Here is a 43,373-nt window from a genome sequence, read left to right as displayed (position 1 = left end):
GCCCGGTGCAATACCGGACCCAGGCCCTCGCGGCCTAGACTTTCAATTGGCCAGTCCAGCAATCCGGGACCAGTCCAATATCGAGGGGGCCTTCGTCGTTGATGCGTCGAGACTCTTTAGCCGAAGCGACCCGAGACGTAGTCCTCTGTGTCCTTGACGGTGGGGTTCGAGAAGATGGTGGTGGTGTCGTCGTACTCGATGAGCTTGCCGGGCTTGCCGGTGCCCGCGATGTTGAAGAACGCGGTGCGGTCGGAGACGCGGCTGGCCTGCTGCATGTTGTGCGTCACGATCACGACCGTGTAGTCGTTCTTCAGCTCGCCGATGAGGTCTTCGATGGCGAGCGTCGAGATCGGGTCGAGAGCCGAGCAGGGCTCGTCCATCAGAATGACCTCGGGTTCGACCGCAATGGCGCGGGCGATGCAGAGGCGCTGCTGCTGGCCGCCCGAGAGGCCGGAACCGGGCAGGTGCAGGCGGTCCTTGACCTCGTTCCAGAGGTTGGCGCCGCGCAGCGACTTCTCGATCAGGTCGTCGGCGTCGGACTTCGACATGCGACGGTTGTTGAGCTTGGAGCCGGCGAGCACGTTGTCGCCGATCGACATCGTCGGGAACGGGTTCGGCCGCTGGAAGACCATGCCGACCTGGCGGCGCACGAGCACGGGATCGACGCCCGGGCCGTACAGGTTGTTCCCGTCGATCAGGACTTCGCCCTCGACGCGCGCGCCGGGGATGACCTCGTGCATGCGGTTGAGCGTGCGGAGGAACGTGGACTTGCCGCACCCCGACGGACCGATGAACGCGGTGACGGTTCGGGGCTCGATCGTGAGGCTCACGCCTTCGACAGCGAGGAAGTTGCTGTAGTAGACGTTGAGGTCGTTTACTTCAATGCGCTTGGACAACGTGGGTTCCTTTAGGGTTAGCGGCCGAGCTTGGGGGAGAAGATGCGGGCGATGACTCGGGCCGCGAGGTTGAGCAGCATCACGATCAGGATCAGGGTCAGGGCCCCGGTCCACGCTCGGTCGAGGTACGCCTGGGCATCCGAACCCGGGTTGGCGTACTGGGTGTAGACGAAGACCGGCAGCGTCATGACGCGCTCGTTGAACATGTTGTAGTTCATGCTCTGCGTGAAGCCGGCGATGATCAGCAGCGGGGCCGTCTCACCGATGACGCGGGCGATGGCCAGCATCACGCCGGTGGTGATTCCGGCGATGGAGGTGGGCAGCACGACTTTGACGATCGTGAGCCACTTGGGCACACCGAGGGCGAAGGATGCCTCGCGCAGCTCGTTCGGAACGAGCTTCAGCATCTCTTCTGTCGAGCGCACGACGACCGGGATCATGAGGATCGACAGCGCCACGGCTCCACCGAAGCCGAACCGGATGCCGGCCACTCCGGTCAGCAGCGCGAAGAACGCGAAGGCGAACAGACCGGCGACGATCGACGGGATGCCGGTCATCACATCGACGAGGAACGTGATCGCCCTGGCGAAGGTGCCGCGGCCGTATTCGACCAGGTAGATGGCGGTGAGCAGTCCGATCGGCACGGAGATGAGCGTGGCCCATCCGGTGATCTGCAGCGTTCCCATGATGGCGTGCAGCCCGCCGCCGCCTTCGCCCACGATGTTGCGCATCGTGTAGGTGAAGAAGGTGAGGTCGAAGCGGTGCGCGCCGTTGACGATCGTGGTGAAGAGCAGCGAGATGAGCGGCAGGAGCGCGATGATGAAGGCCAGCGACACCAGCGAGGTGACCATGCGGTCCTTCGAGCGGCGCACGCCCTCGTAGAGGCGCGAGACCACGGTGAGCACGATGACGAAGAGCACCGTTCCGAAGAAGATCGTGCCGACGATGTTGAAGTCGGCGGTCACGCCGGCCATCATCAGCAGGCCGAAGATCACGCCCATGACGATCCAGCTGCCGACGAGCAGCAGCCACGGCGTGGCCTTGGGCAGCTTGCCGGCGGTGAGCGTGTTGGTCATGGGAGGGGCGGCGACGGTTGTCGTGGTCATGATTAGTTGGCCCCCGAGAATGCCTTGCGGCGGTTGATGATGTAGCGGGCGATCGAGTTCACGATGAGCGTGATCACGAAGAGGATCAGACCGGATGCGATCAGCACGTTCACGCCGACGCCGTGCGCCTCGGGGAAGTTGAGGGCGATGTTCGCCGCGATCGTCGACGGGTTGGTCGATTTGAGCAGGTCGAACGAGAAGCCGCCCGAGACCGACAGCACCATGGCGACGGCCATGGTCTCGCCGAGCGCGCGACCGAGGCCGAGCATGGATGCCGAGATGATTCCGGGGCGACCGAAGGGCAGCACGGCCATCTGGATCATCTCCCAGCGGGTGGCTCCGAGCGCCAGGGCGGCCTCCTCGTGGAGGCGCGGCGTCTGCAGGAAGACCTCGCGGGAGAGGGCGGTGATGATCGGGAGGATCATGACCGCGAGAACGATGGCGACGGTGAGGATGGTGCGACCCGTGCCGGAGACGGGGCCGGCGAGGATCGGGATCCAGCCGAAGATGTCGACGACGGTGGAGTAGAACGGCTGCACGAACGGTGCGAGAACGGTGATGCCCCAGAGGCCGAAGACGACCGAGGGCACGGCGGCGAGCAGGTCGACCACGTAGCCCAGGCCGGCGGCGAGGCGTCGGGGGGCGTAGTGCGAGATGAAGAGGGCGATGCCGATGGCCACGGGAACGGCCATGAGCAGGGCGAGGAAGGCGGCCCAGATGGTTCCGCCGACGAGGGGGGCGACGTAGGCCCAGAAGCTCGAGGGGGAGCCCTTGATCTCGGCAGGATCGGCCACGAAGGCGGGGATCGACTGCACGATCAGGAAGAGGGCGACCAGGGCGAGGATCGCGAGGATCAGACCACCGGCGACGATCGTCGAGGTCGAGAAGATCACATCGCCGGGCCGCTGCTTCGCCTTGATCCGTTCCGGAGCGGCCGCGGGAACCGGCGGCTTCGCGTCAACGGGCTTGGGGGGTGCTGTCGTCATGAGAGCTGGGGTCCTGTCAACCGGTGTTCAGGGAGGAGGGGGTGGGACTGTTTCGGGCCTAAACCCGCGATCTGTCCGGCCCCGACGCGAGTCGGGACCGGACAGAGTGTGAAGCGGTGTTACTTGATGGTCGCGATCGCGTCGGCGACCTTCGAGGCGAGGTCGCTCGAGAGCGGCGCGGCACCGGCGGAGGTAGCGGCCTCCTGCTGGCCCTCATCGCTGGCGAGGTAGCCGACGTATGCCTTCACGAGCTCGGCCTGGGCCGGGTCCGCGTACTCCTGGCAGGCGATGATGTAGCTCACCAGAACCAGCGGGTAGTGCGACGGGTCGGTCGTCTCGCGGTCGAGCGCGATGGCGATGTCGTTGTCTTCGCGACCCTCGACGAGCGGGGACTCCTCGACGACGGCGGCGGCACCCTCGGCGGTGTACTCGACGAAGTCTTCGCCGACCTTGATCTTGGCGACACCGAGGTCGCCGGCCTTCGAGGCGTCGGCGTAGCCGATGGTGTTGCTGCCGTTGGTGACGGCCTGGATGACACCCGAGGTGCCCTGAGCGCCCTCACCGGTCTGGAAGGGGAACGCGTCAGCGGCCTTCTCGGCCCAGTCGGCGGGAGCGACCTTGCCGAGGTAGTCGGTGAAGTTCTTCGTGGTGCCCGAGTCGTCGGAGCGGTGAACGGCGGTGATCGCTGCGCTGGGGAGCGTGGCGTCGGGGTTCAGCGCCTTGATGGCCGCGTCGTCCCAGGTGGTGATCGCGCCGGAGAAGATCTTGGCGAGGGTCGATGCGTCGAGGTTCAGCTCGTCGACGCCCTCCACGTTGTAGACGACCGCGATCGGCGAGATGTAGACGGGGAGGTCGATGGCCTTGGTGTCGGCGGCGCAGCTGGCGAAGGAGCCCGAGAGCTCGTCGTCGCTCAGGGCGGAGTCGGAACCGGCGAAGGCGGCGGCACCCGAGATGAAGCTCTCGCGGCCGGCACCCGAACCCTGGGGGTCGTAGTTGATGGTGACGTCGGGGTTGGCGGTCTGGAACGCGGCGATCCACGCTTCCTGGGCGCTGCCCTGGCTCGAGGCGCCGATACCGGTCAGCGTGCCGGTCAGAGTCGAGGCGGACTCGGTCGAGCCACCCTCTGCGGGCGCCTCATTGGCGGCGCAGGCGGAGAGCGCCAGCGCGGCGGTGAGGAAGAGTGCCGCGGGGGCGGCGATACGCGAAAGCTTCACTGAAAAATCCCTTTCAGGGTTTCTATTGCTGGGATGAGGCCGGTGCATGGCCCTCAGCGAACCTAACGAGCGCGCGTAACCAATCTCTCCCGATCAGGTAAACGGGAGGTGAACAGCGTTCCCTGAGCCTGTCGAAGGGGAGGGTCAGCGGGGGACGTGCGTCTCGATCGCGATGATGCCCGCTCCCGGGCGGTCCCTCGAGAGGTGGATGACCGTGTAACCGGCCACGGGCAGGTCTCCGGCCCGGGAGATCGAGGCGAGCTTGGTGCTGCCCGTGGCGAGCGCGACCTCGCGCATGATCTCGGGCAGCACGGGGCCGTGGCTGCACAGGATGCTCGTCACTCGTCGGCGCACGCGCTTGCCGACCTGGCCCCGGATGTCGCCGGTGCCGTTCTCGAACGCGTCCTGGCTGATCGAGTCGGTCTTCTTCACGGCCAGGCCGAGCGCCTCGGCCGTCGGCGCGACGGTCTGCTGGCAGCGCAGCGCGGTCGACGATCGGATGACCGTGGGACCGAAGGCGCTCAGGCCGGCGACGATGGACTGGGCCTCGAGCTCTCCGCGATGCGTGAGCGGGCGGGCGGAGTCGCGTCCGTCGAAGTCGAATGCGGGAATCGCCTTGGCGTGACGCAGCGCGATGATGGCGAAAGTGCTCGTGAGCCCGTCGTCGACGAGCGCCTGGAATCGCTTGAGGATCTCGGCGTCGCGCTTGTAGCTGATCGAGGCGAGGGCCCGGCTCACCGGCATCCATTCGAGGGCGGCGACCTCGTTGTTCGGCACGAACGTCGAGTTGAGCACGGCCTCCTCGGTGACCTCGGCTGCCCAGTAGTGCACGACCTTCTCGCGATGGTTGGGCATCACGTAGTTCGTCACCCCGAGCGGCACGCCGAGCGCGACCTGCAGGCCCGTCTCCTCGGCTATCTCCCGCACGGCGGTCTGGGGCAGCACCTCGCCGGGATCGAGCTTTCCTTTGGGCAGGGAGATGTCTTTGTGGCGCGTGCGATGGATCAGGAGCACTTTGATCTTGCCGTCGACGACGCGCCAGCAGACCGCTCCCGCGGCGAAGACAGTCACTGGCCCGCTTCCCCCGCTCGGATCACCGACTGATTCCGCTTCGCTTGCGCCGCTTGGAGATCTGCTTCATGACCACGTCCTGCAGATCGACCAGCGGGTTGCCGTCGGCGTCCATGCTGCGACGAACCCAGTCGCCCTCCGGGCCGAGTGTCCACGACATGGTGTTCTCGTCCATGGCCAGGTCGAAGAGCTCGCTGATCTCGCGCAGATGATCGGTGCTCGTCAGCCGCACGAGGGCCTCGACGCGACGGTCGAGGTTGCGGTGCATCATGTCGGCGCTGCCGATCCAGGTCTCCGGCTCGCCCGCGTTGACGAAGGAGAAGATGCGCGAGTGCTCGAGGTAGCGCCCGACGATCGACCGCACAGTGATGTTCTCGCTGAGGCCGGGCACGCCCGGCTTGATGGCGCAGATGCCGCGCACCCAGATCTCGACGGGAACGCCGGCCTGGCTCGCGCGGTACAGCGCGTCGATGATCGCCTCGTCGACGATCGAGTTGACCTTGATGCGGATGCCGGCGGGCAGGCCCTGCTCGACGTTCGTCGCCTCCTGGGCGATGCGCTTGAGCAGGCCCTTGCGCAGGTGCAGCGGGGCGACGAGGAGTCGCTTGAATTTCTTCTCGATCGCGTAGCCCGAGAGCTCGTTGAAGAGCCTGGTCAGGTCTTTTCCGACCTGGTCGTCGGCCGTCAGAAGACCGAAGTCCTCGTAGATGCGGCTGGTCTTCGGGTTGTAGTTTCCGGTGCCGATGTGGCTGTAGTGGCGCAGCACGCCCTTCTCGCGTCGGATCACCAGCGCGAGCTTGCAGTGGGTCTTGAGACCGACGAGGCCGTACACCACGTGCACTCCGGCCTTCTCGAGCTTGCGGGCCCACGAGATGTTGGCCTGCTCGTCGAATCTCGCCTTGATCTCGACGAGGGCGAGAACCTGCTTGCCGGCCTCGGCGGCGTCGATGAGGGCCTCCACGATGGGGCTGTCGCCCGAGGTGCGGTAGAGCGTCTGCTTGATGGCCAGCACGTGCGGGTCTGCCGCGGCCTGCTCGAGGAACGCCTGCACACTCGTGGCGAACGACTCGTAGGGGTGGTGCAGCAGCACGTCCTGGCGCGCGATCGCCTTGAAGATGTCGGGCTTGGCGTTCGGTTCGCTGGGCTGCAGGGCGACCGAGGTGGTCGGAACCCGCTTGGGGTAGTGCAGCTCGGGGCGGTCGATCTTGCCCAGGTCGAAGAGGCCGGCGAGGTCGAGGGGAGCGGGCAGTCGATAGACCTCCTGCTCTGTGACGTCGAGCTCGCGAACGATGAGTTCGAGCGTGCGGTCGTCCATGTCCTCGGTGACCTCGAGCCGGATGGGCGGGCCGAAGCGTCGGCGCAGCAGCTCCTTCTCGAGGGCCTGGATGAGATTCTCGGTCTCGTCCTCGTCGACCTCGACGTCTTCGTTGCGGGTCACGCGGAACACGTGGTGGTCGAGCACCTCCATGCCGGGGAACAGGTGGCTGAGGTGGTTGGCGATCAGATCCTCGAGCGCGATCAAGCGCACGTTGGTCTCGTCCTCGGTCTCGTCGACGCGGATGAAGCGCGGGATGACCTGGGGCACCTTGAGGCGGGCGAACTCCTCCTTGTCGATCTTGGTGTTGCGCACCCGGATCGACAGGTTGAGCGAGAGGCCGGAGATGTAGGGGAACGGGTGCGCCGGGTCGACGGCGAGCGGCATGAGCACGGGGAAGATCTGCGCCGAGAAGTAGTGGCTGAGGCGGGAGCGGTCGTCTTCGTCGAGGCTGTCCCAGGTGACGATGTGCACCCCGGCCTCGTCGAGCGCCGGCTTGACCAGCTCCTGGTACGCGCGTGCATGCCGCAGCTGCAGTTCGTGCGCGGCGCGGGAGATGTCTCCGAGCACATCGACCGGCTTGCGGCCGATGTTCGTGGGCACGGCGAGGCCGGTGGCGATGCGGCGCTTCAGGCCGGCGACGCGCACCATGAAGAACTCGTCGAGGTTCGACGAGAAGATCGCGAGGAAGTTGGTGCGTTCCAGCACTGGAAGCGTGGGGTCCTCCGCGAGCTCGAGCACGCGCGTGTTGAACGCCAGCCAGCTGAGTTCGCGGTCGAGGTAGCGGCCTTCGGGAAGCGACGGATCGTCGAGGATCTCGATGATCTCGTCGTCGTCGTCGAAGTCCGAACCGAAGTTCGAGTCAAGGAGGATGTTGTCGCCGCTCATGCAATCATCATGTCATCCGGCGAGCGGACGCCGATACTGAACATCGACCGTGTGGTCGGCGAATCCGAGCGATCGGTAGAGATGCACGGCACCGACGTTGTCGGCGTCGACATAGAGCGCCGCCGTCGGGATTCCCCGCTCGCGCAGGCGATCGAATGCGTGCTGCATGAGCGTGCGCCCGAGCCCTCGCCCCGCGTACGCGGAATCGACGCCCACCACGTAGATCTCTCCCGGCTCGTCGGCCCCTTCGATCTTGAGCCAGTTGTAGGCGATCAGGTGGCCGTCGTGTCTCGCGACGAGAAAATCGCCGGCGTCGAACCAGGGCTCGGCCATACGTGCGTGCAGGTCGTCGAGCGTGATCGAGCCCTGTTCGGGATGATCGGCGAAGACCCGCGCATTGAGGTCGACCCAGGCCTCGTCGTCGACGCCGGGCCTGAACGCCTCGATGACGACCCCGTCGCCGTTCCCTGAGCCGTCGTTCCCTGAGCCGTCGTTCCCTGAGCCTGTCGAAGGGGAGCCTGCCGAAGGCCCCGGCACCGGCGTCCGCAACTGATACAGCGTGCGCACGGCCTCGAACCCCGTGCGGGCGGCGAGGATGCGACTGGCCGGGTGATCGCCGTGCGCCCACCCGGCGATGCCGGGCTCCGCGCCGTCGAGAATGCGCTCGAGCAGGATCGTGCCGAGCCCGTTGCGTCGGAACTCGGGGTCGACGACGAACTCGAACTCGCCCGCGCCGACGATGACGGCCCCGGCGATCACGTCGCCGTGCTCGGCCACGATCAGGGCCCTGGCCCCGGATGCCGCATCGACGAGCGCCTGGTCGTTGAACGGCGGCTGGCCGTCGACGAGAGACGATCGGGAGATCAGCCGAGTGAATGCCGCCCCGAGCTGGGAGGGGCTACTTGCCCTGAGTTGCAGCGATGCGCTCATTGTCGTCTTCGAAGAAGTTGAAGCGGTAGCCGACGTTGCGCACGGTGCCGATGAGGGATTCGAGGTCGCCGAGCTTGGCCCGCAGTCGTCTCACGTGCACGTCGACCGTGCGCGTTCCGCCGAAGTAGTCGTAGCCCCAGACCTCCGAGAGCAGCTGCTCCCGGGTGAAGACGCGCGAGGGGTGCATCGCGAAGAAGCGCAGCAGCTCGAACTCCTTGAACGTGAGGTCGAGGGGGCGGCCGTGCACTCGGGCCGAATAGCTCGCCTCGTCGATGACCACACCGGAGGCCTGGATCTTCGAGGTCGACTGGTCTTGCACCTGACGGCCGATGGCGAGGCGGATGCGTGTGTCGACCTCGGCGGGACCTGCCGTCTCGAGAACGACGTCGGCCGCGCCCCAGTCGGCGCTCACCGCGGTGAGCCCGCCCTCGGTGATGATGAGCAGAATAGGCACCCCGACGCCCGTGGTGGTGAGGATCTTGCACAGGGATCGTGCCGATGCCAGATCGTTACGGGCGTCGACGAAGATGAGATCGCAGTTGGGCGTGTTCACCAGCTGCGCGGGCTCGGCGGGGATCTGCCTGGCACGGTGGCTCAGGAGAGAGAGTGCCGGCAGAACCTCGCGGTCGACCGCAGAGGTCAGTATCAACAGCTGCGCCACGTATGGTCCTCCAAGAAAGCCTGCCGTCATACTATCGGGCAGAATAGGAGGGTGAGTCTCCTGATGAAGAGCGTAGTGCCGGTCTGGCTGGTGGCCGTGATCGGTGCCGTCGCCGTCGCCGCGCTCGCCGACCCCCGCAACTACCTCGTCTTCCTGCCCGTGGTGCTGGGGGTGTGCACCCTCCTGACCTTCGGCATCCAGCTGGGCATCAGGCGAAAAGAGGGCTACGTCAATCGTGTGACGGCCAGCGCCACCGGCGCCGTCGTCGTCCTGGCGGTGGCCACGGTCATCCTCGCCCCCATCGCTTTCGCCGCCTAGCGTCACGGCCCCCGCGGGCGGCAGTCGGGTTAGGATCGAAGCATGGAATCGTACGTCGCGCTCGAACTCTTCTTCGTGGGACTGCTCGGTCTCGCGAGCCTGGCCATCGCGTGGATCTCGGGCATGGTCATCTTCAAGCTCTTCCGCGGCCAGCGCTGACCGTGATCGAACTGCCCATCGGGCTCAACGCCGAACTGGTTCCGCTCTCGTGGCTGATCGGCGTCTGGGAGGGCACCGGAGTCATCGACTACATGGTCGGTGACGAAAAGGTCACGCGCGAGTTCGGGCAGCGCGTGAGTTTCAGCCAAGACGGTCTGCCCCACCTCAACTACAACTCCTACGCCTGGCTCATCGGCGAAGAGGGCGACGAACCCACTCCGCTCGCCACGGAGACCGGCTACTGGCGGCTCAGCCGTCCGCTCGTCGAAGCCGATCCGGGCCCGGGCATGCTGCCTCCGGCCGAGCAGAGGCCCTTCACCACGGCCGACGAGGTCGAGACCCTGCGCAACGCGACGAACGGTTTCGACGTCGAGGTCGCCCTGGTGCACCCCGGCGGAGTGATGGAGCTCTACATCGGCCAGGTTGCCGGCGCTCGCATCGACCTCTCGACCGACGCGGTCATCCGTTCGCACGGTGCCAAGGAGTACACGGCGGCCACGCGCATCTACGGACTCGTCGACTCCCACCTGCTGTGGGCCTGGGACATCGCCGCCCTCGGCCAGAGCCTCCGCACCCACGCCTCCGCTCGTCTCGCCAAGACAGATTGACTGCAATGACCTCAGCTCCCTCTCCGTTCCTCGGCCTTCCCGGCGCAGTCGACTCGGCGGGAGCCGACAGGGGAGTGCCCGCCCACTACGGCAATCCCGTCGCCGAACAGCGCACGCTCCTCACCGGTGCCATCGTCGACCTCTCGCACCGCGGGGTCATCTCCGTCAGCGGAGCCGACCGCCTCACCTGGCTGAACTCGCTGACGAGCCAGAGCCTCACCCGGTTGGCTCCGGGGCAGTCGACGGAATCCCTTCTGCTCGGTGTCTCCGGGCGAGTCGAGTTCGACATGCGCGTCGTCGACGACGGAGAGACGGCGTGGCTGCTCGTCGACGCCGATGAGCTTCCCGATCTGCTCGCGTGGCTGCTCAAGATGCGCTTCACGCTGCGGGTCGTCATCACCGACCGCACGGCCGATTTCGCGACGCTCGGCTCGATCGGCGAGTCGAACCCGGTTCTCGATTCCGTGGCCGCGTCGCCGAACGGCGTCGCCCTGGTCTGGCGCGACCCCTGGAGCGCCGTCTCCGAGGGCGGTCACCAGTACGCCCAGATCGAGCAGCACCCCGGCGCGGAGTGGTTGTGGCGCGAGACGCTCGTGGGCCGTGACGGGCTCGCCGCGCTCGCCGACCGAGCCCGTGCCGGCGAGGTCGCCGTGGCGGGAGTGCTGGCGTCCGAGGCCCTGCGCATCGCGGCCTGGCGTCCCCGCCGCGCGACCGAGGGCGACGAGAAGACCATTCCCCACGAGCTCGACTGGATGCGCTCCGCCGTGCACCTCTCGAAGGGCTGCTACCGGGGCCAGGAGACGGTGGCGAAGGTGCACAACCTCGGCCACCCGCCGCGGCGCCTCGTCTTCCTCCACCTCGACGGAACCGACAACGTGCTGCCGGCACCCGGCGACGACGTGATGCTTCCCGCCCTGCCCGACGCCGCCCAGGGCGGCGAGGCCGACGTCGTCGGACAGGTGACCTCCAGCGGCATCCACTACGAACTCGGCCCTGTGGCGCTCGCCGTCGTGCGACGCTCCACGCCGGTCGACCGCGATCTCGGGGTGCTGAGCGACGGCATCGTCGTGGCGGCGGGCCAGGAGGTCATCGTGCCGCCCGAGGCAGGGAGCGTCGTCGGTCGCATCCGGCGCATGCCGCGACTCGGCGTGATGCGGCGCTAACGCTCCGTGCGCAACCTTCCAAAGCCGGGCGCATCCATCGAACGCCTGGTGTCCAGCGCGCCTGCGATCGTGCAGATCGTGATCGCGGTCGTGATCTCGTTCTCCATCTCCCGCTACCTGCTCGGGCATCCGGCGCCCGTGACGGCCGTGACCGTCACGATCTCGAGTCTCGGTTTCATGCGGGATGCCCGACCTCTGCGTGTGGTCGAGACGGCCCTGGGCGTCACTCTGGGCATCGCCCTGAGCGAGGCGATCGTGCTCGGATTCGGCCAGGGCGTCTGGCAGCTCGCCGTGGCCCTGGGCGTGACCCTCACTGTGGCGCGGCTGCTCTCCCCGGCCGCCTCGTTCGCGATCGTCGCGGGAGTGCAGTCCGTTCTGGTCGCGGTGCTGCCCGTGCAGGCCGGCGGCCCGTTCACCCGAACGATCGACGGCGTCATCGGCGGCACGATCGCCCTGCTGTGCACGGCGCTCATCCCTCGTGACCCGCGTCGCGGGGCCCTCCGCGACGCGAAGAGATTCCTCTCGGCGTACATCGACGTGGTCGCCTCGCTCGCCGCGATCCTGCGCGTCGGCAGCGAGACCGAGACGGATCGCGTCCTCGAGCAGGCGCGTCGCACGCAGCCTCTCGTCGACTCGTGGCGCACATCGCTCGACTCCGCGCTCGCGATCGCCCGGATCTCCCCGTTCCTGCGAAAACATCTCCCCGAACTGCAACGGCAGCACGTGATGCAGCAGAACATGGACCTCGCCATGCGCAACCTGCGCGTGGTCACCCGCAGACTCTCCGTGCTCGATCGCGACGGTCGACCGCGACCCGAGATCGCAGAGCTGCTCTCGGGCGTCGTGGGCAGCGTGAACCTGCTCTCGCAGAGCCTCGCCGAGCCGCGGCTCGAGCCGCTCGTCAGGCAGAACCTCATTCTCATCGCGGTCAGGCTTCATCCCTCACGGCTGCTGCCGGGCCAGCCGCTGGCCGAGACCTCCGTCGTCTTCGCGATGCGACCCCTGGTGATGGACCTGCTGATGGCCTCCGGCCTCAGCGCCGAGGAGGCGCGGGCGTCGATGCCCGATATGTCGGCCTGAGTCGCGAACGACCTCGCGAGTCAGACCGGGGCCACCTGCGACCACGGCACCGTGAGCTCGCCCAGCCGCCTGCGCGACCGGGCGCCGAGAATCGACCAGCCCGCGGCATCCAGAGCCTCGACGGAGGCGAGCCATCGCTGGGTCGCGCCGTACACGCCCACGCCGGCGTTGTGCTGCCACGCCCTGTCGAGCTCGCTGAGCAGGGCGTGCACCGGCTGGCCGGGCACGTTGTGGTGGATGAGCGACTTCGGCAGCCGCTCGGCCACGATCGAGGGTTTCTCGAGATCCGCGAGGCGCAGCGAGATCGTGAAGGTCTGGGCGCCGGCGGAGGTCACGGTGATCCAGCTCGAGACCCGACCGATCTCGTTGCAGGTGCCCTCGACGAGCACGCCCGCGGGCTGCAGACGGGAGACCATGCGCCGCCAGGCATCCGGAACCTCTGACTCGTCGTACTGGCGCAGCACGTTGAACGCGCGGATGACGGCGGCGAGGCGGCCGTCGGGCAGCGGCGTCTCGAACCCGCCGAGGGCGAACGAGACGCGGGCGTCGGGGGAGAACGTGGTGGCGCCGGCGCGGACGCGGGCGAGCTGCTCGGTCGCGGTGCGCACCCTGTCGGGCGAGATCTCGAGGCCGATGACCTCGACGTCGGCGCGCACGCGGGCCAGCCGGTGCTGCAGCTCGAAGGCGGTCACGCCGCTGGCACCGTAGCCCAGGTCGACCACCAGAGGATCGTCCGTACGGCGCAGCACGGGCAGCGTGGTGATGAAGCGGTCGACGCGGCGCAGACGGTTGGTGTTCGTCGTACCCCGTGTGATTTCACCGATCGGCATGCTTCCAGTTCACCACGAATGACAAGGCCCGCCGCCCCTAGACTTGGAACCATGTCTACGCCTTACACCTTGATTCTGCTGCGCCACGGCAACAGCGACTGGAACCAGAAGAACCTCTTCACGGGCTGGGTCGATGTGCACCTCAGCGAGCAGGGGATCGCCGAAGCGAAACGCGCCGGAGACCTCCTCGCATCGTCGGGCACGCTGCCCGACATCCTGTACACGTCGGTGCTGTCGCGCGCCATCGAGACGGCCAACCTCGCGCTCGCGGGCGCCGACCGGCAGTGGATCGACGTGAAGCGCAGCTGGCGGCTCAACGAGCGCCACTACGGAGACCTGCAGGGCAAGGACAAGGCCCAGACGCTCGAGGAGTACGGCCCCGAGAAGTTCCAGACGTGGCGCCGCTCGTTCGACGTTCCGCCGCCCCCCATCGCCGACGACGCCGAGTACTCGCAGGTGGGCGACCCCCGCTACGCGCACATCGACGGCGAGGTGCCCCGCACCGAGTGCCTCAAAGACGTGATCGAGCGCATGCTTCCCTACTGGCACTCCGACATCACCGAAGACCTCAAGGCGGGCAAGGTCGTGCTGGTCACCGCGCACGGCAACTCGCTGCGTGCGCTCATCAAGCACCTCGACGGCATCTCCGACGACGACATCGCCGAACTGAACGTGCCCACCGGAATCCCGCTGGTCTACAAGCTCGACGAGAACTTCGTGCCGATCGAGCCAGCCGCCTACCTCGACCCCGAGGCGGCAGCCGCGGGTGCCGCAGCCGTGGCCAACCAGGGCAAGAAGTAGGCCGCAGCCCGGCTCTCGCCGAGAACCGTCAGATGACCGGTCCGCGCTCCGCGGGCCGGTCATTCTGCTCGGTAGGCACAGGCTGCTGCGCGTAGGGAGCCTGCGCGGGCGCGCCGTACTGCGGCTGGGCGGCGGGGGAGCCGTACGCCTGAGGCGCCTGCTGCGGCTGCGGTCGCGGCGCCGCGGAGGCCCCGCCGAGGACGCGGGCGGCGATCGCGCCGCCCCAGCCGATGCCGGCCGCGACGAGCGCACCGAGGATGAGCATGATGATCTGGGTGGTGGCCGAATCGACTCCGTTGATAAGAAGTGCCCAGTGCACCAGCGCCGGGATCGCGACGAGGGCCAACGCCGCGTAGGCGAGACCCGGACGGGCGCGCACGACGAGCCACGCGGCGCCCAGGGCCAGGGGCAGCATCACGAAGGCGTCGGCGAAAGTGAAGCCGATGAATACGGATGCCGCGCCGAGGCCGGTCGACAGGCGCACCGCCTGCAGAATGATCGTGAACAGCACGACCACCGCGACGATCGCGCCGGCGATGGACCGTCGGGCCAGGGAAGCCGGGGCGAAGAAGAACCCGAGCAGCACCACCGCGCCGGCGAAGAGCAGCTGCAGAACGAGGAGCGTTCCGTATGGCACCTCGATGCGCATTCCCGTGAACAGCTGGATGAACTGGCCGGCGAGGTTGAGCACGAGCAGGTATCCGCCGAGCGACACCGTGACAAGGGCGAGCAGCCATCTGGTCGAGACGAGCTGCGCCGGGGGAGCGGGCGGGGCCGGGGGAGCGGACGGGCCCGGGGCGAACGACGTGTGCGGGGATTGCGACATGCCCCCAGCATGGGGGAGCACGCCCCTCGGGGCAAGAGGCCCCGCGGCATCGGACATTCCGCCGGAAACGACGGAACGCGACCGGTGCGCCCGAAGGCGTGCCGATCGCGTTCCGCGAATCTGTTTCCGACTAGTCTGCGGCGCCGGCCCAATCGCCCGTGGCGAGGTACTGCACCTTCTTGGCGATGGCCACCGCGTGGTCGCCGAAGCGCTCGTGGTAGCGGCTGGCCAGGGTCACGTCGACGGTGTCGACGGCGCCGCCCTTCCAGGTCTCGCCGAGCACGGCATCGAACACGCTCACGTGAAGCTCGTCGAGGGAGTCGTCGTCTTCGCGGATGACCTCGACCAGTGCGAGGTCTTCGTTCGTGAGCAGGACGGTGAGGTTCTTCGCCATCGCCACGTCGAGACGGCCCATCTCGGTGAAGGTGCCGCGCAGGCTCTTCTTCACGACCTTGTCGGGGTAACGGTAGCGAGCGAGCTGAGCGATGTGCTCGGCGAGGTCGCCCATGCGCTCGAGCGACGCCGAGATGCGCAGGGCGCTGACCACGATGCGCAGGTCGCGGGCGACCGGCTGCTGAAGGGCGAGGATGTTGATGGCCAGCTCGTCGAGGCTCACGGCCAGGGCGTCGATCTTGTGGTCTTCTGCGATGACCGACTCGGCCAGGGCGACGTTCGATTCGTTGAAGGCGGTCGTGGCATTGGTGATCGCCACGGTCACGAGCGTCGAGATCTCGACCAGGCGGTCCTGTACCTCCCGCAGCTCCTGCTGGAAAACTTCGCGCATGCGTAAAGGTCCTTTCACGGATTCGTCCCGACGCCGATGTGGCGGATTTTGTGCAGCGTCGAGGGTAGGGGCGCCTGCTGGCGCCCGGATCATTCTGCCGAGATCAGGTTAACGGAAGGTGCCGAAGACCTGAACACTCGGCTAAGCGGCGCCTGTTCGGGCATAGACGTGAATTCTGTCATGGGTCGAGTCGTTAGTGTGGGGTTCATGGACTCAGGCTGGTTGGTGCTGCTTTCTGTGGCATTCGGCCTCCTCGTGGGCGCCGGGTTCATGGCGCTTCTTCACGCCGCCGAACGGCGGGGCAGCAATGCCGTCGACGTGGTCAATCCTGCGGTTCCCGACGGAGTCGAGCAGGTCATCAACGCGCTCGACTCTGCCGGAGTCGTGATCGACCCGTCGAACAACGTCGTCACGGCGTCTCCCGGCTCGATCTCGTTCGGGCTCGTCGCCCAGCAGGCGCTCGTGCATCCCGAGCTGGTCGCCCTCGTCGACCAGGTCCGGTCGACCGGCGAGCCCATCACCACCGCGGTCGAGCTCGCTCGTGGCCCGTTCGGAGACGCGAGCGTCCACTTTCTGGTGCGGGTGGCCCGGCTCGGCTCGAGGTACATCCTCCTCCTCGCCGAAGACCACTCCGAGACCTTCCGCCTCGAAGACGTTCGACGCGACTTCATCGCGAACATCAGCCACGAGCTCAAGACGCCGATCGGTGCGATCTCCCTCCTGTCGGAGGCGCTCGACCCGGCCGCGGACGACCCCGATCAGGTCCGCCGCTTCGCCAAACGGCTGCACACCGAGGCCGCCCGCCTCACCCGCATCACGCAGGAGATCATCGAGCTCTCCCGCCTCCAGGCGGCGGACACGCTCCGATCGGCCGAGGTGCTGAACGTCGACCATCTCATCGCGTCGGCCATCGACCAGAACCACGTGCAGGCCGAGCTGCGCGGAACGACCCTGGTGAAGGGCGGCGCCAAGCACGTCGAGGTCTTCGGCGACGAGAGTCTGCTCGTCATGGCGATCCACAACCTCGTGGGCAACGCCATCCAGTACTCGCCCGACAACTCGCGCGTGGGCATCGGTGTTCGCCTCGAAGACGGCGTCGTCGAGATCGCCGTCACCGACCAGGGCCTCGGCATCGCGAGTGACGATCTCGACCGCGTCTTCGAGCGCTTCTTCAGAGTCGACCAGGCACGCTCCCGCAATACCGGCGGCACGGGTCTCGGCCTCAGCATCGTCAAGCACATCGTGGAGAACCACGGCGGCGATGTGCGGGTGTGGTCGCAGCTCGGCAGAGGTTCCACGTTCACGATCAGGCTTCCGGAGGCGACATCGCTCGCGTCCGCACCACAAGGAGATTCACGATGACCCACATCCTTCTCGTCGAAGACGAAGACGCCCTGAGCGAGCCGCTCGCGTACCTGCTGCGCCGTGAGGGCTATACGGTCACCGTGGCGCCCGACGGCCCCACCGCCATCGCCGAATTCGACCGGGGCGGGGTCGATCTTGTGCTGCTCGACCTGATGATCCCCGGAATCCCGGGAACCGAGGTGTGCCGCGAGATCCGCACGCGCAGCACGGTGCCGATCATCATGCTCACGGCGAAGGACTCCGAGATCGACATCGTCGTGGGGCTCGAGCTCGGCGCCGACGACTACGTCACCAAGCCGTACTCGACCCGGGAGCTGCTCGCACGCATCCGGGCGGTCATGCGCCGACAGAGCGAGCCGAGCGATCTCGCCGAGCCCATCCTCGAGAGCGGGCCCGTGCAGATGGACATCGAGCGGCACACCGTTCGGGTGAACGGAATCGACACGGCCATGCCGCTGAAGGAGTTCGAGCTGCTCGAACTGCTTCTGCGCAACGCCGGCCGTGTGCTCACCCGCGGACAGCTGATCGACCGGGTCTGGGGCTCCGACTACTTCGGCGACACCAAGACGCTCGATGTGCACATCAAGAGGATCCGGTCGAAGATCGAGGCCGTTCCGTCGGAGCCGACCCTGCTCGTCACCGTCAGGGGACTCGGGTACCGCTTCGAGGCATGACCGGATGCCCGGGACCCGGGCGATGGTCGCTATGGAGCGGGTGTCGCCTCGGGCGTCGGCGTCTCTGAGACGTCGGCGGGCGTCGGAGTCGACGACGGAACGGGCGTGGGCGTCGGCGTGACCGTGGGCAGCGGCGTCGGAGCGAGGCCGGTGTACTCGGCGAACTCCGTGGTGAGGATCGGAACGAGGAGCTGCTTGCCCTCGGCGTCGCCGTACTGGAAGTAGACAGGGAAGAGGGAGCCCGCCGTGGCCTCGATGCCCCGCAGCACGATCTGGGTCTCGCCGTCGGCGCCGTAGCTCGTGTTGCCGTCGCCGGCCACGGGGATGGTGAACTCTGTCTTGCCTGCGTCGCCCTCGTACTGCAGGGTGAGCGCGCGGCTCTCGGTGGCGCTGTTGTTGAAGGTGACCAGGAGGCTGGCGTCTTCACCGTCGTCACTGATGAGCGTGGCGTTGCGGATGTCGACGGTGCCGACTCGACCGTTGACGCCGTTGGCCGTCTCGACCTCTTTCGTCGTCGCCTGCGGGGTGATGAATGCGCAGCCGGCCGTGCCGACCACAAGAAGGGCGGCCATGGCCAGTGCGGCCCCGAGTCGTGCTCTCACAAGTTCCTCCAGAAGTGGTTCGGCGCAGCTCCCTCGGGGAGCTGGACGCGGACTTTCCTAGCCTACCGAATGACGGGCCCCGCGATCGGTCGCGCCGCGGGCCGCAGGAGCGTGGTGCGGAGTCGGCCACGCGGGTTCGAAAAGGTGCGCCGTGGTAGTCTGGGAGCCGCTGAAGGGATTCCATCGATGATTTTTGAAGTCGGCGAAACGGTTGTCTACCCCCACCACGGTGCGGCGACGATTTCCGAGGTGAAGACCCGCATCATCAAGGGTGAAGAGAAGATCTACCTCAAGCTCCGCGTCGCCCAGGGCGACCTCACCATCGAGGTGCCCGCCGAGAACGTCGAACTCGTCGGCGTTCGCGACGTCATCGGCAAAGAGGGGGTCGACCGCGTGTTCGACGTGCTGCGTGCCCCGTTCACCGAAGAGCCGACCAACTGGTCGCGTCGCTACAAGGCGAACCTCGAGAAGCTCGCCTCGGGCGATGTCATCAAGGTCAGCGAAGTGGTTCGCGACCTCTGGCGACGAGACCAAGACAGAGGCCTCTCCGCGGGCGAGAAGCGCATGCTCGCCAAGGCCCGCCAGATCCTGATCTCCGAACTCGCCCTCGCCGAGAAGACCGACGAAGAGAAGGCATCGCTTGTTCTCGACGAGGTTCTGGCCTCCTAGAGCGTGAGCCTCTCTGCGCCGACGCCCCGCGTCGCGATCATCGTCGTGGCCGCCGGCAGCGGAACCCGCCTGGGTGAGCCGCTCCCCAAGGCGTTCGTCGAGCTCGACGGGCGCAGCATCCTGTCGAGGTCCCTCGATCCCATCTTCGGCCTCGCCGAGCCGGCCCAGGTCGTCGTGGTCGCCCCGTCGACGCACTCGTCCGAGGCACGCGACATCGTCGAACAGGCCGCGGGCCAGGCATCGGATGCCTGCACCGTCGTCGTCGGGGGCGACTCGCGCCAGGCGTCGGTCGCGGCCGGCCTCGCCGTTCTCGAGCCCTCGGTCGAGGTCGTGCTTGTGCACGACGCCGCTCGGGCGCTCGCCCCGCGATCCCTGTTCGAGAGGGTCGTCGTCGCCGTCGATTCCTCCGGCCGGGGCGCGATCCCCGGACTCGCCGTGAGCGACACGATCAAGCGGGTCGACGCCTCGTCGACCGTGCTCGAGACGGTCGACCGGTCGCAACTCTCGGCCGTGCAGACGCCGCAGGCGTTTCCGCGCGCCGAGCTCGTGGCCGCCTATGCTGCGGCCGACAGGGAGTTCACCGACGACGCCGCTTTGATCCAGCACGTGGGCGGTTCGGTCGCCATCGTCGCGGGAGATCCGCTGGCATTCAAGATCACGACGCCGTGGGACCTTCGCCGGGCCGCCCAGCTGCTGGCCGAGGGTTCCTCGTCGGGCCGGCCGCAGGCATCCGGCCCGGCGTTTCGAACCGGTGTGGGCGTCGACGCGCACGCGTTCGACGACGGGCAGCCGCTCTGGATCGCGGGCCTCTTCTGGCCCGGCGAGGCCGGGCTGGCAGGCCACAGCGACGGCGACGCCGTTGCGCACGCGCTGTGCGACGCCCTGCTGTCGGCGGCGGGCCTCGCCGACATCGGCGGCATCTTCGGGGTCGACGACCCGCGGCTCGAGGGCGCGCACGCAGAGGTGTTCCTCGTCGAGACCCTGCGACTGCTGCACGACTCCGGGTTCGCACCCGTCAATGCCTCCGTGCAGCTCGTCGGCAACCGACCGAGGTTCGCGCCGCGCAAGGCCGAGGCCCAGGAACGCCTGACGGCATTGCTCGGCTGCCCGGTCTCGGTATCGGCGACCACGACCGATTCGCTGGGCTTCACCGGTCGGGGCGAGGGCATCGCGGCCATCGCGACCGCCCTCATCGCGCCGCTGCCGCGTCCGGCGGCGGGCGCAGGCGCGTAACAGGCCCTACGCGCCGCCTAAACTAGCTGGGTGGCGCTTCGACTGTATGACTCGAGAAGCCGGACCCTGTCCGACTTCGTCCCCCTCGTTCCAGACCAGGTGGGCATCTACGTCTGCGGACCCACGGTGCAGTCGTCGCCGCACATCGGCCATCTGCGCTCGGCGCTCGTCTACGACCAGCTGCGGCGGTGGTTGACGCACTCCGGTCACCATGTCACGTTCGTGCGCAACGTCACCGACATCGACGACAAGGTGCTGGTGAACGCGGCCGGCAGCGACGAGCAGTGGTGGGCGCTGGCCTACCGCGTCGAGCTCGAGTTCACGGCCGCCTACAACGCCATCGGTGTTCTGCCGCCCACGTACGAGCCGCGCGCCACGGCCAGCATCCCCGAGATGCACGCGATCATCGCCCGCCTCATCGATGAGGGCTATGCATACGCGGCCGACGACGAGTCCGGTGATGTGTACTTCGACGCGCGCGCCTGGCCTCACTACGGCGAGCTCACGCACCAGAGCCTCGACGACATGGCCCCCGCGACCGATTCCGACCCGCGCGGCAAGAAGGACGTTCGCGACTTCGCCCTCTGGAAGGGTCACAAGCCCGAGGAGCCCGAGTCCGCATCCTGGGGCAGCCCCTGGGGCGCCGGACGCCCGGGCTGGCACATCGAGTGCTCCGCCATGTCGACCAAGTACCTGGGTTCCCGGTTCGACATCCACGGCGGCGGCATCGACCTGAGGTTCCCGCACCACGAGAACGAACTCGCGCAGTCGACCGCGGCCGGAGATCCGTTCGCCAACTACTGGCTGCACAACGGACTCGTCTCGGTGTCGGGCCAGAAGATGTCGAAGTCGCTCGGCAACTCGATCTTCGCCTCCGAGCTCATCGCGTCGGCTCGCCCGCTCGTGCTCCGCTACTACCTGGGTGCCGCGCACTACCGCTCCACCCTCGAGTTCCACGACGGCGCCCTCGCCGAGGCAGAGGCCGCGCTAGGTCGCATCGAGGGATTCCTCGACCGGGCACAGCGTCGACTCGACGGCACACGCTTCTCCTCCGACGCGGTGCAGGCCCTGCCCGACGACTTCGTCGACGCCATGAACGACGACCTCGGGGTGCCGCAGGCGCTCGGCGTCGTGCACGACACGGTGCGAGCGGGCAACGCTGCCCTCGACAACGAGGACCTCGTCGAGGCGGCGCACGCACTGGGCGCCGTCATCGCGATGACGAGCGTGCTCGGAATCAACCCCCTATCCAGCGAGTGGTCGACTGCGCAGAGCGGAGCGACCGATGTCGCGCTCGCCGCGCTCGTCGAACGACTGCTCGAAGACCGCCAGGCTGCCCGGGAAGGTCGCGACTTCGTCACGGCCGACCGAGTTCGTGATGAACTGAACGCAGCGGGCATCACTATTGAAGACGGTCCCGCGGGATCGCATTGGAGTCTCGATGGCTAAATCAGGAGCGAACAAGCCCACCAGGGCCGGCGCCGTGCGCAAGGCGAGCCGCGGCAAGGCCGTGGGTTCGGGCGGCCAGGGCCGCCAGGCGCTCGAGGGCAAGAAGCCCACGCCCAAGGCGGAGGACCGCCCGTACCACCCCGCCGGAAAGGCGAAGGCCGCCAAGGAGCGCTTCATCGCGGCCGGCGGCAAGGGCGGTCGGAGCAGCAGCAGTCGCGGAGCGTCGCAGGATCCCAACCGCAAGCCCGCCCCGCGCCGCAGTGCGAAGAACGAGGAGTTCGAGGTCGTCACCGGCCGCAACTCCGTGGTCGAGGCGCTGCGGGCGAAGATCCCGGCGACGGCCCTCTACCTCGCGACGCGCATCGAGATGGACGAACGGGTGAAAGAGGCCCTCGCCCTCGCGACCAACAGGGGCATCCCGATTCTCGAGGTCATGCGCCCCGAGCTCGACCGGCTCACGAGCTTCGACTCGGTGCACCAGGGCCTCGCGCTCAAGGTGCCCGCTTACGAGTACGCGCATCCCGTCGACCTCCTCGACGAGGTCATCTCTCGCGGCGACACCCCGCTGTTCGTTGCGCTCGACGGCATCACCGACCCGCGTAACCTCGGCGCGATCATCCGGTCGACCTCCGCGTTCGGTGGCCAGGGTGTCATCGTGCCGCAGCGCCGATCCGTCGGAGTCACGGCCTCGGCCTGGAAGACGTCTGCGGGCGCCGCCGCCCGCACCCCTGTCGCCATGGCCTCGAACCTCACGGCCACGCTCAAGGCGTTCAAGCAGAAGGGCGTCTTCGTGATCGGCCTCGACGGAGGCGGAGACGTGTCGCTGCCCGGCCTGTCGTTCGCCGACGGTCCGGTGGTCATCGTCGTGGGCAGCGAGGGCAAGGGCCTGTCGCGCCTCGTCACCGAGACCTGCGACGCCGTCGTCTCGATCCCCATCACCGCGGCCACGGAGTCGCTGAACGCGGGTATCGCCGCGAGCGTCACGCTCTACGAGATCTCGCGGCTGCGCGCGGCCAAGAAGTAGCCGACCTCCTCGAGAGGCTCAGGGAACGGTCTCGTTCCCCGAGCCTGTCGGAGGGCTGCTTCAGACCTTCAGGCGCCAGTCCTCGTCGTCGTCGGCCTCGACGGGCACCGACCCCGTCTGCACGTCGATCGGCAGCGTGATCGTTCCAGTCGGCGGGTCGATCACCGTCGCCTCGTCGCGGCGGTGACGCAGCACGTCGTTGATGTAGGCGTTGAGGGCCTCTGCCAGAGGAATGTCGCGCCCCTGCTGCTCGCTCATGAACCACCGGTGCTCGAGAAGCTGGTGGAACAGCTCGGCCGGCTCGAGCTTGCGCTTGAGGTCGCGGGGAACGCTGCGCACGACGGGTTCGAACACCTTGGCGACCCAGTCGTGGGCCATCATCTCCTCGTCGTAGTCGTCCTTGCTGTAGCGGGCGCTGAAGTCGTCGAGGTCGTTGAGCAGGCGTCGTGCCTGGTTCTCCTGGGCGTCCACTCCGGTGAGGCGCAGCAGCCTGCGCTGGTGGTGGCCCGCATCCACGACCTTCGGCTGGATGCGCACGGTCGTGCCCTCGTCGTCGGTCTTGATGTCGAGCTCTTCGATGTCGAAGCCGAGCTCGTTGAGCCGGTCGACGCGCTGGTTGATGCGCCAGCGCTCCGATGACGAGAACGACTCCTTGCCCGTCAGCTCCGACCACAGGGTGCGATAGGCGGCGAGGATGCCGTTGCTCACCTTGATGGGGTCGAGCTGGTCGTCGACACGGCCGCCGGCTTCGAGGTCCATGAGCTCGCCGGCGATGTTGACGCGGGCGATCTCGAGGTCGTTCTCGCGCTGGCCGTTCGACAGCCCACCGGAGAAGAGCTTGCCCGTCTCGGCGTCGACGAGGTACGCGGCGAAGGCGCCGGCATCGCGTCGGAAGAGCGTGTTCGAGAGCGACACGTCTCCCCAGAAGAAGCCGATCACATGAAGGCGCACGAGCAGCAGCGCGAGGGCGTCGACCAGACGGGTGGCGGTGTCGGGGCGCAGCTGCTGCGAGAACAGGGCTCGGTAGGGCAACGAGAACTTGAGGTGCCGGGTGACGAGCACGCTGGGCAGGGGATCGCCGTCGGCGTTCGTGCGGTCGGTGATGACGGCGAGCGGATCGACGCACGGGATCTCGAGGCTCTGGAGCGTGCGGAGCATCTTGTACTCGCCGCCGGCCATGTCCTCCGTGGTCTCCTTGATGGCGATGACGTGACCGCTGAGGTGGGCGAATCGCACGAGGTGGCGGGAGAGGCCCTTCGGCAGCGCAGCGATGTACTGGTCCTCCCACTCGCCGAGGGGCACGTCCCACGGCAGATCGAGCAGGGCGGGATCGGTGATGGCCGAGGTGATGTTGAGGGAACCCCTCATTGCTGCTCCTTGCTGGTGAGCCGGGTCGGCATTCGTCATCGACGAGCCGGGCGTGAACGAACCTGGTGGGACAAGCCTAGGCACAGACAAGTCGAGCCCGTCGCCCGTGCACCGAGCCGTGGGGCCGATGCATCAAGCGACGAGCTCGACTGGTGTGTACGTCAGGTACTAGCTGGAGACGACGGCCTTGTTGCCGAGACGCTCGCCCGACTCGGTGTCGAACACGTGAACGTGGCCGGGAGCCGCGGTCAGGTACACCGTGTCGCCGAGCGACGGGTGCGAGCGACCGTCGACGCGGGTGACGATGTCGGTGCGCTTGCCCTCGATCTCCGAGTGTCCGTAGAGGTAGCCGTCGGCGCCGAGCTCTTCGACCAGGTCGACCTCGACCGCGAGGCCCTGGCCCTGTGTGGTCGACACGACGATGTCCTCGGGGCGCACGCCCACGGTGACGCTCTTCGCGGTGGCCTGCGACAGCGTCTCGCGGTCGACCGGAACGACCGACGAACCGAAGGCGATGCCTCCGTCGACGATGTCGGCGTGGAACAGGTTCATCGCGGGGCTTCCGATGAAGCCGGCGACGAAGACGTTGTTCGGCTTCTCGTAGAGGTCGCGCGGGGTTCCGACCTGCTGCAGGATGCCATCCTTCAGCACGGCGATGCGGTCACCCATGGTGAGGGCCTCGGTCTGGTCGTGGGTGACGTAGACCGTGGTGACGCCGAGGCGACGCTGGAGCGACGCGATCTGGGTGCGCGTCTGCACGCGGAGCTTGGCGTCGAGGTTCGACAGCGGCTCGTCCATGAGGAACACCTGGGGCTGGCGCACGATGGCGCGGCCCATGGCGACGCGCTGACGCTGTCCACCGGAGAGCGCCTTCGGCTTGCGGCTGAGGTAGGGCTCGAGGTCGAGGAGCTTGGCGGCCTCGAGAACGCGGGTGGCGCGGTCTTCTTTGCCGACGCCCGCGATCTTGAGTGCGAAGCCCATGTTCTCGGCGACGGTCATGTGCGGGTAGAGCGCGTAGTTCTGGAAGACCATGGCGATGTCGCGGTCTTTCGGGGGCACGTCGGTGACGTCGCGGTCGCCGATGAGGATGCGTCCTTCGTTGACCTCTTCGAGGCCGGCGAGCATGCGCAGCGTGGTGGACTTTCCGCAACCGGAGGGACCGACGAGAACGAGGAACTCGCCGTCGGCGACCTCGAGGTCGATCTTGTCGACCGAGGCGCGAGTGGCACCCGGGTAGATGCGGGTAGCTTTGTCAAAAGTGACAGATGCCATGGGTGTTGATCTCCTTCACCGGCAGGTACGTGCCGGACGATCCGTTGTGATGGATTGAACCGGACCGTCGACAGTGGCGGTCCATCGTCCAGTATGTCATGGTTCGAGGCCCCCGAATGAGGCACCCTGACTTCCTGTTTGGATATTTCCCAGTCAAGCCCTCTACGCTGGGGTTTCCGGCCAGATTCGGCCCGGTCGCTTTTTCTTCTCTCTCACCCGGAGTTCTACACGTATGTCTTATGGCTCAGCCGGAGATGGTCGCCTCTCTAAGAACGACCGACGCGAAGCCGCCCGCGAAAAGGCCAAGGCCCTTCGTGAGCAGCAGCGAAAGAAAGACCTTCGAAACCGCATCTTCCTCTTCGGAGGCCTCGGCGTCGTGGTCATCGCCATCGGAGTCGCGGTCACGCTGATCATCGTCAGCGCGATCAAGCCGGCGGGCCCCGGCCCCCAGAACATGGCCAGCGACGGTCTCACCGTGAGCCAGGGCTTCGTCGCCACGACCACCCCCTCGCAGGCGGCCGACGCCGACCCGACGGCGCCGACCCCCGACTACTCGACCGGCGTCGTCGACATCCAGGTCTACGTCGACTACCTGTGCCCCTACTGCGGCCAGTTCGAGGCGACCAACTCCGAGCAGATCGGCCAGTGGATCGAATCCGGCGCCGCCACTCTCACGACGCACCCCCTCGCCATCCTCGACCGCGGTTCACTCGGAACGAAGTACTCGACCAGGTCGGCCAACGCCGCGGCCTGCGTCGCCAACTACTCGCCCGACAACTTCTACGACTTCAGCGCGCTGCTCTTCAAGAACCAGCCGGCTGAGAACACCGAGGGTCTCGACAACGCCGCGCTCAAGGGCTACGTCACCGACGCCAAAGCAGACAAGGTGTCGCAGATCGAGAAGTGCATCGACGACATCCAGTTCAAAGACTGGGTGAGCGCCTCGACGGCCCGCGCCCTCAAGGGTCCGCTGCCGAACACAGACGTCGAGAAGGTCGAGGGCACGCCCACCGTCCTGGTCAACGGGCAGCAGTACTCCGGCTCGCTCACCGACGCCGACGCGTTCTCCGCTTTCGTCCTCCAGGTCGCCAGCGAGGCGTACTCCACCGCGACGCCCACCCCGACACCCGAGCCGACCGTCGCGCAGTAGCGCGTCGTCTGGATCGCCTCGATCGGGCCGCGGCTCGTGGCTAGAATGAGGTGTTCCATCTGCCGGCGTGGCGCAATTGGTAGCGCACCGCTCTTGTAAAGCGGGGGTTACGGGTTCAAGTCCCGTCGCCGGCCCCACTCCTGAGAAGCCCGTCGGATCCATCGAGATCCGGCGGGCTTCTCGCGTAAGCGATCGCGTTGCATCGACTCTCTCTTAGTGGGAGAGGAGTTCGCCGTGTCATTCGACGAATCACGCCGCACGAAGCGGTGGGCGCGGGTGCGCGTCGCCGTCGTGGCGGCGTTCCTCGTCGTTCTCGTGGGGGCGGGCATCGCAGTCGCGGTCACGTCGATGTCTGCGGGCGCCCAGACCGCCCGATCGACCCAGAGGCCCATCCCCGGCGTCGAACCCGTCGACCCGCAGCTTGCCGCGGCGCGGGCAGAGGCCGCCACCACGGTAAAGCGATTGCTCCCCATCGCCAACAACGCCGCGGGTATGGCGTCTGCCGACTCCATCGCGGCACTGCAGCGCGACGCGGCCGGCCTCGACACCGCGTCGAGGGTCGGCTCGCAGCTCGATCTGGATGCGGCGGGCGCCGCGCTCCAGGCGTCCCTCTCCGCGTTCAGTACGAGCGCGGCCGAGACCTGCGAGAGCCAGCTCGCGGCAGGCGCCGGAGGCGCCGAGTGGGCGGCCGAGGTCACCGAGCCCTGCGCTGCGGTGAGAGGGGCGGTCTCCGCAGGCTCCGACGTCGTTCCCGCGCTCACGGCGCTCGAGGCGGTCGGTGTACCGGCTACGGTGTAGACGAGCGAGGGACTGTCATGAGCCGCACACGATATCTACCCGAATCGACCGCCCCATGGTTGCCGGTCATCGTCTTTTTGGCCCTGCTGATCGGTGGGGGCTGGGGCCTCGTGGCACAGGTGTCCGGGGGCCGCGGTCCTGGTGTGCCGTTCATGCTGCTGTGGCTTGCCATTTGCCTGTTCAACGGCTACGTCTGGCTCATCCGTGTCGCATACAAGGTCGAACTCGACCATGGAGATCTGTTCTGGTTCTCGCCGTTCCGGCGTGGTTCGATCCCCATCAGGGAGATCCAATCGATCGAGCGCTGTGCGCTCTCGAGTCAGCTTGTGCGGCTGACCCCGGCCGACGGCGCCTCAGTAATCACCCGCAATCATCGGGAGTTCTCGAGTCTCGTCGCCGACATTCTGGCGGTGCACCCCGGTGTGACCGTCGGCGAGATCTCTATCGGCCTGTGGGGTCGCGGGTCAGGCTCGGTCACTGCCTACAAGAAATTGGTCAACTGACGCGTGTCCGCCGGGCCGACCGGGCTCAGGCCCGCGAGGCGCTGCGGCGGTCGACGCCGAGCGAGACGAGCAGGATGGCCACGCCCACGATCGACAGGCCGATCCCCACCCAGGCCGGCGCGATGTATCCGAAACCCGCCGCGATGACGACGCCGCCCAGGAACGCGCCGAGCGAGTTGCCGAGGTTGAGGGCCGAGTGATTGAGGGCCGCCGCGATCGACTGGGAGTCGTGCGCGACATCCATCAGCCTGGCCTGGATCGTGGGCGACGCCGCCGACACGAACGCGCCGATGAAGAAGATCGAGATGAACAGGCCGGGGGCGCTGGCGGCGGTGAGGCCGAAGGCGAGGCAGGCGAGGCCGATGCCCGGCATGAAGATGAGCAGCGAGCGCGCCACCGACTTGTCGGCGGCCCAGCCGCCGATGAAGTTTCCGATGGTCATGCCCACGCCGAAGGTCACGAGCACGAGCGGCACGATCGCTGCGCCGAGCCCCGTCACATCGGTGACCACCGGGGCTATGTAGCTGTAGACCGCGAACATGCCTCCGAAGCCGATAGACGCCATGGCCAGGGTGAGCCAGATCTGCGGGCGGGAGAAGGCCTTGAGCTCGTTGCGGATCGTGCTCTCGGGGTTGCCGGCCTGGAACGGCACGGTCGCGATGATCGAGACGAGGGTGGCGGCGAAGATCACGGTCACGAGCCAGAAGGCGCTGCGCCATCCGAAGTGCTGGCCGAGATACGTGCCCACGGGAACGCCGACCACGTTCGCGATGGTGAGGCCGGACAGCACGAAGGCGACGCCGCGCGCGCGTTTGCCCGGGCCCATCAGGGTGGCGGCGACCAGAGAGGCGATGCCGAAATAGGCGCCGTGCGGAAGACCCGACACGAAGCGGGCCGCGAGCACCCAGCCGAACGAGGGCAGGATCGCCGTGGCGAGGTTGCCGATCACGAAGCAGGCGACGAGCACCGTGAGCAGGCGCTTGCGCGGCCAGCGGGCGGCGGCGGCCGCGATAGTCGGAGCGCCGACGACGACACCGAGGGCATACGCCGAGATCAGGTGGCCGGCCGTGGCGTTGGCGTCGGCCGAGTTCGCGGCGTACAGCCCGGGCAGGAGATCCTGCGCGATATTCGGCAGCAGTCCCATCGACACGAATTCGGTGACTCCGATTCCGAAGCCGCCCAGGGCCAGGGCGAGCAATGCCAGCCACCGGCGGGCGGGGGAGTAGCGCAGGTGCCCCACCGGCTGTTCAGCGCCTGCTCGAGTCGGCGGATTCTGCGCCGACACCTGCGGCCCTGTCGCTGGGGGAGTCACGCCGATATCAGTCACAAGAATTCGATACTAGCCCGCGCAGGACCGGGCGTCGAATCGATTCGAGCGACGGGCTGTCAGAGCGACGAGAGATGCCGCCGGGCGTCGACTCGCGAGCGGCGCGAGGAGCGTGGCCGATCCGGGTATCGACCGACGTAGATCCACCCGAGCATCTGCTCGCCGGGCTCGAGGCGATGCGCGAGCCGAACGGCATCGCTCCGGGTGTGGATGCCGGTGCGCCACATCGCGCCGTAGCCGCGCTCGTGCAGCAGCAGGTTGAGCGAATGGGCCACACCGGATGCGACGGCCTCCTGCTCCCAGTACGGCACCTTGAAACTGGGCCGGGGCGACACGATCACCGCGAGCAGCAGGGGTGCGCGGTACGCCTTACGGATGTTCTTGTCTGCGTCGCGACCCTCGAGCCCCGCGGCGGCGGCGAGGCTCTCGCCGACGATGCGTCGGGATTCCCCGCGGATCTCGAGGACGCGCCAGGGCGTCATCCCCGAATGGTCGGCGACCTGCCCGGCGGCCTCGATGAGCTCCAGGAGCTCGTCGTGGCTCGGCGCCTCGTCGGTGACCTTCGAACTCGAGCGGCGCTCCTGCATCGCCTCGAAGACGGATGCCACGCCCTTACTCTGCCGGGTCGAACTCGAGCGAGATCGAGTTCATGCAGTACCGGTCGCCGGTGGGCGTCTGGGGAGCGTCGTCGAAGACGTGGCCCAGGTGGGAGCCGCACGTGGCGCACCGCACCTCTGTGCGCACCATGCCGAGCGTGGAGTCCGTGATCAGCTCGACGGCGTCGGTCGACGACGGATCGTAGAAGCTGGGCCAGCCGCAGTGCGAGTCGAACTTCGTGGTGCTGCGGAAGAGCTCCGCGCTGCAGGCCTTGCATCGATAGATGCCTTCACGGCCCTCGTCGAGCAGCTCACCGGTCCACGGGCGCTCCGTCGCGGCCTGGCGCAGCACGGCGTACTCGTCGGCAGACAGCTCTGCCCGCCAGTCCTCATCGCTCTTCTGAACGTCGTAACTCATCGACAGGACACTCCTTCTCCGCCCCGCGGTCGCGGCTCCGCGATCGACCAGGGCTTCTTCCATCATCACAGTAAACTTGGCGCCTGTGCCCCTCGAAACCGTACCCACGATCGTGCAGAAGAGCTGGAGCGAGCTGACCACAGAGGAGCTCTACGAGATTCTCAAGCTGCGCACCGACGTGTTCTACGTGGAGCAGAAGGTCGACGAGAGCGAACTCGACCGCCGCGACAGAGAGCGCACGACCGATCACCTGTGGATCGCGGGGGAGAACGGAGATGTGGCCGCCTATCTCCGTGTGCTGCATGACGAGGTCGCGGAACACGAGGACGCGCACCGGCTGCCGGGCCGCGTCGTCGTGGGCCCTGCCTACCGGGGAAGGGGCCTCGCACAGATCCTCCTGGCGAGGGTCGTCGAGCTCTACGGCTCCGAGTCGCTGCTTCTTCATTCGCAGAGCTACATCACGGGCCTCTACGCCGCGTTCGGATTCGTCGCCGTGGGCGACGAGTTCATCGAGGCGGGCATCGCCCACCGCACTATGTATCGGGCCGGTCGCTAGGCATCGCGGCATGCCCGCCTCATTCGGCTGATCCAGAGCATGCGGCCCATAGGATGTTGACGATCGGGGGGGCCGGACGGCTCCCGGGCACGAAGTGGAGGCCTTGTGGGAGCCGCGAAAGATCTCGACGAGCAGCGCTCGGGCGACGGCAGAACGCCGGCCCTCGGTGCTCGCGACATCGCGATCCTGGCCTTCGAGCGCACCTGGTGGAAGCACGCCGGCGTCAAGGAGCAGGCCATTCGTGACGAATTCGGTCTCTCGGCCGCCCGCTACTATCAACTGCTGGGCGCTCTCATCGATTCGCCCTCCGCCCTCGCCCACGACCCCATGCTCATCAAGAGACTGCACAGAGTGCGGGATGCCAGGACGGACGCGCGATCAGTGCGCCTCACGTCCCTCGACGACTAGGACCCAGACCACACCATGGCCAAGCCTGAATCCGACCGCTTCGACACCATCCCCGCAGACCTCCACCGCACGGGGGCCCACCGGGGTCCGCGCCGCAAGGGCCGTGGCTGGATCGCGTTCGCCTGGGCAGCTCTCGCGACAGGAGTCATCGTCGCCGGAGGCGTGGTGGGCCTCGCCATCATCAACGACAACATCCAGTTCGGTGGCATTCTGGGCGGAACGACGGCCTCGACGCCGACGCCGACGCCCACTCCGACGCCCACGATCACTCCCATCGTCGATCCGGCCGTCACCGTCACCGTCCTGAACGGCACGGAGACCGCAGGGCTGGCGGCCAGCGTCGGCGAAGCTATGCGCGAGGCCGGATGGGCGGGTGTCGGCTCCACCGCCAACGCGAGTGCCACCGACTTCAAGACGACCACGGTCTACTACGTCGATCCGGCGAACGAGGCCGCCGCACTCGGCCTCGCCGACTCCCTGTTCGCCAAGGCCACCGCCGATGCGTCGGCGAACGGTGTCGCCCTGTCGATAACATCCGTGCGGGTCGAGCAGTCCGACCAATTCCAGGGAGCGCAGCTCACTGTCGTGCTCGGCGCCGACTTCGTCGAACCGTCTGCGGACGGCACGACCGACGAGCCCGTTCAGTAGGCCGGGTGGTGGCCGCATCGCGGCCCCATATTTCGGTGATGTTTCCGTCGTGTTGAGATGCGGAAACGGATGCCCCGATTTGCCGACATCGCCTGCAATCCGCCGAATGCGCTGATTAGTATCAGCCTTGGTCGCCCGTGTTTCTTCGGGTGTCCTGAAGACACACATTCGGCAATGGGAGTAACAATGGCGAACGGAACCGTGAAGTGGTTCAACGCTGAGAAGGGCTACGGCTTCATCACCGTCGACGAGGGAGGACAGGACGTCTTCGTCCACTACTCGGCGATCGAGATGGGCGGCTACAAGGTGCTCGAAGAGGGCCAGCAGGTCGTCTTCGAAGTGGGCACCGGAGCGAAGGGGCCGCAGGCCGAAGCCGTTCGGCTCGCCTGACCCCCCTCACGCACTCGACCGCATCGCACCCGCGATGCCCTACACACCGAACGCCGTCCGCTGACGCGGGCGGCGTTCGCTGTTGCAGCTTGCACTCGCCTGCCCTGAGTGCCAATATTGTCTTAGCACTCTCTCCAATGGAGTGCTAATTCTTTGATTGTCTCCGGGAGGGACAGAAACACTTATGGCAAAGATCATTGCTTTCGATGAAGAGGCCCGTCGCGGCCTCGAGCGCGGCCTGAACATTCTCGCCGACGCAGTCAAGGTCACGCTCGGCCCGCGCGGTCGCAACGTCGTCCTCGAGAAGAAGTGGGGCGCTCCCACCATCACGAACGACGGTGTGTCGATCGCGAAGGAGATCGAGCTCGACGACCCGTACGAGAAGATCGGTGCAGAGCTCGTCAAAGAGGTCGCCAAGAAGACCGATGACGTCGCCGGAGACGGTACGACCACCGCAACCGTGCTGGCCCAGGCGCTCGTTCGCGAAGGCCTGCGCAACGTCGCGGCCGGCGCCGACCCGATCACCCTCAAGCGCGGCATCGAGAAGGCCGTCGCCGCTGTGACCGCCGAGCTCATCGCCAACGCGAAGGAGATCGAGACCAAGGAAGAGATCGCCGCGACCGCGTCCATCTCCGCCGGCGACCCCGAGATCGGCGCGCTGATCGCCGAGGCGATCGACAAGGTCGGAAAAGAGGGCGTCGTCACCGTCGAGGAGTCGAACACCTTCGGCACCGAGCTCGAGCTCACCGAGGGCATGCGCTTCGACAAGGGTTACCTGTCGCAGTACTTCGTCACCGACCCCGACCGCCAGGAAGCCGTCTTCGAAGACCCCTACATCCTGATCGTCAACAGCAAGGTCTCGAACATCAAGGACCTGCTGCCGATCGTCGACAAGGTCATCCAGAGCGGCAAGCAGCTGCTGATCATCGCCGAGGACGTCGACGGCGAGGCCCTGGCCACGCTGGTCGTCAACAAGATCCGCGGCATCTTCAAGTCTGTGGCCGTCAAGGCTCCCGGCTTCGGAGACCGTCGCAAGGCGCAGCTGCAGGACATCGCGATCCTCACGGGTGGACAGGTCATCTCGGAAGAGGTCGGCCTCAAGCTCGAGAACGTGACGCTCGACCTGCTGGGCAAGGCCCGCAAGGTCGTCATCACGAAGGACGAGACCACGATCGTCGAGGGTGCCGGCGACGCCGACGCCATCGCCGGTCGCGTGCAGCAGATCCGCAACGAGATCGAGAACACCGACAGCGACTACGACCGTGAGAAGCTTCAGGAGCGTCTCGCCAAGCTCGCCGGTGGCGTCGCCGTCATCAAGGCCGGCGCGGCAACGGAGGTCGAGCTCAAGGAGCGCAAGCACCGCATCGAAGACGCCGTGCGCAACGCCAAGGCAGCCGTCGAAGAGGGCATCGTCGCCGGTGGTGGCGTCGCCCTCATCCAGGCCGGCAAGACCGCTTTCGAGAAGCTGTCGCTCACGGGCGACGAGGCGACCGGTGCGAACATCGTCAAGGTGGCCATCGACGCTCCGCTGAAGCAGATCGCTCAGAACGCCGGCCTCGAGCCCGGTGTTGTGGCCGAGAAGGTTCGCAACCTGCCCGTCGGACACGGCCTCAACGCCGCGACCGGCGAGTACGTCGACATGCTGGCCGCCGGCATCAACGACCCGGTGAAGGTCACGCGCTCCGCGCTGGTCAACGCCGCGTCGATCGCCGGTCTGTTCCTCACCACCTCGGTGGTCGTCGCAGACAAGCCCGAGAAGGTTGCGGCCCCGGCCGGCGACCCCACGGGTGGCATGGACTTCTAAGTCCCTCGTCTGACCAGACCCAGGTCTGAATAGACAAGACACAAGCGGGCGGCTCCTTCGGGAGTCGCCCGCTTCGTCGTTCCTACACGGCGAACATGCGCACGTTCTGCATCTCGACGTCGGCGTAGGTCTGCGCGGCCGCCGACAGAGCCTGGGTGATCGAGGCCAGGCTCTCTTCTACCCGGGTCTGGGTTCCTCGCCAGTCGGCCACGACGGCCTGGAAGGCGACTGCCGCCTGGCCCGTCCAGCTGCCCTCGAGCGAGGTCAACTGACCGTGCATGGCGGCGACATCGGCCTGGATGCGATCGATGGTGCTGCGGATGGACGATGCACTGGCGCTGACGGCCTCGCTGTCGACCTGGTATTGGCTCATGGTGGATGCCTGCTCTTTCGTCTGGATGCGGCGGTGCCGACCGGTCGGTCGGCAGCTGCAACGGTAGACGCGCGAGCGGGCCTGTCAGGAAGCCGAGTCGGAGCCTGTGGATGACTCGGCGGGGGCCTGCTCGATGAGGAGAGGAAGAGAGACGCGGAACGTGGCTCCGCCGCCCTCGGTCTCGAGAGCCCGCACCGTTCCGCCGTGCGCCGCGACGATCGACGACACGATGGCGAGGCCGAGGCCGCTTCCGCCCGTCTCGCGTGTGCGGGAGCTGTCGGCTCGCCAGAAGCGCTGGAAGATCTTCTCGCGGATCTGGGGCGGGATGCCCTCGCCGTGGTCGATGACGTCGACCGTGGCCAGCCTGTTGGCCTCGTCGACGCTGACAGCGAGTTCGATCGGGCTGTCGCTCGACGTGAACCGGAGCGCGTTGCCGATGAGGTTGGCGAGCACCTGCCGGATCTTGTTCTCCTCGGCCATCACCAGGGGCTGGATGGCGTTCTCGTCGTCGGTGTTCTCGAGCTCGAAAGACGGAGTCACCGTGGCGGGGAGCACCACCGCCTCGGAGTTGGGCTGCGTCGGGCGTGCACTGCGGCGGCGGAGCCGGGCGAAGGCCGACGAGAAGGGGATCGATCCGGTTGCCGACTGATCGGGGGCGGCGGCCGGGTCACCGGCATCCGGTTCGTCGTCGCTGGTCACGGCGACGGCGGGGTTGAAGGTGATGACGGGGTCTGACGGGCGCGAGGTCGAGACCCGGATGACCCGGCCCGGGCTGGAGGCGCGCGCGTCGAGGGCCGCGTCCATGGCGATGGGGATCAGGTTGACGGGGCTGAGCTTCAGGGGCTTGGTCTCGTCGAGCCGCGCGAGTTCGAGCAGATCCTCCACCAGGGAGCCCATGCGGATGGCCTCCTTCTCGATGCGATCCATGGCCTGGCTCACGTCGTCGGGGGTCTGCAGGGCGCCCATGCGGTAGAGCTCGGCGTAGCCACGTACGGATACCAGGGGGGTGCGCAGCTCGTGGCTGGCGTCGCCGACGAACCGTCTCATCTGCTCGATGGTTCGAGCCCTGTCGTCGAAGGCGCGGTCGATGCGGCTGAGCATGGTGTTGAGGGATCGGTTGAGCCTGCCGACTTCGGTGTTGGGGGTCTCCACCGCCATTCGCTGGCTGAAGTCGCCACCATCCGCGATCGCCGCGGCCGTGCGTTCCACCTGGCGAAGGGGCGCGAAGGTGCTGGTGACGAGGAGACGGGTGAGCATGGCACCCAGCACGACGACGCCGATTCCGAAGGCGAGGAAGATCGACAGGTAGGTCGTGGTCGTGTCTTCGGTGTCTTCGAGTGACTGGGCGATCACGAGCGTGTTGTTCGTGCCGTAGTTGTCGACCGGCAGAACCATTGCCACGGCGAGCCAGTCGGACGAGCCCTTCGTGCTCTTGACGGTGAAGCGCTTCTCGCCCAAGGTCGTCGCCATCGACATGTCCATGCCTGAGACGGCGGGCGCGGCCATCCCCGTGTCATCCCAGTTCGTGACAAGCGGCTGCCCGTTGGCGTCGAGCAGGGCCACGTAGTAGGTGTCGGGGGCGGAGAGGACGTCGTCGTAGTCGAAGCCGCGCTTGTTCGCGTCAGGCCCGAGAACAGAGGTGGGTTCGGCGTACGCGTTCTGCAGCCGCGTGTCGACCTGGTTGAGCAGGTAGGTGCGCAGAACGGTCATGGTGCCGATTCCCGACACGATGAGGCCGAACGTGAGCATCAGCACGGTCACGCCGGTGATCTTGTTGCGCAAGGAGATCGCGTTCCAGCGCGTGAGTATTGAGTGCTGCATGTCGACCATCAGGTTACGCGAACCTGCTGGAGATGCGCCTTATGCCTTCGACACCTTCAGCATGTACCCGAAACCACGCTTCGTCTGGATGAGCGACTCCTCGGAGTGGGCGTCGAGCTTGCGCCGCAGGTACGAGATGTAGCTCTCGACGATGCCGGCGTCGCCGTTGAAGTCGTACTCCCACACGTGGTCGAGGATCTGAGCCTTCGACAGCACGCGATTGGGGTTCAGCATGAGGTAACGCAGCAGCTTGAACTCGGTGGGGCTCAGCTCGATGGCCGAATCTCCCACGTAGACCTCGTGCGTGTCCTGGTCCATGGTGAGCTCGCCGGCGCGGATGATGGCGTCTTCGTCGGCCTGCATCGTGCGTCGCAGGATGGCCTTGATGCGGGCGACGATCTCGTCGAGGCTGAAGGGCTTGGTGACGTAGTCGTCGCCGCCGACGGTGAGACCGGTGATCTTGTCTTCGGTGTCGTCCTTCGCCGTGAGGAACAGGATGGGCGCGGTGTAGCCGGATGCCCGCAGGCGCTTGGTGACGCCGAAGCCGTTCATGTCGGGCAGCATGACGTCGAGGATGATCAGGTCGGGTTCTTCTTCGAGAACGGCCGAGATGGTCTGTGCGCCGTTCGAGACGGCTCGCACGGCGAAGCCGGCGAAGCGGAGGCTCGTGGTGAGCAGATCGCGGATGTTGGGTTCGTCGTCGACGATCAGGATGCGTGGGCCAGTCATGGGGTCAATTATCTGCGGGTTGTCTGGGCGTTGTCTGGGAGTGAATGGGGAACAAAAGTCAACTTTCCTGTGAGCCCGGATGCCGATGGTTGCGACCTCAGGCGCGCACTACGATCGTGCGGTGACTTTCTCTACTCCTCTCGCTGACGACATCATTCTCCGGCTTGCGAAGAAAGCAGATGCGGAGGCGATTGCGGATGCCTATGTGCGCAACCGCCAGCACCTCGCCGAGTGGGAGCCCGTGCGCTCGGACGCTTTCTTCACCGCCGCTCACCAGACGACTGTTGTGTCCACCGATCTCGGGCTGCACGCCACAGGCGGCTGCCTGCCTCTCGTGCTCTGCCAGGGCAGCAGCGTCGTCGGCCGCATCAACGTGTCCAACATCGTGCGCGGCCCGTTTCTGAGCGGGAGCGTCGGCTACTGGGTCGACGGGTCGCTCACGGGCAGAGGCCTGGCCTCGGCGGCGCTCCAGGCCGTCATCGCGCACAGCCGCGATGAACTCGGGCTGCATCGGCTCGAAGCAAGCGTGCTTCCTCGCAACGCGGCATCACGGCGCGTGCTGGATCGAGCGGGGTTCGAGTCGATCGGTGTGGCTCCGGCCTACCTGAAGATCGCCGGCGAGTGGCAGGATCACCTGCTGACCCAGCGCATCCTGCTCTGACGTATGCCCGTCTCGACGGGCCAGCCATCATCGACTCTCCTCACAAGCACCGACACCGCGCGGATGAGGTGCATATGCGTCGGTTGGATGCACCGATCGCCCCCGAGTCGGCGCAGATGCACCTTCGTTGCCGGTTTTGCGTGCATTTGTGGCGAGTCGGTGCGTGGTCGGGCGGCGAGAGGGGTCGAGGTGAGGGTGCTCGTCGCTCAGCGGGTGGGCTGGGGGCTGAGCTCGTCGGCATCGAGAATCGTGTAGCTGTAGCCCTGCTCGGCCAGGAAGCGCTGGCGGTTCTGCGCGAAGTCCTGGTCGACGGTGTCGCGCGCGACGAGCGTGTAGAAGTTGGCCGACAGGCCCGACTCCTTCGGGCGCAGCAGGCGGCCGAGGCGCTGTGCCTCCTCCTGGCGCGATCCGAACGACCCCGACACCTGGATCGCGACGCTCGCCTCGGGCAGGTCGACCGAGAAGTTCGCGACCTTGCTCACCACGAGGATGGGCTCGGTGCCGTCGCGGAACGCCTCGTAGAGCCGCTCGCGCTCGGCGACGGGAGTGGCTCCGGTGAGCGAGGGCACGCCCAGCTCGGTCTCCAACTGCTGCAGCTGGTCGAGGTACTGCCCGATGACCAGGATGCGCTCGCCGGAGTGTTTCTCGATGAGCCGTTTGACGACATCCAGTTTCGCGGGGGCCGTGGCGGCGAGGCGATACCGCTCGTCGTCGGCCGCAGCCGCGTACTCGAGCCTCTCGTTCTGGGGAAGATCGATGCGCACCTCGAAGCACTCGGCGGGGGAGATGAAGCCCTGGGCCTCGATCTCCTTCCACGGGGCGTCGAAGCGCTTGGGGCCGATGAGGCTGAACACGTCGCCCTCGCGCCCGTCTTCGCGCACCAGGGTTGCCGTGAGGCCGAGTCGGCGACGGGCCTGGAGCTCTGCCGTGAGCTTGAAGACCGGCGCCGGAAGCAGGTGCACCTCGTCGTAGACCACGAGTCCCCAGTCGAGTGCGTCGAGCAGCTCGAGGTGCGCGTACGCGCCCTTCCGCTTGGCGGTGAGGATCTGATAGGTCGCGATGGTCACGGGCTTGACCTCTTTGAGCTGGCCCGAGTATTCGCCGATCTCGTCTTCTGTGAGGGTGGTGCGCTTGAGCAGCTCGCTGCGCCACTGCCTGGCGGAGACCGTGTTGGTCACGAGGATGAGCGTGTTCGTCTTCGCCGTGGCCATGGCTCCCGCGCCGACGAGCGTCTTTCCGGCGCCGCAGGGCAGCACGACGACGCCCGAGCCGCGCTCGAAGAAGTTGCTGACCGCGAGCTTCTGGTAGTCGCGCAGCGCCCAGCCGTCCTCCTGCAGCGCGATCTCGTGGGGAGTGCCCGGCGTGTAGCCGGCGCGGTCGTCGGCGGGCCAGCCGAGCTTGGTCAACTCCTGCTTGAGCTGGCCGCGCGCCCAGGGTGCGATGGCGTAGGTGTCGGGCGCGCGGCGCTCGACCAGTAGCGGGGCGATCTTCTTGCCGGATGCGATCTGGCTGAGCACCGCGGAATCGGTGGCACGAAGCAGGAGCCCGCCCTCCTCGTCGCGCTCGATGACGAGGCGGCCGTAGCGCGCGATCGTCTCCTCGATATCGATGGAGACGGCCTGGGGGATGGCGAACTTCGAGTAGCGCTCGAGCGTGCCCAGGATCTCGGCGGCCTCGTGGCCGGCCGCGCGGGCATTCCAGAGCCCGAGGCGGGTGATGCGGTAGGTGTGGATGTGCTCGGGGGCGCGTTCGAGTTCTGCGAACACGGCGAGCTCGTGGCGCGCGCTCTCTGCATCGGGGTGCGCGACTTCGAGCAGCACGGTGCGGTCGCTTTGGACGATCAATGGGCCAGACGGCATAACGTACGATCCTACCCGCTGAACGGGGCGTCAGGCCCGCGACGGCGGGGGCTTGCGCGTTACGGCGCGGGTGCGACGGCGGTGATGTTGCGTAGGGGAAGGGTGCGCTCCACTCCCGCCTTCTCGTCGATCGCCCGCAGACGACCCGCCGCCAGCGACAGCGGCGTCACGAGGAACACCGTGGTCTTGTCGTCGGGCATGCCCACGCTCACCGCGAGGGGGCTCTTGGCCTTGATCGCGACATCGAGCTGGCGCGCGATCCATGCCTCGGGCGCATCGCCGGCGGCGTGCGCGGACTCCCGCAGGCGGGCCACGAGGTCGACGAACGGGCGAGGGGTCGGCGCGGCCTTCCGCGGTGCGGTGCGCGTGCGAACGGGGGCGAAGGTGGCCCCGGATGCCCGCTCCGCGACGACGGGGTATCGCGCGTCGGAGATCATCCAGAACATCGTGTCGAAGGGGAACCGGCTGGTGAGCCGGTCTGCGCCGTCGTGCTCGAGGCCGAGGGAGGCGAGTCCGTGGTCGACGGCGAGGGTGCTGAGCAGCGAGTCGTCGTCGCTGCGCACATAGCTCGCGATGCCGCGTGCCTCGTCGTCGGGGCTGCCCGCTCCGACCCGCAAACGGCCGTAGCGGGAGCTGGCCTCGGTGACGAGGTACTCCACGGGCTGGGGAACACCGGTGAGCGAGACGGAACGGAAGAACGAGAGGATGCCCTCGGCGGTCTCGCCCTCGGCCAGAGCGCGGGTCACGCTGGCGGCCGAGATGCGGTACGTGGATGCGAGGCCGCGGCCCTCGATGTCGGCCAGCGTTCTCAGCCGCACGTCGACATCCGGAGTCAGCGGGCCCGGCGCGATGACCGTGAGGTCGTGCTGCAGATACACGTTCGAGACCTCGGCGGGCAGGAGCGCCGCAGCCACGCTCGACAGCGGCTCCGTGGTGTTGTCGAGCAGGGCGCGTGCGGCGGCGCCGGGGTAGCCGTTCGCCGTGATGCCCAGGTATTCGGCGCTGTCGAGCACGAAGGCCACCCGTCCGCGCAGGGCGTCTCCGCCTGCCGGATAGAGGTACGCGATGGTGCGCTGCGCGTCTGCGCCCCACGGACGGCGGCTGCGCGAGCGCAGAACCTCTCCGATGTCGTCGGCGAGGGCGTCGAGCCACGAGGTCGCCAGGGCGACCCACCGATCGGCAGACCCCTTCAGAAGCCAGGGGAGCGCCTCCTCCGTCGTCGACCAGAGGAGATCGTCGAGCGTCACGAGGCCGGCGCGACGTGCGATGCGCAGCAGCGCGTCGAGATCGTTGGGCGCGATGGCGAGCGAGGCCAGAAGCCGCTTCGCATCGGGTGCTGCCACGCCGCCCTTGGCCAGTTCGCGCACGGGCATCGTGCGCAACTCGTGGATGAGCTCCGCGATGCCGGCCGTCGCCGTGAACGCGCGCTCGGCGGCCATCCGGTCGCTCGTGTCGCGCTGCTGGGCCTGATCGGTGTCTGTCGGCGCGGGCTCGGTGGCGAGCTGCTCGGGCGACGGAAGACCGCGGTCGGGCCACGACCCGAGAACCCGGGTGACGGCATCCAGAGCGTGCCCCGGCGTCTCGCCGTCGGTGAGGAAGAGGCGCGCCGCCGGCTCGAGGTCTGCCGGGTCGGTGTCGGGCGATGGATGCGCGAGGGCCGCGAGGGTGCGGCGGGGCAGGGCGGCGAGCGCCGCGTCGATCGACGCCGGATCGAGGAGCCTGTCGGCGAGGTCGAAGAAGTCCTTGATGCCACGGGCGTCGTGCAGCCTCAGTGAGGCGAGCGCGACCAGGTGGTCGTCGTCCAGGAGCTGGAGCCGACCTGCGAGAGCGAGAGTGTCGCTCATCGAGGCTTCGGTGCCTCCTTGGCGCGGCGGCGGAGATTCATGAAGAGCAGCACGAGGATCAGCACGAGGCCGATGGGAAGGCCGATGAGAGGGAAGATCACCACAGCCGGCCAGATGCCCTGCGACAGTGCCTCGCCGCGCACTCCCACCAGAGAGGCGATGAGGAATGCCGCGAAGCAGAGCAGCGACGCCCCGATGATGCCGGCGATCATGTACGCGAGGATGCGCTCGCTGGAGCGAACCGGCGGTGTCTGCTTGTCTGTCACAGCTCCAAGGATACGGTCTCAGCGCGGGGCCGTTAGGCTATCGTGTGCCCGCTCGCCACTCAGCGAGCCGAATTCACACAAGGAGATCCGCGAATGCCTACCGGCAAGGTCAAGTTCTACGACGACGAGAAGGGCTTCGGCTTCATCAGTTCCGATGACGGCTCAGAGGTCTTTCTGCACGCGTCAGCCCTGCCCGCAGGTACGACGGTCAAGGCCGGCACGAAGCTCGAGTTCGGCATCGCCGACGGCAAGCGCGGCGCCCAGGCCCTTTCGGTGCGCGTGCTCGAAGCACCGCCCAGCCTCGTGAAGCTCAGCCGCAAGCCGGCCGACGACATGTCGATCATCGTCGAAGACCTCGTGAAGGTGCTCGACGGAATCGGAACGAACCTCAAGCGGGGTCGTTACCCCGACACGGCGCACAGCCGCAAGATCGCTGCGCTGCTGCGCAAGGTCGCCGACGAATTGGACGCGTAGACACCGGTGCAGCACTCCGATCCGACCCCTGACGGCTCGTCCGACGCAGAGGTCGAGCCCGAGACCGAGGCCGTCGAGGCGCCCGTGCAGTTCGAGGCAGACCCCGTTCTGCTCGCCGCCATCGATCAGGCGCGCGCTGCGCTGCTCGAGATCACGCCGGCGACGACCATCGGCGCGGTCGTGGGGCACACCACCCACGATGAGCACGTGCTCAGCCTGCACTTCGCCTCGCTGATGCCCGGGTACCCCGACTGGCACTGGACGGCGACGCTCTCCCGCATCGACGGCGAGAGCGAGCCCAATGTGCTCGAGACCGAACTGCTTCCCGGCGAGGGCGCTGTGCTCGCTCCGGAGTGGACTCCGTGGTCCGAGCGGCTCGAGGACTACAAGCTCGCCCAGGAGCACGCTGCCGCGCTCGCGGAAGACGACGACGATGAGGACTTCGACGACGAGGCAGATGTCGACTCCGACGATGAGGACATCGACGACGAACTCGACCTCGATGACCACATCCTCGACGACGATGTTCTCGACGACGCCGTGCACGAGCATGCCGAGGCCGCCGTTCTCGACGCGTCGGTTCTCGTCCGCGGCGACGACGCGCCTCGCGAGGCTGCGCCCGAGCAGGCCGTCGACGTCGACGAAGAGGGCCTCACGGTCGTCGACCTCGACGACTCCGAGCCCCGCTCGAGCGTCTACTACGACGAGGACGCGCCCGAAGACCTGCGTTGAGCAGCAGCCGTCTCTTCCTTGAGCCTGTCGTTCCCTGATCCTGTCGTTCCCTGAGCCTGTCGTTCCCTGAGCCTGTCGAAGGGCAACTTCCGGCGATCCAGAACTGAAACGGGAGGAGATCTGACAATCCGACGCGCTATTCGCGTCGGATGTGCGGATCTCCTCCCGTTCTCTGCGTTCAGAGCTGCGCCTGCTCGAGCAGGGCAGGGGCGCGAGCGCTAGAGGTTCTCGACCACGTACTCGATCGACGAGATGAGCGCGCGCACGTCGGACGGCTCGATCGCCACGAAGGTGGCCACGCGCAGCTGGTTGCGACCCAGCTTGCGGTACGGCTCCGTGTCGACGATCCCGTTTGCGCGCAGCACCTTGGCGATGGCTGCCGCGTCGATCGAGTCGTCGAAGTCGATCGTGACGACGACCTGCGAGCGGTGCTCCGGGTTCGCCACGAAGGGGCTGGCGTAGTCGACGCCCTCGGCCCAGTCGTACAGGGCCGACGACGACTCCGTGGTGCGCGCCGAGGCCCAGGCGAGCCCGCCGTTGCCGTTGATCCACTCGATCTGGTTGTCGAGCATCACGAGCGTGGCGATGGCAGGAGTGTTGAGGGTCTGGTTGAGTCGCGAGTTGTCGACGGCGTTCTTGATGCTGAGGAACTCGGGGATGTAGCGCCCCGACGCGGCGATGCGCTCGACCCGCTCGAGGGCGGCGGGGGAGAAGAGGCCGAACC

46 protein-coding genes and 1 tRNA gene (1 of these 47 only partly in view) are annotated in these 43,373 nt (G+C 67.4%); 23 read left to right on the top strand and 24 right to left on the bottom strand.

Going from position 1 to position 43,373, the window contains the following annotated elements; all coding sequences use genetic code 11:
- Positions 1-116: 116 nt before the first annotated feature.
- From pstB to QCD70_RS15760, 8 genes are all read right to left on the bottom strand, one after another.
- Positions 117-896 (bottom strand): phosphate ABC transporter ATP-binding protein PstB, encoded by a 780-nt coding sequence (gene pstB, locus QCD70_RS15795; RefSeq protein ID WP_055944421.1) that lies wholly within the window; start codon positions 894-896, stop codon positions 117-119.
- A 17-nt stretch (positions 897-913) separates the two neighbouring features.
- Positions 914-2,002, bottom strand: coding sequence for a phosphate ABC transporter permease PstA (gene pstA / locus QCD70_RS15790; RefSeq protein WP_301218006.1), 1,089 nt, complete (start codon positions 2,000-2,002; stop codon positions 914-916).
- Between the two features lie 2 nt (positions 2,003-2,004).
- Complete coding sequence (gene pstC / locus QCD70_RS15785; RefSeq protein ID WP_055927394.1) at positions 2,005-2,988, bottom strand: phosphate ABC transporter permease subunit PstC; 984 nt, start codon at positions 2,986-2,988, stop codon at positions 2,005-2,007.
- Between the two features lie 119 nt (positions 2,989-3,107).
- On the bottom strand, positions 3,108-4,202 hold the full coding sequence (pstS, locus tag QCD70_RS15780) for a phosphate ABC transporter substrate-binding protein PstS (protein ID WP_301218003.1): 1,095 nt from the start codon (positions 4,200-4,202) through the stop codon (positions 3,108-3,110).
- Positions 4,203-4,346: 144 nt separating this feature from the next.
- A complete protein-coding gene (locus QCD70_RS15775; RefSeq protein WP_301218001.1) occupies positions 4,347-5,273 on the bottom strand; it encodes an NUDIX hydrolase in 927 nt (308 codons plus the stop codon).
- Between the two features lie 22 nt (positions 5,274-5,295).
- Entirely contained in the window at positions 5,296-7,476 is a 2,181-nt protein-coding gene (locus tag QCD70_RS15770) for an RNA degradosome polyphosphate kinase (RefSeq protein WP_301217999.1), read from the bottom strand.
- A 12-nt stretch (positions 7,477-7,488) separates the two neighbouring features.
- Positions 7,489-8,406, bottom strand: coding sequence for a mycothiol synthase (gene mshD, locus QCD70_RS15765; protein WP_301217997.1), 918 nt, complete (start codon positions 8,404-8,406; stop codon positions 7,489-7,491).
- The gene (locus QCD70_RS15760) at positions 8,375-9,067 is read right to left on the bottom strand and encodes a response regulator transcription factor (RefSeq protein ID WP_055927408.1); all 693 of its coding nucleotides are present in this window, start codon (positions 9,065-9,067) and stop codon (positions 8,375-8,377) included. Before QCD70_RS15760 ends, mshD begins: the two co-directional genes overlap by 32 nt.
- 63 nt (positions 9,068-9,130) lie before the next feature.
- On the opposite strand from QCD70_RS15760, the gene QCD70_RS15755 reads away from it, so the two are divergent.
- The 4 genes from QCD70_RS15755 (at position 9,131) to QCD70_RS15740 (ending at position 12,395) form a co-directional block, all read left to right on the top strand.
- Positions 9,131-9,385, top strand: a complete 255-nt coding sequence (locus QCD70_RS15755) for a hypothetical protein (protein WP_301217994.1) — start codon at positions 9,131-9,133, stop codon at positions 9,383-9,385.
- A gap of 161 nt (positions 9,386-9,546) precedes the next feature.
- Positions 9,547-10,152: an FABP family protein gene (locus QCD70_RS15750; RefSeq protein WP_301217991.1), complete on the top strand. Its 606-nt coding sequence runs from the start codon at positions 9,547-9,549 to the stop codon at positions 10,150-10,152.
- Between the two features lie 5 nt (positions 10,153-10,157).
- Entirely contained in the window at positions 10,158-11,315 is a 1,158-nt protein-coding gene (gene ygfZ / locus QCD70_RS15745; RefSeq protein WP_301217989.1) for a CAF17-like 4Fe-4S cluster assembly/insertion protein YgfZ, read from the top strand.
- A 6-nt stretch (positions 11,316-11,321) separates the two neighbouring features.
- A complete protein-coding gene (locus QCD70_RS15740; protein WP_301217987.1) occupies positions 11,322-12,395 on the top strand; it encodes an FUSC family protein in 1,074 nt (357 codons plus the stop codon).
- Positions 12,396-12,415: 20 nt separating this feature from the next.
- Here the strand turns inward: QCD70_RS15740 and QCD70_RS15735 are convergent, their stop codons facing one another.
- Positions 12,416-13,225, bottom strand: coding sequence for a class I SAM-dependent methyltransferase (locus QCD70_RS15735; RefSeq protein ID WP_301217985.1), 810 nt, complete (start codon positions 13,223-13,225; stop codon positions 12,416-12,418).
- 51 nt (positions 13,226-13,276) lie between these two features.
- Between QCD70_RS15735 and QCD70_RS15730 the strand changes: the two genes are divergently transcribed.
- Positions 13,277-14,026 carry a phosphoglyceromutase gene (locus QCD70_RS15730; protein ID WP_301217983.1) on the top strand — a complete coding sequence of 250 codons (750 nt, stop codon included), beginning with the start codon at positions 13,277-13,279 and terminating at the stop codon, positions 14,024-14,026.
- Positions 14,027-14,054: 28 nt separating this feature from the next.
- Here the strand turns inward: QCD70_RS15730 and QCD70_RS15725 are convergent, their stop codons facing one another.
- A complete protein-coding gene (locus QCD70_RS15725) occupies positions 14,055-14,852 on the bottom strand; it encodes a hypothetical protein (protein WP_301217981.1) in 798 nt (265 codons plus the stop codon).
- A 130-nt stretch (positions 14,853-14,982) separates the two neighbouring features.
- Positions 14,983-15,636, bottom strand: a complete 654-nt coding sequence (gene phoU / locus QCD70_RS15720) for a phosphate signaling complex protein PhoU (protein WP_301217979.1) — start codon at positions 15,634-15,636, stop codon at positions 14,983-14,985.
- Between the two features lie 207 nt (positions 15,637-15,843).
- Here phoU and QCD70_RS15715 point away from each other — a divergent pair, with 207 nt between their 5' ends.
- Both QCD70_RS15715 and QCD70_RS15710 read left to right on the top strand, forming a co-directional pair.
- Positions 15,844-16,998: a sensor histidine kinase gene (locus QCD70_RS15715; RefSeq protein ID WP_301217977.1), complete on the top strand. Its 1,155-nt coding sequence runs from the start codon at positions 15,844-15,846 to the stop codon at positions 16,996-16,998.
- Entirely contained in the window at positions 16,995-17,675 is a 681-nt protein-coding gene (locus tag QCD70_RS15710) for a response regulator transcription factor (protein WP_055927433.1), read from the top strand. Before QCD70_RS15715 ends, QCD70_RS15710 begins: the two co-directional genes overlap by 4 nt.
- A 29-nt stretch (positions 17,676-17,704) precedes the next feature.
- Here QCD70_RS15710 and QCD70_RS15705 read toward each other — a convergent pair whose 3' ends face one another.
- Positions 17,705-18,277 carry a DNA modification methylase gene (locus tag QCD70_RS15705; protein WP_301217974.1) on the bottom strand — a complete coding sequence of 191 codons (573 nt, stop codon included), beginning with the start codon at positions 18,275-18,277 and terminating at the stop codon, positions 17,705-17,707.
- A 186-nt stretch (positions 18,278-18,463) separates the two neighbouring features.
- Here QCD70_RS15705 and QCD70_RS15700 point away from each other — a divergent pair, with 186 nt between their 5' ends.
- From QCD70_RS15700 to rlmB, 4 genes are read left to right on the top strand one after another with little or no spacing between them, the layout of a single operon-like run.
- A complete protein-coding gene (locus QCD70_RS15700; protein ID WP_301217972.1) occupies positions 18,464-18,946 on the top strand; it encodes a CarD family transcriptional regulator in 483 nt (160 codons plus the stop codon).
- Positions 18,947-18,949: 3 nt separating this feature from the next.
- A complete protein-coding gene (gene ispD, locus QCD70_RS15695; protein ID WP_301217970.1) occupies positions 18,950-20,179 on the top strand; it encodes a 2-C-methyl-D-erythritol 4-phosphate cytidylyltransferase in 1,230 nt (409 codons plus the stop codon).
- Between the two features lie 30 nt (positions 20,180-20,209).
- A complete protein-coding gene (gene cysS / locus QCD70_RS15690; protein ID WP_301217968.1) occupies positions 20,210-21,628 on the top strand; it encodes a cysteine--tRNA ligase in 1,419 nt (472 codons plus the stop codon).
- Positions 21,621-22,652, top strand: coding sequence for a 23S rRNA (guanosine(2251)-2'-O)-methyltransferase RlmB (gene rlmB, locus QCD70_RS15685; RefSeq protein ID WP_055927446.1), 1,032 nt, complete (start codon positions 21,621-21,623; stop codon positions 22,650-22,652). Before cysS ends, rlmB begins: the two co-directional genes overlap by 8 nt.
- A 60-nt stretch (positions 22,653-22,712) precedes the next feature.
- On the opposite strand, the gene QCD70_RS15680 is transcribed toward rlmB, so the two are convergent.
- Positions 22,713-24,020, bottom strand: coding sequence for a DUF4032 domain-containing protein (locus QCD70_RS15680; protein WP_055927449.1), 1,308 nt, complete (start codon positions 24,018-24,020; stop codon positions 22,713-22,715).
- Between the two features lie 168 nt (positions 24,021-24,188).
- The gene (locus QCD70_RS15675) at positions 24,189-25,292 is read right to left on the bottom strand and encodes an ABC transporter ATP-binding protein (protein ID WP_301217963.1); all 1,104 of its coding nucleotides are present in this window, start codon (positions 25,290-25,292) and stop codon (positions 24,189-24,191) included.
- A 232-nt stretch (positions 25,293-25,524) separates the two neighbouring features.
- Here QCD70_RS15675 and QCD70_RS15670 point away from each other — a divergent pair, with 232 nt between their 5' ends.
- The 4 genes from QCD70_RS15670 (at position 25,525) to QCD70_RS15655 (ending at position 27,743) form a co-directional block, all read left to right on the top strand.
- Positions 25,525-26,442 (top strand): DsbA family protein, encoded by a 918-nt coding sequence (locus QCD70_RS15670; protein WP_301217961.1) that lies wholly within the window; start codon positions 25,525-25,527, stop codon positions 26,440-26,442.
- Positions 26,443-26,503: 61 nt separating this feature from the next.
- Positions 26,504-26,579, top strand: a tRNA-Thr gene (locus QCD70_RS15665).
- A 97-nt stretch (positions 26,580-26,676) separates the two neighbouring features.
- Entirely contained in the window at positions 26,677-27,240 is a 564-nt protein-coding gene (locus QCD70_RS15660; protein WP_301217958.1) for a hypothetical protein, read from the top strand.
- Positions 27,241-27,299: 59 nt separating this feature from the next.
- Positions 27,300-27,743: a hypothetical protein gene (locus QCD70_RS15655; protein WP_301217956.1), complete on the top strand. Its 444-nt coding sequence runs from the start codon at positions 27,300-27,302 to the stop codon at positions 27,741-27,743.
- Positions 27,744-27,768: 25 nt separating this feature from the next.
- Here QCD70_RS15655 and QCD70_RS15650 read toward each other — a convergent pair whose 3' ends face one another.
- The 3 genes from QCD70_RS15650 to msrB form a co-directional block, all read right to left on the bottom strand.
- Positions 27,769-28,974, bottom strand: a complete 1,206-nt coding sequence (locus QCD70_RS15650; protein WP_301218010.1) for an MFS transporter — start codon at positions 28,972-28,974, stop codon at positions 27,769-27,771.
- Between the two features lie 155 nt (positions 28,975-29,129).
- On the bottom strand, positions 29,130-29,678 hold the full coding sequence (locus QCD70_RS15645) for a nitroreductase family protein (protein ID WP_301217954.1): 549 nt from the start codon (positions 29,676-29,678) through the stop codon (positions 29,130-29,132).
- 4 nt (positions 29,679-29,682) lie between these two features.
- Entirely contained in the window at positions 29,683-30,084 is a 402-nt protein-coding gene (msrB, locus tag QCD70_RS15640; RefSeq protein WP_301217952.1) for a peptide-methionine (R)-S-oxide reductase MsrB, read from the bottom strand.
- A gap of 85 nt (positions 30,085-30,169) precedes the next feature.
- Between msrB and QCD70_RS15635 the strand changes: the two genes are divergently transcribed.
- The 5 genes from QCD70_RS15635 to groL all read left to right on the top strand — a co-directional run bounded on the left by QCD70_RS15635 (position 30,170) and on the right by groL (position 33,890).
- Positions 30,170-30,640 carry a GNAT family N-acetyltransferase gene (locus tag QCD70_RS15635; protein ID WP_301217950.1) on the top strand — a complete coding sequence of 157 codons (471 nt, stop codon included), beginning with the start codon at positions 30,170-30,172 and terminating at the stop codon, positions 30,638-30,640.
- Between the two features lie 105 nt (positions 30,641-30,745).
- A complete protein-coding gene (locus QCD70_RS15630) occupies positions 30,746-31,048 on the top strand; it encodes a DUF3263 domain-containing protein (protein ID WP_301217947.1) in 303 nt (100 codons plus the stop codon).
- Between the two features lie 15 nt (positions 31,049-31,063).
- The gene (locus tag QCD70_RS15625) at positions 31,064-31,696 is read left to right on the top strand and encodes a LytR C-terminal domain-containing protein (RefSeq protein ID WP_301217945.1); all 633 of its coding nucleotides are present in this window, start codon (positions 31,064-31,066) and stop codon (positions 31,694-31,696) included.
- A 186-nt stretch (positions 31,697-31,882) separates the two neighbouring features.
- The gene (locus tag QCD70_RS15620) at positions 31,883-32,086 is read left to right on the top strand and encodes a cold-shock protein (protein ID WP_044440195.1); all 204 of its coding nucleotides are present in this window, start codon (positions 31,883-31,885) and stop codon (positions 32,084-32,086) included.
- Positions 32,087-32,270: 184 nt separating this feature from the next.
- Positions 32,271-33,890, top strand: a complete 1,620-nt coding sequence (groL, locus tag QCD70_RS15615; protein WP_055927470.1) for a chaperonin GroEL — start codon at positions 32,271-32,273, stop codon at positions 33,888-33,890.
- 82 nt (positions 33,891-33,972) lie between these two features.
- Here the strand turns inward: groL and QCD70_RS15610 are convergent, their stop codons facing one another.
- From QCD70_RS15610 to QCD70_RS15600, 3 genes are all read right to left on the bottom strand, one after another.
- Positions 33,973-34,263, bottom strand: a complete 291-nt coding sequence (locus tag QCD70_RS15610) for a WXG100 family type VII secretion target (RefSeq protein WP_301217940.1) — start codon at positions 34,261-34,263, stop codon at positions 33,973-33,975.
- Positions 34,264-34,347: 84 nt separating this feature from the next.
- The gene (locus QCD70_RS15605; protein ID WP_441004949.1) at positions 34,348-36,093 is read right to left on the bottom strand and encodes an ATP-binding protein; all 1,746 of its coding nucleotides are present in this window, start codon (positions 36,091-36,093) and stop codon (positions 34,348-34,350) included.
- A gap of 30 nt (positions 36,094-36,123) precedes the next feature.
- Positions 36,124-36,813, bottom strand: coding sequence for a response regulator transcription factor (locus tag QCD70_RS15600; RefSeq protein ID WP_055927476.1), 690 nt, complete (start codon positions 36,811-36,813; stop codon positions 36,124-36,126).
- A 121-nt stretch (positions 36,814-36,934) separates the two neighbouring features.
- Between QCD70_RS15600 and QCD70_RS15595 the strand changes: the two genes are divergently transcribed.
- Positions 36,935-37,474 (top strand): GNAT family N-acetyltransferase, encoded by a 540-nt coding sequence (locus tag QCD70_RS15595; RefSeq protein WP_301217935.1) that lies wholly within the window; start codon positions 36,935-36,937, stop codon positions 37,472-37,474.
- 206 nt (positions 37,475-37,680) lie between these two features.
- On the opposite strand, the gene QCD70_RS15590 is transcribed toward QCD70_RS15595, so the two are convergent.
- From QCD70_RS15590 to QCD70_RS15580, 3 genes are read right to left on the bottom strand one after another with little or no spacing between them, the layout of a single operon-like run.
- Positions 37,681-39,333 (bottom strand): DNA repair helicase XPB, encoded by a 1,653-nt coding sequence (locus tag QCD70_RS15590; RefSeq protein WP_301217933.1) that lies wholly within the window; start codon positions 39,331-39,333, stop codon positions 37,681-37,683.
- Positions 39,334-39,392: 59 nt separating this feature from the next.
- Positions 39,393-41,177 carry a helicase-associated domain-containing protein gene (locus tag QCD70_RS15585; protein WP_301217931.1) on the bottom strand — a complete coding sequence of 595 codons (1,785 nt, stop codon included), beginning with the start codon at positions 41,175-41,177 and terminating at the stop codon, positions 39,393-39,395.
- Positions 41,174-41,443, bottom strand: a complete 270-nt coding sequence (locus QCD70_RS15580; protein ID WP_301217929.1) for a hypothetical protein — start codon at positions 41,441-41,443, stop codon at positions 41,174-41,176. The genes QCD70_RS15585 and QCD70_RS15580 overlap by 4 nt, the downstream gene beginning before the upstream one ends.
- A 93-nt stretch (positions 41,444-41,536) precedes the next feature.
- Between QCD70_RS15580 and QCD70_RS15575 the strand changes: the two genes are divergently transcribed.
- Both QCD70_RS15575 and QCD70_RS15570 read left to right on the top strand, forming a co-directional pair.
- Positions 41,537-41,917, top strand: coding sequence for a cold-shock protein (locus QCD70_RS15575; RefSeq protein ID WP_055927490.1), 381 nt, complete (start codon positions 41,537-41,539; stop codon positions 41,915-41,917).
- Between the two features lie 6 nt (positions 41,918-41,923).
- Complete coding sequence (locus QCD70_RS15570) at positions 41,924-42,649, top strand: DUF3027 domain-containing protein (protein WP_301217925.1); 726 nt, start codon at positions 41,924-41,926, stop codon at positions 42,647-42,649.
- 218 nt (positions 42,650-42,867) lie between these two features.
- Here QCD70_RS15570 and serC read toward each other — a convergent pair whose 3' ends face one another.
- Positions 42,868-43,373, bottom strand: the end of a protein-coding gene (gene serC / locus QCD70_RS15565; protein ID WP_301217922.1) for a phosphoserine transaminase. It continues 607 nt past the right edge of the window; the window shows 506 of its 1,113 coding nt (coding positions 608-1,113); its start codon lies beyond the right edge, outside the window; it ends in the stop codon at positions 42,868-42,870.

Source organism: Agreia sp. PsM10 (genome assembly GCF_030433855.1).
In the GTDB taxonomy this organism is placed as follows: Bacteria; Actinomycetota; Actinomycetes; order Actinomycetales; family Microbacteriaceae; genus Agreia.
Note: the sequence above shows the minus strand (reverse complement) of the source record. Positions and strands in the feature narration are given on the sequence as shown.

Bases quoted from the DNA above. Each gene is read 5' to 3' on its own strand.
- QCD70_RS15675 (WP_301217963.1), bottom strand. From the start codon at position 25,292: ATGGCATCTGTCACTTTTGACAAAGCTACCCGCATCTACCCGGGTGCC.
- mshD (WP_301217997.1), bottom strand. From the start codon at position 8,406: ATGAGCGCATCGCTGCAACTCAGGGCAAGTAGCCCCTCCCAGCTCGGG.
- groL (WP_055927470.1), top strand. From the start codon at position 32,271: ATGGCAAAGATCATTGCTTTCGATGAAGAGGCCCGTCGCGGCCTCGAG.
- QCD70_RS15605 (WP_441004949.1), bottom strand. From the start codon at position 36,093: ATGGTCGACATGCAGCACTCAATACTCACGCGCTGGAACGCGATCTCC.
- QCD70_RS15625 (WP_301217945.1), top strand. From the start codon at position 31,064: ATGGCCAAGCCTGAATCCGACCGCTTCGACACCATCCCCGCAGACCTC.
- QCD70_RS15680 (WP_055927449.1), bottom strand. From the start codon at position 24,020: ATGAGGGGTTCCCTCAACATCACCTCGGCCATCACCGATCCCGCCCTG.
- QCD70_RS15725 (WP_301217981.1), bottom strand. From the start codon at position 14,852: ATGTCGCAATCCCCGCACACGTCGTTCGCCCCGGGCCCGTCCGCTCCC.
- pstA (WP_301218006.1), bottom strand. From the start codon at position 2,002: ATGACCACGACAACCGTCGCCGCCCCTCCCATGACCAACACGCTCACC.
- QCD70_RS15620 (WP_044440195.1), top strand. From the start codon at position 31,883: ATGGCGAACGGAACCGTGAAGTGGTTCAACGCTGAGAAGGGCTACGGC.
- QCD70_RS15600 (WP_055927476.1), bottom strand. From the start codon at position 36,813: ATGACTGGCCCACGCATCCTGATCGTCGACGACGAACCCAACATCCGC.
- QCD70_RS15590 (WP_301217933.1), bottom strand. From the start codon at position 39,333: ATGCCGTCTGGCCCATTGATCGTCCAAAGCGACCGCACCGTGCTGCTC.
- ygfZ (WP_301217989.1), top strand. From the start codon at position 10,158: ATGACCTCAGCTCCCTCTCCGTTCCTCGGCCTTCCCGGCGCAGTCGAC.
- msrB (WP_301217952.1), bottom strand. From the start codon at position 30,084: ATGAGTTACGACGTTCAGAAGAGCGATGAGGACTGGCGGGCAGAGCTG.
- QCD70_RS15610 (WP_301217940.1), bottom strand. From the start codon at position 34,263: ATGAGCCAATACCAGGTCGACAGCGAGGCCGTCAGCGCCAGTGCATCG.
- QCD70_RS15575 (WP_055927490.1), top strand. From the start codon at position 41,537: ATGCCTACCGGCAAGGTCAAGTTCTACGACGACGAGAAGGGCTTCGGC.
- QCD70_RS15710 (WP_055927433.1), top strand. From the start codon at position 16,995: ATGACCCACATCCTTCTCGTCGAAGACGAAGACGCCCTGAGCGAGCCG.
- QCD70_RS15755 (WP_301217994.1), top strand. From the start codon at position 9,131: ATGAAGAGCGTAGTGCCGGTCTGGCTGGTGGCCGTGATCGGTGCCGTC.
- QCD70_RS15585 (WP_301217931.1), bottom strand. From the start codon at position 41,177: ATGAGCGACACTCTCGCTCTCGCAGGTCGGCTCCAGCTCCTGGACGAC.
- QCD70_RS15730 (WP_301217983.1), top strand. From the start codon at position 13,277: ATGTCTACGCCTTACACCTTGATTCTGCTGCGCCACGGCAACAGCGAC.
- QCD70_RS15770 (WP_301217999.1), bottom strand. From the start codon at position 7,476: ATGAGCGGCGACAACATCCTCCTTGACTCGAACTTCGGTTCGGACTTC.
- QCD70_RS15735 (WP_301217985.1), bottom strand. From the start codon at position 13,225: ATGCCGATCGGTGAAATCACACGGGGTACGACGAACACCAACCGTCTG.
- QCD70_RS15670 (WP_301217961.1), top strand. From the start codon at position 25,525: ATGTCTTATGGCTCAGCCGGAGATGGTCGCCTCTCTAAGAACGACCGA.
- rlmB (WP_055927446.1), top strand. From the start codon at position 21,621: ATGGCTAAATCAGGAGCGAACAAGCCCACCAGGGCCGGCGCCGTGCGC.
- pstC (WP_055927394.1), bottom strand. From the start codon at position 2,988: ATGACGACAGCACCCCCCAAGCCCGTTGACGCGAAGCCGCCGGTTCCC.
- QCD70_RS15700 (WP_301217972.1), top strand. From the start codon at position 18,464: ATGATTTTTGAAGTCGGCGAAACGGTTGTCTACCCCCACCACGGTGCG.
- QCD70_RS15715 (WP_301217977.1), top strand. From the start codon at position 15,844: ATGGACTCAGGCTGGTTGGTGCTGCTTTCTGTGGCATTCGGCCTCCTC.
- phoU (WP_301217979.1), bottom strand. From the start codon at position 15,636: ATGCGCGAAGTTTTCCAGCAGGAGCTGCGGGAGGTACAGGACCGCCTG.